Below are 55,654 nucleotides of genomic sequence, written 5' to 3' on the forward strand. Positions count from 1 at the left end.
GTAGCTGGGGGATATTGGCGACCGACGACAACGCGGCAAGGCGCGGTGCCTGGGGGTCCCCCCGGACGGAGTCTGGGGGAGGCCCGGGCCCGGCCCTGATCCGCCGGACACCCCCTAGGGCCGATTCCCACGGACACCCACCACACCCAGCCTCCGATCGCGCACCGGAGCCCTGTCGGGTCGTTGCCCAACAGGGGCTCTGTGCGCCCGCCCTCGGGAAAGGCGCGGCGAAGGGCCGCCACCACCCCTCACCCCATGACGGCCCCCGCCCCCTGGGCCCTACCTACGGGGCGGGGGTGAACTCCACCTCCTTGGCCGGTCGCCGCAAGAGCGCCGTAATCTAGGGATCGAGCAGCTGATTGTCCCCTTGCGCCGACCACAAGGCCTTCTTCACGAGCGCCCGCGACCCGCCGTCGGGGCCTTGACACGCACCCTGCAGCGCCCCAGTCCGCTCGTTGAGACGGCGACCCTGGGACACCAGAAGGCTGGTGTCGCCCATGCCCTCGTCAGAGAGGCGGGGTGCTCATCTTCCACCGCCACCTCACTCGTGAGACGGCGTCCGCCCAGTCGGCTCAGTTGCCGATTCCCGAGTTGCCCACACCCGAGTTGCCGATTCCCGAGTTACCCACACCCGAGTTGCCGAGTCCCGAGCTGCCCACCCCCCAGTTGCCGAGTCCCGAGCTGCCCACCCCCCAGTTGCGGAGTCCCGAGTTGCCCACCCCCCAGTTGCGGAGTCCGGAGTTGCCCACCCCCCAGTTGCCGAGTCCGGAGTTGCCCACCCCCCGGTTGCCGAGTCCGGAGTTGCCGACACCCGAGTTGCCGATACCGGAGTTGCCAACTCCGTCGGCGCTTGCCATGGCGGCTCCGCCGAGGGTCATGACCGCAGCAGTGCCCATGACGGCCACCATACGGAGAAGACGTGCACGCATCATCACATACCTCCTGTTTCATGCCGATTTCTCTACATCTCTAGCATGCTGCTCTCTCGAACACCGGACACAACTGACCTCACGCACCCATGTGGCTCACGACAGTGGTCAGCAGGTGTCACCGGCGTGCATTGAACACCGCGGAGGAACGCGAAGCCCTCGCCGCGCGGCGCCGGCCGCTGCCCGATCCGCCGCATGGCTGATCGGGCAGCGGCATCGGAGCGGACCGGATCCCGGTCGGTGTCCACGCCGGGACATGCTGGGATGCACGAAAGCGCTGCACGGCCCTGCTCACTGACGAGGCGCGCCAGGCGCTGGCCGAGGGAGTACCCGCGCGCCCGCACTGCCGGCCCGACGTGACAGCGGGGTCGGGTCAGCCCCACTTCTCGTCCGCGAGGGAGGTGACCGGGGGCGAACAGGGTAGTCCGGGCGTCGCCATGGGAAGGGTCGAGCCGTGGGCCGGAGCCACGCCGGTGGGTGGCCGAGTCGGCAGGCAACGACTGCGTGGGCGCCTGGCAGCGCAGGCTCCGGGAGCCCGCGGACCTGGTCGACGACGCGGCCGACGCCCTGACGACGGTGCGAACGCCATTACCGCCGAGGACGGGGCGACAGTCGACCGGCTGCACGCGGCCGGCGGCGTGCCGGGTCGGTGAGGTCGGCCGCACCGTCACGGAACGGTTCGTGAAAGTTGATCGGGTGCAGGCCGTCGATGCCGTCGGACAGGGCGAGGGCGACGGCGAGCGGGGAGCACGACCGCCGGCGGCAACTGGTTCATCTGGGCGCGGCCCGGGGCCTGCGCCTACGACATGGCCGCGGCGCTGCCCGGTTCCGTGCTCCTGGAACCACTTTGGAGACGTAGGGAGCCCGGGGCCGCCACACTCGCTGAACCCGGAGAACGCGGTCCCGCCGACCTCGGTATGCCCGTCATCGCCAGACCATGCTGACGGATCCGCCCGGGCCCACGCTTGCCGGCTCGGAGGAGCTACGAGAGGAAGTCCTGCCAGAACGCGACGGTCGCTCTCGGGTTCCAATCGTCAGGGGTGTGCGCGCTGAAATCGTCGAACTCATGGTTGATGTAGTCGGCCAGGTCAGCACCGTAGTAGACGATGTCGGTGCCCCAGACCGACAGGACGGGGTGACCGTGCGCCCCGTGGCCGGCGGGCAGGAACCGATGCGCGTACACGGGAACGAGCTTCGGCACCCGGTCCAACATCGACATGGCTTCGTGGAGTGCCTCACCGGAATCGGCAGGTCGCTGCCGCCACGTCGGATGCCAGTAGCCGTGCTCAACGGCCTGAAGGACGCCTTCGACCGGCCATTCAAGGTGTTCCCGGATTTTCGCCGGGTCGCCATGGCGCCAGTCGGGCCATGGGCTCGCCCACGTGGCCCCCTCCTCTGGCGGCTGCCTCACCGGCAGCCCCGTAGCCAGAAAGGCCCGATGGTCGTCGGCGAACTCGAAGCCGTACTCCTCCTCGATGCGGCGGAACTCGGCATCGGTCAATCCGGGCTCAATCTCACAACAGTCGGCCGCGGCGAGCAGGCGCGCGGCCTCCCATCCCGGCTTCATTCCCGCGGACGTCATCACCCTCGAACAGTAACCGCCCTGACCTGGGGGGACGCCAGCTGATTTCGGGTTCACGCGGCACGAGGAAGGGCGGCGGTCCTGCTGCCCGTCGATGCGGCGTGGCGGGATGTCGCCCGCGGGTGGTTCCTCGAGCCGGGATGGCCGGGCTGCGAAGTCGAGGTCGAAGCCGAAGTCGTTCAAGGTCCACGGTTCTGGGAGGCAGGGGAACCTCGGATCAGTGGGACCGTTTGCCGGCACCAGGGGCCGGTCAGCTGTCGCGGCCGTTGGAACGGGGCAGCGTGGTCGAGGCGAGGAAGTCGTCGAGCATGGTGATTTGTACGGCCTTGGGGAATCGGCGGGGGTCGAAGAGGGCCTGCACGACGAGTCCGTGGGTGAAGGCGACGGCGGTGGCGGCGAGTTGTTCGGGGTCGGCGTCTGCGGGGAGCTGGCCGAGGTCGTGTGCGGCTTCGAGGTGTGGGCGGATCGTCGAGCGCAGCCGGGTGTAGCGGTCGGCCTGTTCCGTGGCCAGCCCGTCGTCGGCGAGGGAGAGGTCCCAGGAGCTGACCCAGATGCGGTTGCGGGCGGTGTCGCCCGGGGTCAGCGGCAGGATGTCCAAGAGCATGGCGCGCACGGTGGCGAGGCCTGCGGCGGGACGCGCGCGGCGAGGCCTTTCCGCGGTGCGCTTCTCCAGCAGGTCCAAGGCATGTGCGATCAGGGCCCGTTTCGTCGGGAAGTAGTGCATGAGCATCCCGGTCGAGACGTCCATCGCAGCGGCGACGGCACGCAGGGTCAGCCCACCGAACCCCTTGTCGGCGAGGACGTGCCACACCGCCTCGGATACGTCCTTGCGGCGGGCTTCACGGTCTCCAGGTGCGGGCGGCATGCTGCTAGCTTACGTACCGAACGCTTGTTATGCATCCAGAGAGTGAGGCTCCCGTGTTCACCCTGACGCTCGACGATCACGCCCAACTCCGTCCCTTGGAGCCCTGGCAGGCACAGGAGTTCCTCGCCCATATCGACCGCGCCCGGGTCTCCGTGGACCCTTGGATACCCTGGGCGACGTTCAGCACCGACCTTGACTCGGCCACCGCTACGCTCCAACGCTACGCCGACCGTCTGGCCCAGGACACCGGCCGGATCTACGGGATCTGGCTGGACGGCACGCTGGTCGGCGGCGTCATGTTCACCCGCTTCGACAGCGACTCCGGGGTGTGTGAGATCGGCTGTTGGCTGGAGCAGGCCGGGGAGGGACGGGGCCTGGTGACCCGGGCCTCCCGGGTGTTGATCGACTGGGCCTTCCGGAAACGCGGGATGAGCCGCGTCGAATGGTGGGTCGCCGCGGGCAACACCCGCAGCGTCGACGTCGCCCGTCGGCTGGGTATGACCCGCGACGGCGTGCTGCGGCAGCGTTCTTCGTACCGAGGTGTGCGGTACGACAGTGAGGTCTGGTCGGTCCTTTCCGAAGAATGGCCGTCCCTCGGAAAGGCGTCCGGGTCTGACGTCCAGGCCGAGCTCGACCGGCTGATGAGCGTGTTCATCGGCGCCTTCACCAACACCGGCGACCGCCGGCCGGACCTCGGGGTCATCCGTGACGTCTTCATTCCGCAGGGGAGGATCATCGCGAACGTCGGGGACGAGCCCGTGATCTACGACCTCGACGCGTTCATCGAGCCCCGGCAGAGGATGCTCACCGACGGGACCCTGACGGAGTTCTCCGAATGGGAGGTCGCCGCGCGGACCGAGATCTTCGGATCGATCGCGCACCGGTTCAGCGAATACCGCAAGTCCGGCTTCCATCAAGGCGAGTGGTTCGAGGGCTCCGGCCAGAAGACCACCCAGTTCGTCCGGACCCCGGCAGGGTGGAGGATGTCCTCGCTGGCCTGGGACGACGCGCCCGCCACCGTCGCCGAATGACCGCGCGGAGGCCAAGGCGACACTGCTTCCCGCGCTGCTGAGTACGGTTGCTTGGGCGGGCGTGCCGCCGGCCTCCTCGCGGCACCGGCCGCGGACCGCAGGCCGCACGAACGGGACCGCCTGCACGCCGCCGAGGTGCTGGCGGAGGCGGCCCCGGCCGTGCCACGGGCGTGCTGGCCGCGCGGGCCGCGCGGGCCGCCGACCAGGAGATCGGCCGCTGGACCCGGGTTGCGGCAAGGTTTCGCAATCCGGCCGGCTTCTTCCAGCGACTCGGAGGCCGGTGACCTGTGGGCGAGCGAGCCTCGGCCGGGCAACGAGCTTCGTCGTCACACCACTGGCATCCCGCAATATCGTGCTGAACGAATTGAATCGTTAACGCCGACCCGCCAACCGAGATGCCCCGTCGGCAGATCGCCTGCGCCAGTTCCCGAGTGCAGCCCAGCCCACCAGGGCGATGATGGCGACCACGGCCAGGACACGCGTCGCACTCCACGTCGTGGCGACGATTCCCTTTTGCATCGACGCCTCGGCGCCCAGGCGCATCGTGGTCTCGACAATGACTATGAGGGGAACCACCACCCGAAAAGGCAGCTGGTAGGCACCATTTCGCGAGAGGTGGCCGGCGATCCCCAAAAGCGGCCCAAGTACAGCTCCAGCGAAACACCACAGGGCGGTCATCGACAAGAAGTCGCCCCATGCCATGATCATCGTCTGCCCCGTGTGGTCGGCGAGATCGGCCTGTAGGAAATCTCCCTGAACCGCCTTGGTCAGATAATAGGAGACCACGGCGAAGAGGAGTGAGATCACGCCGAACGCGGCGGATTTTGCTTTGGTCCTCCCGATCGTGCCGGACAGGAAGGACAGGGCTGCCCAGCTCCAACCGGCACTGAGCGTCAGATGTGCGACCTCCCCAACCGCACTGGATGTCGCCAGGAGCAAGGGGCCGCTCACACCGACGGCAATGCCGGCCACGGCGACCGTCACCGAAGAGAGAAAGGAAGAACGCATGAACGATCACACCTCGACCTGAGGAACGCTCGGACGCAACCCGACAGCGTGCGAGTGAACCCAAGGCCGAAGCCCCGGCCGCGGATCCGAAGATTCGAGCGGCCAAGGCTCCAGCAGTGGTTCCACTCGCTTCATCCTAGCCAACTGCGCAAGAATGAAACAATCGTGACGTTCAGTCAGCTCAGCCTTCGACCGTCAGCGACGAGTGGCCGGCCTGAGGGCTCAGTAGGTGCCCCAGTACGTGTAGCAGGTGTAGGCCCCGCCGCCCACGAGCCAGGCCTTGGCCCAGATGTCGGCGTTCTGAATGTCCTTGTCGGTCCCGCCCGCGATTGCGACAGTGGCCGAGTGCTTCTTGGTCCGGTGGATGTAGTTCGAGTAGCACCCCTTGCCGTTCCATTCGACAGTGGTGCCGTAGTTCCACGTACCGCCACCGACGCTCTTGCTACCCATGGGGGACATTGATTTTGCGTTGATCGGAATGGCGATGACGCCCCACTCGGTGGGCTTCTCGCCGTTCGGCCCGCGCAGCGAAGCCGGGGGCTGAACGGTGCTGGACACTGTGTAGGTCGCGCTGTAAATCTCCGGCTGCTGGGCGGCTACGGCAGTGCCGGAAGTCGCCACGGCACCGCCTATGAGCATCGCCGATGCGGCGGCTAAGCCCATCAGTTTTCCAGGAGTCTTCATGGGTTTCCTCCCCGTTCCTCCGTGTGGATCTCTGCCGAATCACAGTAAACGCTCAGAACGCCAGAACGGGGTTTCTTCCGGGGATCTCCACAAGTGGATGTCGAAAGTCCTGCCCATCGGATTCGGCAATTCCGCCAGCTCCGCAAGATCGCCCCGACCGGCCCGCTCCGTGGTCGGAGGTGCCACCCCATCAAGAGCGGATTCATGATCGGTTCTGAGTCTGAACTCCGTCGGAGATCTTGGAGATGGCCGGTAAGGAATTGGTCGCGGGCTCATATGCGCGAGCCTGAGGGCGGCCGGTGCGACCCTGGCTCCAACACGACGTCAGGCGCTCCCATGCCCTGGCTGATCGTGGCGAAGGCCGCCCTGCCCACGGCCCTGGGTCCAGGGCCGCCCTGGCCGCGCTGCGGCGCCGCAGGTGCTGTGGCGACGGGGCCCGTTGCCTCAAGCGGCCGCAGTTGCCGGTGGCCCTGAGGATTCGGCGGTGGTGTCCGGTCAGGAGCAGTCCGGGTGACCAGCCAGGCGACGCTGCGCTGGTAGAGGCTCACGTCATGTCGGGACCCCTTGTGGCCGGGGGAGCCGAGTCCATCAAGGCCCAACGAACAGTCGCCATGCACTTTGACAAGCGGGCCTCCATCTCCCGTGGCGCAGTCAACCTCGCGTCGAATCGGATGTGGCTCCGCCGGCGACCACCGCGCAGTCCTCAGGGCCGATGGCAGACGGCCTCGATGTTGTTCCCGTCGGGATCGCGGACAAAGGCTCCGTAGTAGGACTCGTGGTACTCCGGCCAGAGCCGGGGCGAGTGCAGGCCTTCGGCACCTACCTCGAGGGCCGCTGCGTAGAAGGCGTCCACGGCGGCGCGGTCGGCCGCGGCGAATGCGATGTGCAGTTCGCGCGCAGGCGCGGGGTCGGTGGCGGGGACCAGCCACAACGGGTGGCCGGTGACCCCGAAGCTGATGTTCTCGCCGAATCGCTTCTTGCGCTCGCCACCTAGCGGAGCGAGTACGGCGTCATAAAAGGCGGCACTGGCTGCGATGTCGTGCACCGGGATGGCGATGTGATCCAACATAGGACAACCCTGCCCCTTCTCAGGAGAGTTGTCGCGCATTTTCTCAGACGGCCTACCCACCGGTAGAGCGCAGGGGCACACGCCTGTGCCCCCTAGCCGATGTCCGCGACCGGAACTATCGGCCGTACGGCGACGGCGGTGCGTTCAGCGTGCTTGGGTACGGCAGCGGGGCTGCGCCCCGTGTGGGCCTCCAGCAGTTCCTCGATCCGTGCTACGAGCAGTTCCCGCTGGTCAATGGGGCGCCCGGCCCCTTCGGCTGCTTATTGGCCGGCGCGTTCTGCAGCGCAGGCGGTGCGCAGGCCGTCCAGTTCGTCTGGGCGCAGAGGCTGTCGAGGATCACGTGGATCGGGGCGCCGTCCGGGTGGGTGCCCGGATCGTTCCCGAGGCCGCACGGGTGCGGTCGACGCCCTTCATCTGGTCGTCGCCGGCGGAGTAGCAGCCGTGGAGCAGGCGGTCCCGTGGGTTCGGCGGAAGGGCCCGGCAGCCGGTGGGGGGCGGCCGCGCTCGGCCCGGCGGGAGCCCGTGGTGGGGTGGATGCCGAGCGGTCCGAACTCAACGAGAACCCGCGGTGAGCCGGTAAGCCGCGCAAGGCCTCGTGGCCGATCCGGACGGGCCGGGCGATGACCAGGACCGTGCGTCGACCGACCGGTTTTCCTTCGATACCCGGGCCATCCGGCATCCGGCCGTGCCTCTTGGAGGGGTACGACCGATGACTCTCGGTGAGATTCGGGTGCCCTGGAGGTGAGCCGCCCCATAGGGCCCACGTCACATACGAATCGGGATAGTAGCTTTCAGGGGTCCGACACTGCTTCCTGGCGGCGCTCCCACCTGCACGGATCCCTCCGGGGCCGCCGGAGGGTCGCCGGTGCCGACTGTGGGGGCCCCTAGTAGGAGGGGTCGTTGCCAGGGGGTCGGGGCGCCGGTAGAACTGGATGAGTCGCCAGGCGGCACGGGTGCTTACCCGCCGCTGGTGAATCCCTCTCCACCGCGTGAGTGGCTCACGCATGTCTTCGGCATGCAGCGACCGTCCTTGTTCCCTTCGGAAGGTTCCTCCGTGTCCAACGCTGTCATCCGCCGCATCGCCGCTTCGAAGAAGACCCTCACGGGTGCCGTCGTCGCCCTCGGCGTCGCCGGCTCCGTGCTCGCCACGGTTCCCGCTCAGGCGGCCCCGACGAGCGCCAAGGCGATCGCCCAGCAGATGATCAAGGACCCGGCGCAGTTCGCGGCCTTCAACAACATCGTTTCCCGTGAGAGCGGCTGGAACCACACGGCCACGAACTCCTCCTCGGGCGCGTACGGCCTGGTCCAGGCCCTGCCGGGCTCGAAGATGGCCTCGGCGGGTGCGGACTGGAAGACCAACCCGGCCACCCAGATCAAGTGGGGCCTGGACTACATGAACTCCCGCTACGGCAGCCCGGTCGGTGCCTGGAACTTCTGGCAGACCCACCACTGGTACTAAGCCACCAGCGGTAGCAGACGCACGAAAACGCTCGGCCGGACTTTCCCGGCCGAGCGTCTTTGCGTATGGGCCCGCCGAGCTCACCGGATCGCCCGCATCAACGCAGCCACCCCAGCCGTGTCGGCAGCCGCATGTCGAAGGCCTGCGTCGCGGGATGGATCGGTCCGCCCGGTCGGCGTACGAAGGGCTCCGTGCGGACTCCGCCCCCACCCTGCCCATCGCTCGCCCACCTCGCCCGCGCCCTCGGCCCCGACTGGCGGCAGTCCCGTCCTGACCCGAGCGGGGGAGTCCGGCCGGCGAAGGCGAAGGACACCGGCCCGAAGGTCCGCAGGCCGAACAGATGCCGGGCGTCCCGGCCGAGGACCGGGCCACCCGGTGGTGCGGAGCTGCCCTCCGGCCCACAAGGTCCGCGATGCTCATCGTCAGGGCAGGGCTGTGCGTGGGGGAGCTGGTGGCCGGTCGCCGGGAGCGGATCCGCAGCGACCGGGCAGTCGGCCGGCCGCAGGGCACGGGGCACAGGGCACAGGGCACGGGTGGGACTCCGTGCCCCGCGTGGCGGTCAGCCGGTCGTTGTCGGCTTCTCCTTGATCCGGTCGACGACCGTCCGGGTCATGACGGCGTTGGTGAACACGACTGTGCCGGGCTTGATCAGGCCCTGCTCTCCGGACTCACCCTGCACCTGGACGGTGCGCTCGCCGAGGAACACGAGGGTCTGGCGGTCGAAGATCCACTCTTCGCGCCGGCCGGACTGCTCGTCCAGGCGGGCGACGGCGAGTCCGTGGCGGCCGGCGGCGTCGACCGCGTCGTCCACCGTCACCACGCCGGGGATCTTCGCCGCGGCCCTGTAGAGCGCGGCCGTGAGTTCGGCCGGGGGGTAGCTGCCGCGCAGCAGGTCGCCGATCGTGGTGAAGGCCTGCTGGTCGGGGCTGTTGCCGTGGCCCCTGGTCTCCTGGTAGATCCGCGCCAGCAGTACGTCGGGGTCGGTGGGCAGGGCGGCGAGATAGTTGTAGCTGGGCGCGTTGAGGTTCGCCGTCGGGGTCTGGCCCTTTTCGTCGGTCCCCTCCAGGGTCACGCCTTCCGGGCCGGTGTTGCCGGGCTCGATCAGCCAGCCCTTGGTGCCGTCCGGGGAGTTCCACTGGTGGCGCATGTGCAGTTCTTCGCTGACCAGGGTGTGCTTGTCGTTGACGGTCTTCACGTAGGTGGTGGCCGTCTTGCTTCCGATGTAGACGAACTGGTCCGCGCGTACCGCCGGGCCGGAGGAGGAGGCGGCGAGGGAGATGCGGTCCAGGAGCTGCGGTGTGCCCTGGGGGTCGGTGGCGCCGATCCTTGTGGTCAGCACCGGACCCGTGGCGACCGTGGAGCCGGGTCCGTCCGTGGCGCTCTGGTCCACGTAGCGGAGGAAGCCGATGGCGAGCGCGCCGGCCAGCGCGAAGGCCGCGGCGGGCACGAGGATCGCACTGCGCAGGAACGGGTTGCGCGACCTGGCGGTACGGGCCGGGGCGACGGTGGTGCCGGTGTCGGCGCCAGCGGCTCGGAGGTCTTCGTGGATGTGGGCCATCAGGCGCTCCTTGTGGAACTGGTGGCGGCCCGCGGGCAGTTCCCGTTCGGTGAACGGCAGGAGGAGCGAGTTCTCCTCCCGGTCGGCCGGGTGGGGACGGGAATGGTCGGCGTTCATCGGATTCCTTCCTGTGCGGACCGGACCGGCTTCGCGCGGTCGCCATTTGTCTGTCGGGACCGAGCCGCGAGTTCCCGCCTGTTTTTCTTCAGTTCCGCTTCGGCGAGTTTGCGCAGCTTCGTACGGGCCCGGGACAGCCGGGATCGGACGGTTCCGACCGGGATGCCGAGCACCCGGGCGGCTTCTGCGTACTCCAGGCCCTCACCAAGGCACAGCAGAAGGACTTCGCGCTCGGGCCCGCGCAGCGCACTCAACTGCGCCAGCGTGGCCGCGATCTGCTGCCGGTCGTCCAGTCGGCCGGCCACCTCGTCGGCGTGATCGGGCACGGATGCGGCACCCGCTGCCGCCGCGGTGGCGGCAGCAACGGCGCGGTAGCGCCGGTTGCTGCGGCAGTGGTTGCGGGCGAGGTTGGTGGTGATGCCCAAAAGCCAGGGCCGGAGCGATCCGCCCTCGGGGTCGACCGTGCCGCGCAGCCGCCAGGCTTCCAGGAAGGCCGCCGACATGACATCCTCCGCGACGGCCCAGTCGCCGGTCATCCGGAAGGCATGGTTGTAGAGGGTGCGGGCGTAGCTGTCGAACAGCTCCGCATAGGCGTCCGGATCCCCGGACCGCACCCGGGTTCGCATTTCTGTCGTCACTCCTGTCGGCTGTCCGGCAACCCCGGCTGGGTTCCCGTGACCTGTGTCACGCCGGCCGCGGATCCGTCGGCCCCGCCGGGTGCCGCCCTGATCCGGATGAAGGGCCAAGCGTTGTCCCGCACATGATTGCCCTCGTCCAGGACCGCTTGCCCCGCGGCCGCAGTGCGCCCCTGCGCGCGGCCCGTTGGCCGGCTGACCCGGGGCCTCGTGATCGCGGCGCTTGCGGCAGGCCTGGATCGCAAGCCGCAAGCCGCAAGCCGCAAGCCGCAAGCCGCAAGCCGCGCATGCATCACGCCGCATGCCGCACGTCGGAACCGGCCCTAGCCCAGGAGGGCCGCCGTGCACTCCTCGGCGAGGTCCTCGGCGTGCGGTGGTAGGGGCATGCCCGCGCGCACGTGGCGTCGGACCACGGAGAGGGGCAGGTCGACCAGGGCCAAGGTGACCCGGTCCCGGTCCTGCTCGTCCGTGGCGCCCAGGGCGTCGGCGAGGCCGCCCAGGGCGGCGAAGACCCGATCATTGCCGGAGTCGGCGCGCGCCGTGTGCTCCTCGGACCAGTCGGCGCGGCCGAAGTCGGTGGCGCCGTAGAGGAGCAGGGCGGCTTCCTCCGGGCTCTCCCGGCTCCAGCCCACCACGTACCGGGAGCCGGCGCGTGCTGCCCGGCGGGGGTCGTCCTCGCCGTCGAGTACGGCCAGGTAGCCCTGCTGGAACCGCTCCACGGTCCGCAGCCACACCTCGGCGAGTAGCGCCGTGCGCCCGGCGAAGCGGTAGTAGACCGAGCCGCTGGGCGCGCCGACGGCCAGGGCGACCGCCGACATGGTCACGGCCGCCGGTCCATCGGCGGCGGCGAGGCGGACGGCGGCGTCGAGGAGTTGGCCGGTGTCGAAGCGGGGTGGTCGTGCCATGAATCAGAGAGTACTCTCCAATTTATTGGAGAGAGGTCTCTAATACTGATGAGGGGAGGGCGCATGGGCGTCCACAACGTGCACGAGCGACTGCTGCCCGCCAAGGAGAGCGAGGTGGGCGCGCTCATCGACACCCTGGCGAGCGGGGATGACGACCGGCTGTGGCCCGGACGGGACTGGTCGCCGATGGAGTTCGACAGGGCGCTGGGGCCCGGTGCGACGGGGGGCCACGGACCAGTGCGCTACACCGTGGCCGGGTACGCGCCCGGGCGCTGGATCCGCTTCGAGTTCACGGGGCCACGCGGGTTCCACGGCTTCCATGAGCTGGCCGTGCTGCCCGCCGGTCCGGACCGCACGCGGTTGCAGCACACCCTCTCCATGTCCACCAGCGGCCTGGCTCGCATCACCTGGCCGCTGGCCTGGCGGCCGCTGCACGACGCCTGCCTGGAGGACGGCCTCGACCGCGCCGAGCTCGCCACCACGGGCAGGGTGGCCCTCCCGGCGCGCTGGTCGCCGTACGTGCGCTTCCTACGCGCCCTGGCTGCCCGCGCCGGCCTCTGAGGCCCAAAGGAGCGGGACGGCACCGGGTGGATCGCGGTCGGGGTGACGGAGGACTACGGGGCGGCCGTGGGCCGGATGCACGACCTGACGGTGCCGCAGGGGCGCGAGTGGGCCGAGCGGTGGTGCGGCGAGCACCGCACGCAGCGGGTGGGAGGACCGGGAGGCCATGGGGGCGGCGAGGGCGCCGCCTGCCCGCCGGGTTCGCGTCCTGCGCCCGGGTGAGCGGTGACGGGCCTGGTGTCCGTCCCGGTCTCGTGGGTGGAACTCGCAGAGCGGATCCCGCGATTCCTGCCCGATTTCGCGTCCGGAGAGGCGGCTCGGATCCTGGTCAGGCTGACCTGATCGGCCAGGGGCCGGATCCGTGCCCACCTCACGGACCGTCCCGGCGCCTTGGTCAGCGGTGCCTCTCCCTACTGGTGAGGGGGCCGCAGGGCAAGGCGGGTGAACATTGGGCGCTTCGGTTCCCGTCCGGCCGCGGTCTGGGGATAACGGTGAAGAGGACCGGCAGTTGGCAGGGCTGCCGCCGCGAGCGACGAGGGTGGACATGGCGGTCATCGGAGCCTGGAATCGGAGAGCCTCTGCCGGCCCGGTATCCGCTTCGGGCCCGAGGGCGAGGGCGAGGGCGAGGATGAGGGCGCGTACGCGTACGCGGCGCGGCTCAAGGCCCTGGCCGGCACGGCCACCCGGCTCGGCCCCGACTTGCCCGGGGTGCAGGAGGTCGGCGATCCGTCGGCGCCGGCCGATCTGGCCGACATCCTCGACGGGCCCCCGGCGTACCGCCTCGTCCGCGCATCCGGACACGCGTGGGATCCGGGCGGGCTTCCTCAGCCGCCTGCCGCTGACCCTGCCGGGGGACATCACCGACTTCCCCGACCTGCCGGCTCCTGTCCAGGCCGGCGACCACAACGAGCCGACCGGCCCCAGGGGACGCGGCGCCCTCGCGGCCCGTGCCGAACCCGCCTCCGCTCACCCCCTGGACATCGCGGTGTGCCATCTGAAATCCAAGCCCCTGTCCTTCCCCGACGGTCGGCTCAGCCGTCGAGACGAAGCCGAACGAGCCCGCTACGGCGCCTACGTCCTGTCGCTGCGCGGCGCCGAGGCCGTCACGGTACGAGCCCTGGCCGATGGGATCCCGGCCGGTGACGGCGAGGCCCGCGCTGTCTCTGTGCTCGGCGACCTCAACGACGAGCCGACCGCGGCCACGACGGCTGCTGCCGGTCGGGTCACTGCCTACCCATGTCCAGCACGGGACTTGCGTCGGCCAGCCGGCCTCAGCGGTCGCTGCTCCGCTACCGCGGCGGGCACATCCCGCACCAAGCTTCCCCGACGGCACGACCACACTCCGGCCGTGCCGCTCCGACCGCATCCAGAGGATGACCCATGCCGCTGAAAAATTACGGTGTGCTGGCTGCCCGCGCCGTCGACCGGCGCCGGGAGGGATCCAGCGACACCCCGCACTACCAGATCCACCTCACCGACAATGCCGGCACCCACTACCGGGCCGCCGTCAACGTCGAGTCGCAGCAGGCACCCTCGGAGCTGCTGTATCTGGCCGACGACGATTTCCGCCACCCCGTGACCGAGCTGCTCCCGCCAGCCGGCAGTGGATGGACGGCCCTGGCGTCGCAGCCGGGGGAGGCGAGCCTCGACTTCATCCGCGGCAACCTGTTCGACCCGGCCTTGATGCGACTGCTTCCGCCCGATCTCGAGGGCGCCGACAACGACCTGGCCGACCTGCTCGACCACTATGTACAGCGGGCCATTGCCGACCCCACCGCAGCCCTGTATCTCTTCGGGCAGCGTTTTGGCCCTGAGGCGAGCATCCCCGACAAGGTGTTCGGGTTCCGGCCCGGCAACGGCGTCCACGACATCCACCTGAACCAGGGCAACAGCGGGCGGTTCCGCTCCGACAACGGAATCTGGCAGGACGGCGCTCTGCTCGTGCACCTACCCGCCGAAAACCGCTGGGTCGCGGTCTTCCTGGCCTTCCAGTCCCAGTCTTGGCACACCGACGACACCACCGGCCACCCCATCGACACCGCACCTCCCCGCTCCGTGGACCGCGAGGAACCCCTGCGGATCATGGCCGCACTGGTCAACCCCACCGGCCCGGCGGCCGAAGCCGAAACCGTCATTGTGCTCAATACTTCTCCCGCGCCGGTCAACCTCCAGGGCTGGCGCCTCGCCGACGGCAACCAGCAGACCCTCCCGCTCCCCGCCGGCCTGCTCCAGCCCGGCACCACGCTCACCGTCCAGGGCGGCAACGGATTCCACCTCGACAACCAAGGCGGCACGATCACTCTCCTCGACCCGGACGGCCTCAAAGTCCACGGCGTCGCCTACACCGCGCGACAAGCCGAACGTGAGGGGCAGACCATCACCTTCTGAACGCCCAGCCCACAGGCGCCACCAGCACCCTCGCCCGCCGGTCACAGCAACATGGCCGTCGGGCGAGGGCGGTCTTCACACAGCCGTTCCGGAAAGAGGGCGCAGCGGCGGTGCAGCGCCTTGCGCGCGGCGTCGAAGTCGGCTTCGGCGGCAACGGCAGGACTCGTGCGTCCGGGGCGGCGGGCATCTTGCCGGAGAAGGTGACCAGCGACAGGGCGGCGAGGCGGTCGGGGCTTTCGGCCCGGGCCCGGGCCGTGCCCGACGTGGCGGTCAGGTGCCCGCCGGCCGCCGGCAGGTCGTGGAGCAGCCGTAGTGGGCCGGTCCCGGTCGACCGGCGTGGCGGCCGGGGTGTCACGAGCGGGACCCGGGAGGCCGCTTCGTTGCAGCGAGCCCCGGGGCGGCGGGCCGTCCCCGCGGGTCGCGGAGGCCGGAGGCGAGGGCGACGGGGTGCGGGGCCAGGTGGTCGGCGATCAGATCGTCGAGCGGCAGCGGCCTGGGTCGGCGGTCGCCGCCACATCGTCCTGCCGCTCCAAGGCCATGGCGCGTACCAGAGGTCACGTCAGGGTGACCCGGGACAACTACCAGGGAATCCGACTCAGGTCACTGGTCGAGCTCGTAGAGGTCCTGGAAGTCAATGCCGTCGGAACCGAGTTGGGTGTTCTCGGCGTGCTCGCGCATCCTTGCGCCGTACTCGGGGTCGTCGGCGAGCGAGGTGTAGGTGTCGAAGTCCAGGTCGAGGACGTCGGCGAGATCGGCGAGGTAGACGTCGAGGCCGGGGTACATCACGGCGACGTAGGGCAGGTCGTCGATGTCGGTGACCAGTACCGGGTACTCGCCCATGGAGTCCGGCTCGCCCAGGTAGAGCAGACGGCGCGAGTCGCTGCCGCCGACGAGCGGCAGGCACACCGCAGGCAGCAGCTTCTCGAAGTCGGCGAACATGTCGACCATGACACCGCCGGAGCCGTACATCCACTCCGCCGTAGCACCCAGCCCCCGGTCACCGAACACGGGCTCCCCCGCGTCCTCGTACCAACCGACATCGGCGAGCCATGAGCTGTCGAAGGCCAGCCACCGGCGCAGGCTCGGTGGCAGCGCCCTCCGGCCGGGCAGCCTCAGCCGGTCGATCACCTCGGGCGCGAGCGGCACCGGTTCGGTGATGTCCGGCGCGTCCGCCGTGGGCCAGCCCTCCTGCCGAACTCGTTCGATCACTTGGTCGATCAACGCCGCTCCATGCATGCTCTCGTTCACGCGATGCAATGTGCCACACGGCACTGACAGCGGCCCTGCCGGCCGGGAACTCCCGGGATCGGGCGATCCAGCGGGCGCTGATGCTGTCGAGGGTGGCTGAACGGCGCGGGATGCAGGGGCGCCAGTGCCGGACCTGATGGCGGCGGCGGAGAAGCGTAATGTCCGCTACGCCGCGCTCCACCCCGGCAGGCTGTGCACGATGGCCCTCGACACCGCACTGGACGACACCGGCTCGCCGCGCGGACGGACCGTCCAGGAAGCCGCCGTCGCCGAAACGGCCTCAACCACTTCACCGCCTGGTGCGCCGCGTCCGAGGAGTGCGTCCTGCACGGCAAGGACGTCGCGGCCGAGTACGACGCGCTCGTCATCCGGGCCGACCGCGATCCGATCCGGACCAAGGGCAGGGCCCACCAGCCGCTGACGGGTGAGGACATCCGCGAGGCGATCACCGGCGACCCCGCCGCCGGGCTGGAGCACCGGTCAACGCGAGGGAGGCTGCGATGGTGGCCGTGGCCACCGCGTGTGCCTGCAGCCCGTCAGCGGCGTCGGGCGATGGTTACCCCGTCGCGCACCGGCAGCATCACCGACTCCACCGGCCCGTCGGCCGCAATCAGGTCGTTCAGACGCCGCATCGCCAAGTGATGCCCCTGCTGGTACGCCGGGCCGAGCACCTGTGGGCCCTGTCCCGCGGAGCCCCGCCGCCCCCGTCCCGCGGAGCCCCGCCGCCCCCGTACGGCCTCGGCCTGATGGGTGCCGCAGGAGGCGCCGGCTTCGCCCGCATCCTGCCGGCCCGCACCGAGGCGGAGCTCGACCGGCAGGGCCGAGGGGTGCCTCGGCCCACACCGGAGGGGGCCTCGTGGCGGAGGTGTTGCGCGGATGGGGAGCCGTCGAGCGAACCGGCAGCCGCGGGCGCGGTCAGGGCCGGCCGGATGAGACCCAGACCTTCACCGTGCTGCCGAGGCTGATCCGAGCGAGGCTCGCCGGTTCCTGCCGGACGACCTGCCCGGCGGGCCGGACCGCATCGGGGCCCGTGTGCTCCTCCAGCTTCAGGCCGGCGATCTCCGCGCAGGTCCGGGCGTTCTCGATGGAGAGGAACTCCAGCGAGGGGACCTCCGGCTGCTCGCTGCTCACGTACAGGTCGCAGCCGGCCAGCTCGCCCACTGCCCTCGGGTCGCCGCCGGAGGAGACCCACACGGTGACCGTGCTGCCGGTCGGCACGTCCTGGGACACCGGGTCCTGCTTGGAGATCTGACCGGCCGGGGTGAGCGCGTCCTGAACGGCGCCGGCCTCGTGCAGCCGGAGGTGGGCGATTTCCGCGCAGACCCGCGCGTCGGCGGCGGTCCGCTGCTTGAGCCAGGGGACCGAGACCTTGCCGTGTTGCTCCTCCACCTCGCAGTTCGCCAGGTCGCCCTTGGCGCGCGGGTCACCGCCGGTCGACACCCAGACGGTGACCGTGCTGCCCCGCTCGACCGATTTCGCGGTCGCCGGTTCCTGGCGGGTGACCGTGTCCTTGTCGTACTTCGTGCCGGTGGTCGTCTTCTGGTCGAGCTTCAGCCCGGCGATCCCGGCGCAGGTCGTGGCCTCGGCCGCGGACATGCCGGTGAACGACGGGGGATTGAAGTCACCGCTCGAGGAGGTGTCCGGGGCGCACGAGACGTACGGACCGGTGGCGCGCGGATCCGGGGTGTGCCGGCTGCCGAAGAGGGACCCGCCGCCGAGCGAGCTCGCCGCGACCGCCATCGCTATCACGGGAAAGGCGCCCATGGCGAAGATCCGGAGCTTGCGGAGGGTCCGGACATCGTGGGCAGGACGCGGGCGAACGGTCCGGCGGACGGATGCCGCGCCGCCGTCCGGGCCGCCGTCCCCGGTTCCGGCGGGACCGCCCGTACGGTCGGAGCCGCCCGGGTCGGCGGTGACGGTGGGCGCGGTCGCATCAACCGTGGTGGCGGTGACGGTGGCGGTGGCAGCGGGGGTGGCCGGCCTGCCGGGGGAGGCGGCGATCCGGCGGACGTCCTCGGCCATGGCCTCGGCGCTCTCGTACCGGTCGGAGGGGGCCTTGCTCAGCGCGCGGGCGACGACGCGGTCCACGGCCGCGGGCAGAGACGGATTGAACGAGGACGGCGCGGGCGCCGGCTGCTGCACGTGCTGGTAGAGGACACTCATCGTCGACTCGCCGTCAAACGGCGTACGGCCGGTGACCAGTTCGAACAGCATGCAGCCGGCCGAGTAGAGGTCGGACCGCGCGTCGGCGGGCCGGCCGAGCGCCTGCTCGGGGGAGAGGTACTGCGGTGTGCCGAGCACCGTGCCGGTCCGCGTCATGGCGGTGCCATCCGACTGGAGCGCCCGGGCTATCCCGAAGTCCATCACCTTGATCGCACCGTCGGCGGTGGTCATCACGTTGGCGGGCTTGATGTCGCGGTGGACGAGCCCCTGCCGGTGGCTGCACGCCAGCGCGTCCAGGACGGCCGCGGTCACCGTCAGGGCCCGGTCCAGTGGGATCCCGCCGACGGGGGATGGGGACAGGTGATCCCGGATCAACTCGCGTAGCGAGCGGCCCTGGACGTACTCCATCACCATGTACTGGACCGGCCCGTCCGGACCACTGTCCTCGCCGCTGTCGTGCACGGCGACGATGTTCGGATGGCTCAGCGCGGCCACCGCGCGGGCCTCGCGGCGGAAGCGCTCGCGGAAGGAGGGATCGCGGGCCAGGTCGGCGTGCAGGGTCTTGACGGCGACGGTACGCCCCAGCACCGTGTCGTGCGCACGATGGACGGATGCCATGCCGCCCTCGCCCAGCGGAGCCTGCAAGACGTAACGGCCCTGTCCGACGGCATGGATGGGCCCGGCTTCGTGCACGTTCTCGGTCTCCTCGAGGTCTCTCGCCTTCGCCCCCGGCGTCGCCCCGCCCGGGCCCACCGCGCGGGCCGTGCCGCCTCGCTGCGGTGATGCTCCTGACCTGCTGTCACCTCTGCTCGGGGAGCGGACGCGAGAGGAACTGTACATGACAATCCGGACGATACCGGGGGAGCGGGCGCCGCGTCGAATGCGTTACGGCCGCGGGCGGGGCGGTGCTGTTCCGCCCGCCCCGCAGGGCTCCGCACTCCGCCGTCGGACCAGGCGGCGCCTGGCCTTGGTGGCGACGTCCCGGTGGCGCGTGAGGGCTGATCCCGCACCACTGGCGCCTGCGTCTGCGTACCACCCCGAGCGCCGCCGGTCCGATCGCCGAAGTCCTCACTCGTCGGCCGACGTCCGGCGGAGGCCTCACAGGCGCCTGGCCGGCCTGCGGTCCGCTCGGCGTGCGGTACGTGGCCGCCGGCGGGCCCGGACTCGGCCCGAGCGCCCGCATCGGCGGCCCGCCTCCCTGTGCGCGGGCGGGTCCGTGATCTCGTTCGTGCCTGCCCGCGGGCGGTTGGTCAGGACCGGACACCGATGACGGTCTTGCCGCGGGCGCCGCCGCGCTCCACCTTCAGCAGCGCGTCGGCGGTCTCGTCGAGCGGGAAGACCCTTTCGACGATCGGCTGAAGCTGTCGGGACTCCACCAGGGCCGCGAGCCGAGCCAGCTGCTCGCCGTGCGGCCGCATGTAGAAGCTGCGCGCGTCAACGTTCCACCGGGCCGCTTTGGCCTCGGCGTCCGGGATGGGGACGATCGACACCAGGGTCCCGCCGGACTTGAGCACGCGGAAGGAGAGCTCCTGGGTCTCGCCGCCGATGGTGTCGAGGACGACGTCGAGGTCGGAGAGCACCTCGTCGAACTGCTCGGCCCGGTAGTCGATCACTTGGTCGGCGCCCAGGGCGCGGACCGTGTCCACGCTGTCGGCGCTCGCGGTGGCCACGACCTCGGCACCGAGGTGCTTGGCGATCTGGATTGCCGCCGAGCCCACTCCGCCGGCACCGCCGTGGATCAGCACCCGTGTCCCCGCTCCCACCTTGGCCTGCTCGGTCAGGGCCTGCCAGGCCGTGAGGGCGACCAGGGGCAGAGCCGCCGCCTCCTCGAACGACAGCTCCTTCGGCTTGGCGGCGACCAGCGCCGTGTGCACGGACACGTACTCGGCGAATGCTCCGCCCACGCGCGGGTCGACCCGGGCGAAGACCTCGTCCCCCACCGAGAACCCGGTCACCGCGTCGCCGATCGCGGCCACCACACCGGCGACCTCGCTGCCGATGGCCAGCGGCTGCGAGAGCTCTCCGGACGCCATGAAGCCCTTGACGATCAAGTGATCCACCGGATTCACCCCCGCCGCGTGGACCTCGATCAGTACGTCCTGCGGGCCTACGGCCGGAACGGGGATGTCGGTGACGGTCACTACATCGCTGACCTGGCCGTACTGGTTGATGACTGCTGCCTTCATGGCGAACTCCTTGATCACGTACTCGATGAGCCGACGTGCTGGTGGCACGGGGCGGCGGCGGACCCCACTCGATAGTTCCGGACCGCTCGTTCCATAATCTAGACGTTCTGGAACGAGCGGTCAAATAAATGGCCCTCGGGCGTCGTCCTTCGTTACCGTGGACCCATGGCGAGACCACGCACATTCGACGAAGAAGCGATCCTGGACCGGGCGATGCTCCTGTTCTGGCGCAAGGGGTACGAAGCGACCGCCATGAGCGACCTGGTGGAAGAGCTGGGGCTGGGCCGGGGCTCGATCTACGCGGCGTTCGGGGACAAGCACCAGCTCTTCATCCGCGCGCTCGGCCGCTACCTGGACCGCCAGGCCCACCTGCTGACCACCGCATTCAGCGAGGACCGGCCGGCGCTCGCACAGCTGCGAGAGGTGCTCGACAAGCTGCTCGCCGCAGACGCGGCATGCGGCGACGCCGGCTGCTTCAGCGTCAACAGCATCGCCGAGCTTCTGCCGCACGACCAGGAAGTCGCCACGCTGGCACGCCGGAGCCTGCGGGTCGCGGAGGAGACGCTCACCGCACAGCTTGAGCGCGCCGCGCGGTCCGGGGAGCTCTCCCCGGTCATCACGCCCCAGCAGGGCGCCCGACTGCTGCAGAACCTGGTCCAGGGCCTGCAGATCATGCGCAAGGTCAATCCTGACCCCGGCCACGCGGCCGCATGCCTCGACTCCGCGTTCGCACTGCTGACCGGCCCCCTGGCCCCCGCCACGGCGCAGACCGGCCCGGCAGCCCTGGCGGTCACCGGTACCGCTTCATGACGCCGACCGGGGCGCGGCCTGGCGACCCGGCGGCGTTCCGGGGTCGGCACTGACGCAGACGAGCTCGTTGAACAGCAGGGACTTGCCTGCGCCTGCGCCTGCGCCTGCGGTGCTTGGCCTTGACCCGAGAACCGGAACAGGCGCCTGCCCCCCGGCGGGAGAGCGGAACACGCATATGACCCGCAGCCGTCGAGCGAAGGCAGTCCCCCTCCTCCTGTTGTGGGGGGGGCGATGAACCTCGCCATGTGGGGCGGGAGGCAGGTCAGTGATACGCGCACCTCGCTTCCGGTGTGCGCCGTGAGCACCGCCCTCCTGCTCAGCCTCGGCGAAGCGGCCGACCGGCTGCGACGCCGTATCCGGGAGCGCCGTGCGTCCCGCAGGTACTCCAGGGGCTGATCGTGCCGGTCACGCGGCGGGTCCTCGGACGCACGGCGCCCGCGCACGGCGTCCGCGCGCTCCCCGGCGACGCCACCCGACTGGGCACATCTCCTCGCCGCGGCCCCGGCGGCCCCGGCGGCGTCGGGGCCGCCGCAGACAACGCCCGCCGACTGCGTCATCCGTACCGAGGATCCGTCCGGGCCAGGGCCCTGCTCGTCGGCGTGTACGCGCACATCCCGGCCCGGGAGTGCCGCACGCTTCCTCGACGTGCTCACGTGCACGACCCGAGCGCCGAAGCCGCCCGATCGGAAGGAGAACCCATGAGCGGAGGCGAGATGTCCAGGCCTGCGGCCCCGGCCGGTGAACCCGGAAGGGATACGGGTGCCGGCCCCGCGCCCGTGCGGACCGAGCCCGAACGCCCCAGTCACCCCCTGTACGAGTTCGTCCTGACCGCGATGCTGATGTTCGCCGTGGTCACGATCATCCGCTGGGTACTCGATCCGGCTTCCCCCCTCGCCCTTGCGAACGTCCATCTGGCCCTCCTCGTGGTGGGCGCGCTGGCCGGGGCGCTCGTTTTCGCGCTGATCCGCTCCCCGTGGGGGCGGCGTTCGGGTGCGCACATGAATCCCGCGGTCACGCTCGCACTGTGGCTGCTGAGGGCCTTCCCCGGCCGGGGCGTGGCGGCGTACGTCGCTGCGCAGCTGGGCGGGTCGGTCGCCGGGACCGTTCTGGCCCGCCTGGCCTGGGGGCCGGCGGTCGCCCGGGTCGACTACGGCGCGGCGGCCGCGGCGCCGTCGTGGAACGGCTGGGCCGTCTTCGCGGCCGAGGGCGGCTGCCTGGTCGTGGTTACGCTGGTGATCGGCTTCTTCCTCGCGCATCCGGCCCGCGCACGATGGTTCCCCTGGGTCCTGGCGGTTCTCGTCGGCGCGATCGTGGCCGTTCTGGGCCCCCTCAGCGGCGGCGCCGCCAACCCCGCCCGCCAGTTCGGCCCCGTGCTGATGTCCGGAACCACCGCCGGCCTGTGGATCTACCTCGTGGCCCCTGCCCTCGGCGCCGTTCTGGGCGCTGCTGCCCACCACCTGATCCCGCGGGGCGGTCCGTTCACCCGCGGCTCTCGTCGCGGCCCCAGGGCCTCGCCCCCGACCTGAGCCGGGACCGGCGCTCCACCGGCCCCTCCCATATCTGCATCGTGCTCTTCTCCCGCTGGAGATGAGAGTCGTGGGCGCGGATGAGTGCCGGGCCCCGAGTGGCGACGGCAGGGAGGTTCGGTAGCAGTACTGAAGGAAGGGCCGGACACGCGGGACGGCTGGGGCCCGGCGGCCTCAGGCGCTCAGGCCGGCCCGCCTGAGCGCCACCCGGGACAGGTCACCGATGGCCTGCTCGTCCCCCCGCCGCCACGCCTCGGCGAGACCCCCCGGCGGCACCGGGACCGCGGCCAGGTCCTTCACCGGCCCGGTCAGCGCCCGCAGGGCCAGGAGGTCGGCGCCGCCCGGAGCCTCGAGCAGCCCGCGGATCCGGGCACTGCGCCGGATCCAGCGCACGCGCGCGGGAAGCCAGAGCGCCAGCACGAAAGCCACGGAGAAGACGATCAGGGCGAACGCCGTCAGGTTGGCCACCCGGCCCACCACGTCCTGCATCGACTGCCCGGCATCCGAAAGCCCGTTGCCGGCCTCGGCGGCGGACTGCAGTGGCTTCTTCAGGACGCCCCCGATCAGCGGTACGTTCGACGCCGCGTCCCCCGCATCGCCGAGGCCGGACGCAAGGCTGCCGCTCGCGTCCTCCAACTCCCGCCCCGGCTCGGCCAGTAGCATGATCCCGTCATGGACGGCCAGCGCGAACCTCACCGCGGCCGCCACCAGGACCACGGCCACCAGATCGGCCAGCACCTGCCGGCAACGACGTGCTCGGGTCTGGGCGTAAAGGCGCATCGGGTGCTCCTGTTCCGGAGACATCAACGGACGGGACCGGTCGGTCTGCGACCGGGTGAGGCACGACAGCCGTGACGACAAGCCACGGACCATCGCCCGACCGTACGCCGCCCCTGCTCCCACCGGGCGTCTCCCCATGCCGACGGCACCCCCACGGTCACACCATTCCGCCGCACCCGGCACCCGGCCGCCGCCTGCCCGCCGCACGTGTCCCCGCGGCCGAGCCGCGGTCGCGGCCATCGACGACGACGGCGCGCTGTCTGCATCGGGTACCAACGGCCGAACACTGGCTCCACGTCGCACCGTTGGTGGTCGATGGTCTCCCTTGCCCGCCCGGGGTCAGGACAGTCGGCACACGTCGAACCGGTTGGAGCGGATGTTCCCGAACGACGCGGGGATCCGGGCGATGCCCTGGTTCGGGAGGATGGTCCGACTCTGCCCCCGGTACTCCGTGCCGTTGTACACGGTGACGCACCGGCCCCAGAGGCGGCCGTTTCGGCGCCACCTTCCGGCACTGTTCCACACGGATGCACCACCGTTGAATCCGACGTACGCGGTCGTCTCCGGGTACCGCGGCATGTCCTGCGAGACGAAGCCCGCCACGCCCGTGTAGTCGGGGCCGGTCCAGCCGCACACCCAGCCGGACGGACAGGGCTCGGACGGGGCGGGGGCGGCCTGCGCCGGCGGGGCTGCGGGGGCGGGGGTGAAGGCGACGCAGGCCGCGCAGACAGCAGCAGCGGTAGCCGCCCTCCGCCTCGTGTCGCGCGGGCGCAGGCCCCCTCGCCGCCGTCCTACGGGCAGGGTGCGTACGGGCACGGGGGATCACCGCCACTCTCCGGGAGGCCGTAGGCCTCGCGACGGCCTGCGGGGCTACTCCATCGCACCTCCGTTCCGCCTTGATCGCACCACGAGACGCCGTGCCCGGTGTCCGAGCGCCTGACCTCCACCCTCGTCATGACGAACGTCGTCCACGACGGCCCCTGTCTGATCGGCACATTCGATGAGCATGCCAAGAGCGTTGCCGGTGCACGCACTTGGCACTTCCGCTGGGACTGACCTGCGGCTGATCGCCCCGCCCACCGGCGCCGAACTCGGCAGCCTGTCGAGCGTCAGGGACACCTTCACCCGCACCGACCCCGCGCACACGTGGGTCACGATCGGCTGCTGACCGGACGGAGTCACTGGGTCGGGCGTGCCGGCCGCCGCGGACCTGATCGTGCCCGGTCACGGCGGCCCCTTCGCAGCCGACGACACCGCGCCGCCCTGATGACCGGGGCGGCCGGGGCGGCCGGGAGGCAAGGAACAGGTCGAGTACGCCCTCGGCCGCCCTGCGACGAGGGATCCGGCCCGGAACAGCCTGACGCGGTGTCGTGGCCCTGGGAGAAGGGGGTCACACCCTTGCCCCGGCGCTCTTCCTCCGGCTTGTCGCCGACCGGTCGTGCGGCGTCCTCGGCGAGCAGCCTGAGGTATTCGTCCATGCCCTCCTCCGAGTCGTCGAGCACGTAGGGCGCTTCGCCGGATACGGCCATGAGGTCTGCCCGCTTGCCGGCCGCCGACCAGGCGAGCGCCAGGGCCACGTTCTCCCCGTAGCAGGATCCGTCGACCGCGAGCCAGGCCTCGATCTGTTCGCCCTTGCGGACCTTGCGGACCGGCACCGTGAGGTTGTACTCGGACCCGCCCCCGACCTTTCGGAGCATCGGGGCGGCGCAGTAGTGGTACCGGCCGCCGATGTTCAGGGTGAGGTTGGCCTTGTACCCGATGTTCTCGTCATAGCGGGTGGCGTCGAACTGCTTGACCGAGCAGGTCAGGATGCCGTCGGTCTGCGCGGTGGAGGTGAACTTGTTGCCGGAGCCCGGGGCCTGCCCCCTGTTCCAGAGCCGGATCTGCGCGCTCTGGAAGAGCTGGGTCGTCCCCGTGAAGACGGTGGTGCCGGACAGCGTGGTCGCCCCGCTCAGTGTGGTCGCGCCGGTGAGGGTGGCGGTCCCGGCCACGGACAGGGCGGCGTCGACCTTGAGCCCGGCGTTCTGGCTCACCCGCAGCGGATTGCTTCCCGCGCCCCGGACGCTGCCGGCGACGGTGTCCCAGTCGGTGCGGACGCGCAGCAGGGCGACGGTGGTGGCCTTCGGCTTCCCCTCGTCGTTCTGGTGCCCGAGCACGGTGGTGCGCAGCAGCAGCACCTCGACCGGCTCCGGGCCGGTGCCCCGGTCGACCGGGGCGACGGCGGTGACCATCATGTTGTCGGTCTTGCCCATGGGGTGCCGGTGCAGCCGGACTTCCTCCAGCCAGTCGACGAGCGGGCCGGGCAGTTCGACGCCGTGCTCGCCGAGTGCTTCCAGGAGCGGGGCCACCAGCGGGCGCTGGCCCTCGACGGCCTCGGCCGCGCCGATGGAGTCCTTGCGGAGCTCCGCGCGGAACTCCACGGACTGCTCGACGGCGCTGCCGAGGTGGAACGCCGCCCAGGGGCCGGGGGAGGGGCACTGTCCCGCCTGTGCGCCGGCCGCGTCGCCCGGACGCCGGCGGGCACCTCCGAGTACGGCCGCTCGCCCACGCCTACCTGCGCTGGCGCGATGCCAACACTCGCCACCCCGATGGCCTCGCCGCCCAACGGCGCGAACGCGCCCGCATCCGCTGTGAGAAGGGCATCCGCTGGGGCGGACGCCTCCTGGCAACCGCAGCTTGAACACGGCGGCTGAACCTACGCGGGCAGAGCTATATACGCTGACTCGGTGATCATCTCCCTGCCGCCCGGCGATTTTCGTGCCTACTTGTTCGACTGCGACGGCACGATCGCCGACTCCATGCCTCTGCACTACCTCGCCTGGAAGCAAGCCCTCGGCGAGTGGAATTGCGTGTTCCCCGAAGACCTCTTCTACGACTGGGGAGGCCGGCCGGTAGCGGACATCATCGTCTCGCTCAACGAGAGCCACGGGCTGGCCATGCCGGTGGAAGCCGTCGCCCGCCGAAGGGAAGACCTCTATCGCAGGCTCCTCCCGCAACTCACCGCCGTCCCAGGGGTTCTGCCGCACATCGAGCACGCCTACCAGCGCATACCGACGGCCGTCGTCTCCGGCAGCACCCGCGACTCCGTCACCGTGTCGCTGACCACTCTCGGTCTTCTCGATAAATTCGACGTACTGGTGTGCGCCGGCGACTATACGAAGCCCAAGCCCGACCCCGAGGGGTTCCTGCGCGCAGCCGAGCACCTCAACGTCCCACCGGAGGCATGCCTTGTCTTCGAGGACACCGACATGGGGATCCAAGCCGCCACAGCGGCAGGCATGGCTTCCGTGCGTGTCCCACAGCCCCGGCGGGGGTGAGCGGCTCCTCCGGCATCCTGGTGGCGGAGGCGGTATCGACGGCTCGTCCGAGCCGGTGCCCGGACTGCCGGAAGCCACCCGGGATGAGCGGCCGTTGGGCTCTCGTCGGGTCGTGCTGCGGCCGGCCGCGGGGCGGCAGCGAGCCGGGTCGCCGCAAAATCAAACACTGGCGGTATCGGCCCTCCGGTGTGTTGCAGACCGCGCGGCAACCGCCCGCCGCACCGAAAGGGGCGCGGCGGGCGGGGGCGACCTCGGCTACCGTCCCACCGGCCACTTCCCCGCCGCGGCCTGACCACCAGCGCCCGCCGCGCCGGCCGCGACCGCGAAGAGATCGCCAGACAGGGCGGCCGGACCGACAACTCGGCGGCCATGGAGGGCTGCTTCGACGACCGAACGGTCACAAGATCGAGCAGGTGGAACGAGCCGTGCGCTGCGTGCATCTACCAGTGCGGCGGGGCCTCGTAGGGGCATCGCCGCACGTTATCTGAACAGTGTGAGTGGCAAGGCGGGGCTGGGATGAAGGCGATAACGGCGGCGGGCGGTTCTGCGAACGGCCGGGAGCTCGAGAGAACCACCGCCGCGGGGGCGGGCCCTGACGACACATCCACGGAACTTGACACCGCGGACGTCACCGAGGCTGGTGACGTGGCCGTGCCCGAGGCCGTGCCCGAGGCCGTGCCCGAGGCCGTGCCCGAGGCCGTGCCCGTGGCTGAGCCTGAGGCCGAGCCCGAGCCCGAGCCCGAGCCCGCGGCCGCGGCCGTGGCCGCGGGCGGCACGGACACGGAAGCCAAGGTCGGGCAGAGGGCCGACGACACGCAGGTGCCCACCATGCGCGCACGTACCGCTGTCGAGCCCAACAACGACACCGGGGCCGGTGGCACGGGAGCCGCGTCACCCGCGCCCAAGGCCTCCGCACCGGGCACTGAGCCCGGGAGCGGGACTCGACCCACCCCTGACGCCGAGGCGCCGAGCGCGCCCGACGCCGCCGCAGCGGGCAACGAACCCGAGCGCGGCCCTCGGCCCACCGCCGGCACCGGCAAGGACACCGAGCCCGAGCCGGATGAAGCGCCCGCAAGCCGTACCAAGGCCGCAGCCGATGCCGACGAGAAGGCCGACTGCACGCTGACGCCCACCAAGCCGGCGTCCGGCACGGCCAAGACCGGGACCAGGCCCGCGACGCGCCCGGACGCGCCGGGCGAGGGGACCAAGGCCGCGGACGCCCCGGCCTCCACGGCCGACTCCGACGGCGGAGGCGAGGACACACGAACCGTCGCGTTCCGCGCGCCCGACGTTGCCGCGACGGGCCGGAAGCCCACGGCCGCCGCCGCGACGGACACGTCCGGGGACGGCAGCAAGGCGCGTCGCGATGCGAACAAGGCAGCCCGGCCCTCGGCCGGAGCAGAAGGCGCCGACGCGCCGAGCGACGGGTCCGACGCCCGAGGGGGCCAGTACGGCTCCACCGCCAAGGCCACGGCCGAGGGTGACGGCCGGAAGACGCCCGCATGGGCGCGGGAAGAGGAGAGCGACTCCGAGCGGACGAGCCGGTTCGTCGCCCTCAAGCCGCTCGACGCGCCGGCGCCCGCCGCGCCGCGGCCCCAGCCGCAGCCCCAGGCCCCCGCGCCCACGACGCCCAAGCCACCGCTGGATCTGCTGGCCGAGCTCACCAACACCCCTCCCCCGCAGGAGACCCCCCGCCGGACCGCGGTGCGCCGCGTCAAGGTGTGGACGCCGATCCTGTTGCTCCTCGCCGGGGCCTACGTCGGCGCCCAGCTGCTGCGTCCGCTCCCCGCCCCCCGGCTCGTCGCCACGGAGACCGGTCACACCGTCGACGGGCAGTTCTCCATACCCTGGCCCGCCAAGGGCCAGGGGGCCGTCCGCGTCCCCGGCTCCGGCGACATCGGCACATTCGGCGAGCAGAAGCCCGTCCCCACGGCCAGCGTGGCCAAGGTGATGACGGCCTACGTGATCCTCAAGGGCCACCCCCTGCGCAAGGACGATCCCGGTCCCGACATCACGGTCGACGCGAAGGCCGTGGCCGACGGCAACTCCGAGAACGAGTCCCGGATCCAGGGGCTCACGGCAGGAACGAAGTTCAGCCAGCAGGACATGCTCAAGATGCTGATGATCCCTTCGGGCAACAACGCCGCCCGACTGCTGGCCCGCTGGGACACCGGCAGTGACTCCGAGGCCGCGTTCGTGGAGAAGATGAACGCCGCCGCCAGGGACCTCGGGATGAAGGACACCACGTACACGGACCCCAGCGGCCTGGACGCCGGCACCGTCAGCACCGCCACCGACCAGTTGAAGCTGGCCGAGGCGGTGATGAAGGACGAGGTCTTCCGCACGATCGTCGCCATGCCCAGCGCACCCATCAAGGGGCTGGCCCAGCCGCTGGTCAACAACAACGAGCTGCTCAGCGTGCAGAGCCTGAGCGTACGCGGCATCAAGACCGGCTCCAGCACTCCGGCCGGCGGAACGCTGATGTGGGCGGCGTACAAGTCGGTCGGCGACGAGACCCCGCTGATCCTCGGCACGTTGATGGAGCAGCGCGTGGAGGGCCCGGACCCGAACGCGACCAAGAGCCTGGCCCTGGTGCAGACGAACAGCAGGAAGATCATCGAAGCGGTGCGGACGGCCCTGGCGTCCACCCCGCTCGTCCGCCAGGGCGACAGGGTCGGTTACGTGGACGACGGCCTCGGCGGCCGCGCGCCGCTCGTGGCCACCAAGGATCTGGACGTGATCGGCGTTCCGGGCCAGCGCGTGAAGCTCGCCGTCGCCGCGGGTGCCTCGCCGCTGCCGCACCAGGCGAAGGCCGGCACGGAGGTCGGCACCCTGACGGCCGGTGACGGAGAAGGGGCCAAGAGCGTGCCGGTGGCCGTCCAGAACGCCCTGACCGAGCCCTCCGTCGGCACCCGGCTCACCCGCCTCGGCTGAGCGGACCCGCCGCCGGTTCGGCCGTCGTGCCGGGCCGGCGGGCGGGATCCGGGAGGGTGTCAGAGGCCTTGGCCTGGTCTCCAGCTGCGTGAGCGCCAGCGGAGCGAGGGCAGCCTGGCGCCTGGTCGCACCCCATCTGAACGCCCGCCCGGGCTCCCGGGCGCTGGTGGTGGCCCGGGGCAGCATCGGCCCGTACGTCTGCGACATCGCCCGCGCCCTCGGAGCCTCCGACTTCCTCAACGTCGAGCCCGAGCCCGACCCCGAGCCCGAGCCCGACCCCGACCCCGAGCCCGCCCCCGAACACCGCTCCCTCGCCGAGGGATACGGCGCGTGCACCGCCGAGGCGGTCGAGCCGAACCCGCACGGCTTCGACCTGGCCGTCGAGGCCACGGGCCGTGTCGACCAGCCCGCCCTCGCCGTCAGGTCCCTCGCTCCCGAGGGGCTCACCGGCGTCACCCTGCGCATCGCCCGCGACAACGTCCGCGCCCGCATCCCCGGACGCCCTCGCACGATGCGCGCCGCGATGGTGCGTGCTTCCTCGCCGGTGTTGCCTTCGGCGATCACCGGCGTAGCGGCCCCGGACGTTCCCGAGCATCTCGTCGTGGTCGAGGCCGCCGAGGTCCTCGACCGGTCACTGCGGGCGGGACGCGTGCGGGTCCGGGGCCGCAACTCTTCTTGCGTAGCCCGACAGTTGGGCCCGTAGCCTCTCGCGCGGCACGCCCTCCTGGCCGGCCAGGCGTTCGACGAGGTCGGCCCGGGTGGCGGCGAGCAGGGCATGGGCGGTGAAGTCGGCGTCGGTCAGCCCGGGGACCTGCTCCAGCACGGACCGGAGCAGGCCGTGCCACCGCGCGTAGTGCTCCGCCTGGTACAGGCTGCTGCCCCCGCTCTCCTCAAGGGCCAGCGCGAGGCGGCGGTTGTCGAGCTTGAAGCACAGGACGGCGTCGAGCAGGGCGGGTACGCGCTCCTGCGGCGGGGTGGCGGGCCCGAGGGGCGGCGGGCCCGATTCCACGGCCTCCCGGACCGGCTCGAGCCGGGCCTCGTACAGCGCGCGGAGCAGGCCGGCGCGGTCGCCGAAGGCCCGGAAGAGCGTGCCCTTGCCGACGCCGGCCGCCACCGCGATGTCGGCCATCGTGAGGTCCTCGGGGCTCACGCACCGGGCGAAGAGGGCGTCTGCGGCCTCCAGGACGGCCTGCCGGTTTCGGACGGCGTCCTTGCGGGGCTTCCGCTCGTACTCGGGCACGCGGCTCCTCCAATTGAAAAGCGGACCCGGAGTCCGTATTGTCAAAGCGGACCCAGGGTCCACATCTATCGTACGGAGGATACCCATGTCCGCACCCGAATCCGTCTCCCCGGCGGAGCTTTACCGCCGGAGCCTGAGCCTCCTCCTCGCCAAGGACATACCCGGCTGGGTCGGCCTGTGGGCCGAGGAGGGGGTGATGGAGTTCCCGTTCGCGCCCCCGGGCCGACCCGCGAGGCTGGAGGGGAGGGAGGCGATCGCCGACTACATGCGCCCCTACCCCGACCACATCGACCTGCACGACTTTCCCGAGGCCGACCTGCGGATCCACGAGACCGCCGAACCACGGACCGTCGTGGTCGAGATGCGCGGCGTGGGCCGGCTGGTGCAGACCGGCCGCCCCTTCGACATGAGGTACGTCGCCGTCGTCACCACCGAGAACGGCCGCTTCACCTCCTACCGCGACTACTGGAACCCCCTTGCCGCCCTGGAGCCCGGTACCGACTTCGCAGGGAGCAGCCGATGACCACGACCGGCGCCATACCCGTACCCGGCACCACGCTGGTCATCGGTGCCACCGGGACCACCGGCAGCCGCACTGCCGCACAGCTCACGGCCGCCGGTCACCCCGTCAGGGCGGCCAGCCGCAAGGGCACACCCGTGCCGGGCGCCGAGCCGGTCGCCTTCGACTGGTACGACCCCGACACCCACCACACCGCCCTCGACGGCGTCGACCGCGTCTATGTGATCCCGCCCGTGAGCGATCCCGACCCCGCGGCCGTTGTCCTGCCCTTCCTGCGCCGGGCCCGCGCCGTCGGCGTGCGGCGCGCGGTGCTGCTCAGTGCCTCTTCCATCCCGGAGGGCGGGCCGGCCGTGGGCCTGGTGCACCAGGCCCTGCCGGGCATCTTCGACGAGTGGGCGGTGCTGCGGCCGTCCTGGTTCATGCAGAATTTCACCGGCGGCCACATGCATGCCGTCGGCATCCGGACCGACGGAACCCTCCTGACCGCCACCGGCCACGGCCGGGTCGGCTTCGTCGACGCCGCGGACATCGCGGCCGTGGCCGTCCGCGCGCTGACCGACGTACAGCCACCCAACAGGGACCTCGTCCTGACCGGACCGGAGGCGCTCAGCCACGACGACATCGCCACGGTCATCACCGAGGTCACCGGCCGTCCCGTGGTCCATCGCCCGCTGTCCTACGAGGAGATGCGCGACCGACTCGCCGCGCTCATGCCGCAGGAATTCGCCGCGATGCTGGCCGGCATGGACCGGGCCATCGCCGAGGGAGCGGAAGACCGCGTCACCGACTCCATCCAGCGCGTCATCGGCCGCCCCGCCCGCACCTTCCGCGCTGTCGCGGAGCGCGAGCTGGGCTACGGGACTTGACGCCGGGCAGGCCACACGGCGTCCCAACGCGCCGTCGGCCTCGGAAAAAAAACGACGCCGCCTGTCATCTGCGTCGCTTTCATCACCCGCGGCTCCGCTGTGCGCGCCGCTCTCCCCAAGAAGTGCTGACCGGGCGTCGGGCCCGTCGGCGGGGAGACGGCGCGCACGGCCGGTCGTCCGATCCGGCGGAGCCGGGCGGTGTCAGCCTGCGTCTGGCTTGCCCTGCCGTAAGGCGTCGTGGGCGGCCAGTGCGGCGCGCAGCGTCAGCGCATCGGCGCCGCGGGCAGCGTCCAGTCCGGTGAGCTCGGTCGCCTTGCGCAGGCGGTAGTCGACCGTGTTCGGGTGGACCTGGAGCCGGGCGGCAGCCCGGCGCCGGTCCAGGCTGCACGCGAGGAACGCGCGCAACGTGACGAGCAGCTCCGGGCGCGCATCCAGCGGGTCGAGCAGCGCGGCGAGCCCTTCCCTGGCCGGTCCGGGCCGGCTCAGCTGGTACTCGAGCAGCACATCGTCGAGCAGGTACAGTCCGGGCCCTCGGCCGGACGCCTCCGCCACCTCACGTACCTCGCCGACCAGCCGGGCAGCCTCCGCGACGCCTTCCGGTGCTGCGGCTGCCGCCGCAGCCACCAGCTCGGCGCCGCACATCCGGCCGAGCTGTTCGACCAGCCGGGAGATCCGGTCCCGGTCCGCACGGCCGAATTCGGCGGCCGGGGTCTCGTACGGGATCAGTATCAGCCCGCCGTCGCCGGACAGCACGGACAGCGGGACTCCTGTCGTCTGGCGCTGCAGTTCATTGCGCAGCCGCCGGAGTTTGCGGCGCGCGGCGACCGAATGGTTCACGCCGGGCACCAGCTCGTCCGGGTGCGGTCCCACCGAGATGCTCAACACCAGGTAGCAGGGCGGCAGACGGATGCCGGCGCGGTCGGCCGCGACCTGTGGGCTGCCGCCCTCCAGCAGCCGGGACAGCAGCGACTGCAAGGCGACCTGCTCGTCACTGAGCGCCGTCTGCCGCTCCTGTACGTACCCGGCCGCAACCTCGCAGCTCACCAGCCGCAGATACGCGAGCAGTTGGCGCTGCACCAGTAGCACATCGCCCAAGTCGCCCGGTTCGGCGGCCGAGAAGACCTGGGCGGCGCACTCCTCCGCACCCAGGTGATAGGCACCGACCACGGCCTCCAGCGGCACGCCCTCGTCGGCACGCCGGGCCGAGGACTCGCGGATCGCCGCCGCTTCAGCCTGCCCCGGCAGTTCGCCGGTGACGAGGACCGCGGCGAAGCTCCGGATGCCGCGGGTCACCTGCTTGGCGATGTCGCCGCCCAGGTGTTCCGCCGGCAGCGTTCCGTAGACGGGCAGCCGCTCGACGAGCCGGACCATCACCGCACGCTCCAGCGCCCCGGCGGCGTCCTGGAGCCGCTTGTGGACCGGCACGCCGCCGAACTGCGGCACCGGGTCCCGTTCCACGGCGTTGGATCCGGTCACAATCCACCTCGCACATCTCTGTTCCCCGCCCCGGAGACTTGGCCGCATACCGGCCCCATGATGTTTCCGGGACATCACCTACTGGTTGGTAACACTACTGGCCGGTGGATGGCCAGATGCGGCGGACCGCGGCCGCATCGTTCCGCAATTGCCTGCCGGGGGCCGCCCGCCCCGGCCTGACGCGCCGATGTACGGGACCTTGTGTCGGCGCGTCACCCCCCACCCGGGAATCGAGGAACGCATGACCAAGGCAACCGTTCGCCTGATCTCCGTCGCTGTCGCCACCGCGGCGGCCATGACCGCCGCGCCGGCGGCCACCGCCGCCGAGTCCACGCAGGCAGCAGCGACGGCAACGGCAAACGACCCGTTCTACGCCTATGGCGGCAGCCGGCCCCTGTCCGCGTTCGCGCCGGGCACGGTGCTGAAGACCCGGACGCTGCAGTACCACCTCGTCGGCATCCCCACGCCCCTGAAGGCAGTTCAACTGCTCTACCGCACCACCAACGCCCAGGGCCGCCCCGCGGCCAACGTGACCACGGTGGTGCGCAGCCCCACGGGTGACCGTAGCAAGGCGGTGTCCTACCAATCGTTCTACGACTCGCTCAGCCCGGAAGACGGACCGTCCCGGGCGATCGCCGGCGACGTCACCCTGGGCGGCCTCATCCCGAACGTTGAGGCCCTCTTCCTGGCACCACTGCTGACGCAGGGCTACGACGTCGTCATCCCGGACACCGAGGGACAGCGAGCGAACTTCGCCGCGGGGCCGGAGTACGGGACGAACACGCTGGACTCGATCCGCGCCGCAACCAAGTCGGTGCAGACCGGACTGACTTCCTCCACCGCCTTCGGCCTCATGGGCTACTCCGGCGGTTCCATCGCAACCAACTGGGCGGCCGCGCTCGCGCCGAGCTACGCGCCGGACGTCAACCGCAAGCTGGTCGGGTACGCCGAGGGCGGCCTGCTCGTGGACCCGGCACACAACCTGAAGTACGTGGACGGCTCACTTGCGTGGTCGGGTGTCATCCCCATGTCGGTCATCGGGGTCTCCCGCTCGTACGGCGTCGACCTCAAGGCCTATCTCAACGGCTACGGCCTGGAGGTGTACAAGGAGCTGGAGCACGGCTCCATCCTCGACGCCCTCGGTCATTACCCCGGGCTGACCTGGAAGAAGATGGCGAAGCCGGAGTACGCCGACCCCAACTCGATTCCCGCGTTCCTGGAGGCGGTGAACAAGCTCAACCTCGGCTCCGCCGCCACCCCGACCGTCCCCGGATTCATCGCCCAGGGCAACGCGGGCATCTTGGAAGGGACCTTCGGCAACCACCCGGGAGTCGGCACCGGCGACGGCGTCATGGTCACCGGAGACGTGCGGGCGCTCGCCCGGCAGTACTGCGCCACCGGCGGCACCGCCGTCAAGTACAGCCAGTACGAGCTGCTCAGCCACACAGGCGCGCCCGTCGTCTGGGCGCCTGTCGCGCTGGGCTGGCTGGGTGACCGCTTCGCCGGCCGGACGGCCCCGTCCGACTGCGGCCGCATCCCCGCAGGCAACTCCCTGGTACCGGAGGAGCCCGCGCCGCTGTCCTGACATTCGTGCGAGGTCCTGCCACGCCGCATCCGCACGGCAGGACCTCGCACGAGCCACCAGGCCGAGGACGTCAACGTGTGCTGTACCGAGTGCGGACCGGGGTGCGTTGGGGGATCTCCGCCACCACCTCACGCCCCACCCCAACCCACCACCCACCACCGCGCACAACGGGTCAGCAGATCCCCAGATCCGCTGACGACGCCGGAGGGGCCGATGACCGGGAACTGACCTGCCGGTCGTTAAGCGACGAGTTCATGAATACTGCTGGCGGTCAGCCAGAGTCCGGCCAGCATCGAGAGGGTGACGATGAGCTGGTCCTGGTGCTGCTCGAGCCAGGTCCGCAGGGCGTTCAGCCGGGCCTGGGCGGGGCCCGGCGCCCAGACGGTATACGTCTCCATGACCAGGAGGCTGAGGGTGGCCAGAAGGCAGTAGCCGGTCAGGGCGAGCCAGTCGGAGAGGGAGGAGAGGTCGGCGGCGACGACCGTGGCGGCGCCGGCACCGACCAGGGCCCAGGGCTGGAGCAGCCAGGCGAGTGCGGCAGCAGTGCCGAGCGAGGCGTCGTCGATGCGGGCCGTCCAGCGCGGTGGCCGGTGCGGGCGGGGCGGCTGCCGGTGCCGATAGCCGCCGAACAGCACCAGGCCGACGCCGATGGCCAGCTTGGCGGCGACCGCCGCGGTCGACGGCGTGCTGTGGTGGACGGGCGGCGTCCCGCCGGTCAGCAGCACCACACAGGCGATCACCACGACCAGGTTGGCCAGCCAGGACAGCAGAAAGACGAGGCCCTTGCGAACGCCGCGCCGCGACGCGAGCAGCAGGATGAAGCCGCTGTTGTGCAGCGGTCCGAGGGTGATGGCCGTGCCGATCACGACCAGGTCGACGACCATCGACACAACCGCTCCCGGAGGTGAGGCCCGCCCGGGATTCCCGGACGGGCGTTTTAGGCGGGCGTGCCCGGCGGGCAGGGCTGCCAGCGGCGCGCGGCGCCGCATCCCGACTCTGCGGCCCTCGGCCCGACAGATCAAACAAGCCACGCGTCGACCCCCCCGAACGCCTCGGCCCTGTCACGCACAACGGGCCCTGCCACGGACCACAGCAGGACGAACAATCCCGCCCGGCGCCGGCGTGCCGGACCAGAGACGGATCCCGAGAGCGGTCAGCGGCGGGTGCGGCGGACCACCGCTCCGCTCAACAGGCGCAGTGGGTGCAGGCCGGTCGGAAGCGGCCCCTCGCGGTTCTCCGCCAGGGTGTTGTCGAACGGGTCGCCGACGCCGCCCATGGTCGGCCCGATACCGGCTTTCGGTAGGCGGCTCGTCCTGACCGCCCCGGAGTCGAGCGGCTGATCGACCGGGCGCGGCGCCCCACAGCCGGCGTACCTGATGCCAGCCTTGACCACCGGGTGGGCGTGTCGGAGTGCTCGTCAGAATCATGGCTTCCGGCTGAAAGTCACTCACAGATCGTGCTGCTACCACCCCAGACGGCTTGAGCGCCACACACTCGGTATGCGACGGAGCGTCTCCAACTGCCTCGACCGAGAGGAACGCCGTGCCCTGCTCGCCGCTGCTCGTGAAGCCCATGAGGGAAGAACTCACGGAGATCGGCTTCACCGAACTCCTCACAGCCCAAGACGTCGACCACGCCATGGAGGAGGCCAAGACAGGCCTGACCCTGGTCGCTTGAACGCAGTCTGGGACTGCGCCGCCGGCATGGCACGACCCGGTGTCCGGATCGCTCTCGAGGACGGCGCCCCACAGCCAGGCCGCGGGCAGCCTCTCGGCCGGTGCGACGGCCAGAGCCTCGGCGACGGTGTCGCCAACGCCAACGCCAACGCCAACGCCAACGCCTTCGGCGCGGGCGCCCTGCGCGCATCCAGGCGGCGGCCGTGATACGCGGCCGCCCGCGCCGCCGCGCCCGCGAGGTGTTCGCCCCCACTGCCCCGGCCCCTTCCCGGTCAACCCGGACGACGAGCCCTGCCTCCGGCCGCGGGACCACTCGTAGGCGATCCCGAGCGCGACGAGGGACCTTCGTCTGATCGTGTGTTCCCACCAGGGAATACACCTGCTCATGACGACGGGTGACGCGTGTCGAGTGGCGTGCGCATGTGCGCTCCTCTGTGATGACTCCGACAGCTCGTCCGCACCGGACACTGACGCTGGAAGAGGAGCATCACCATGACACCGCAGGCACCGGCCCACCGACCCCGCCCCTTCAGGAAGCGGCTGATGGCAGCCGCGCTGACCCTCGGCACTGTCGGCGCCCTCGCCGCCGCGTCGCCGCCCTTGTCCGGGGAGCCAGGGGAGGCGCCGCAGCAGCATCAAGGCTTCCGGGAGACCGATCTCGTATCCGACATCCCGGGCAGGGCAGAGGTGACCGATCCCAATCTGGCCAACCCTTGGGGCCTGGTGACCACCCGCTCCGGAGAGCTTTTCGTCGCGGACAACCACACCGACAAAGCCACGACCTACTCGGGCGGCCAGAAGGGGAAGCCGGTCGAGATCCTGTCCCGGGTCGTGTCGTTCCCGACGGACGGCGCACCGACCGGGGTCGTGCGCAATGACAGCGACGACTTCGAGTTCAGCGGCTTCGGGAAGACCGGTCCCGCCCGCTTCCTCTTCGCGGGTGAGCACGGCGACCTGTTCGCGTACAACCCGGACGTGTCCCAGACGGACGCTGTCCTGGTCGCCCACGAGGACAGCGGCGACGAGACCGCCATCTTCAAGGGGCTGGCAGTGCTGGGCGGCAGGCACGGGGCCGAGAAGGACGGGGAGCACGGGAAAGACGGGGAGCACGGGGAGCACAGGAAGGAGGGGGAGCACGGGAAGGACCATGAGCACGGGGAGGACCGCGAGCACGGGGAGCCACGGGTGCTCGTCGCGAACTTCCGTGACGCGCGTATCGACATCTTCAACGAGGACTTCGAGCTCGTGCCGTCCAATGGCGCGTTCCAGGACCCCAGCCTTCCCGCCGGGTTCGCGCCGTTCGACGTCAAGGAAATCGGCTCCAAGGTGTTCGTCACCTACGCCTTGCAGGACGATGAGAAGGAGGACGACACCCCCGGTCCGGGCAACGGCTTCATTGACGTGTTCGACAAGGACGGGAAGCTGCTGAAGCGCTTCGCGAGCCGGGGCGTGCTCAACTCGCCCTGGGGCCTGGAGGTGGCCCCCAAGGGATTCGGGAAGTTCTCCGGCGACCTGCTCGTCGGCAACTTCGGAGACGGCCGCATCAACGTCTTCGACCTGCACAGCGGCGCGTTCAAGGCGACCCTGGAGGACCACGAGGGGCACCCGATCGCGATCCCCGGGCTGTGGGGGCTGCAGCGCGGCACCGACAAGTCCGGCGGCAAGGAAGCCGTCTGGTTCGCCGCGGGAATCAACGACGAGAACAACGGACTGCTCGGAGTCCTGCGCGCCGAACACTGACCACCCCCACCCCCACCCCCACCCCCGTCCCGAGACGAGTACGAGTCCGGGGCGGGGACCCACAGCCGCGGTCACAGCCCTGCGGGCCGATCACCAGCCAAGCCCTGGCCGCTCCCTTCCGGTAGTCCGTAGCCCGCTGGCTTGCCGGTGTGACCGGTACGGCCCGCGTGGTTCAGGCACCGCACCGTCGGGCATCCTCGCCGTCCGCCGGGCCGGAACCGTCGGGGCACGAGGTGCACTCGGGCTCGTACACCGGCCCGCTGCCCGTACGGTCGGAGGCCGGCACCCAGTCGGACGGGCTCAGCACCCACCCGATCACACCGGCACCGCCTTCACGGACAGCTCCGCCGAGCCCCCGTTCCCCCGGATCGACCCGCTGCGCCCCCCTGCCCGCCGGTCGGCGACCGCGGCCACCAGGAACAGCCCGCGCCCGCCGTCCCCCTCCGGCTCCGAAAGCCCCCACCCGGCCGGCGCCTTGTGCAGCTCCGCGTCCGCCACGCCCAGGTGTTCGGCCGCTGCGAGCCGAAGACCGGCATCGCGCCGTTCACGAACCTGGTCACCCAGGTCATGACCCAGGATCCCTACGCCACCGCAAAGCGGGTCTTCGGGATCGTCGACAGCGGTAAATCCGACCGCGGTCAGAAGGCCGCCGCCCGGCTGAGCGCCGCCTTCCCCAACGCCGTCATGGTCCACACCCCGGTCCACGCCTCCTGGTTGAACCAGGTGGTGATCTGCCGGCCCCGCGCCGAGGGCAAGGCCTGTTCCTCCCGCCGCAGGCATGGTGGCTCCGCGGCTCAGTCTGGCCGGCCGTGCCAGTGGATACGCGCAGTCCCGGCGTCAAGATCGATCCCTGTCTTCTTGGGCGCGCCGTCCTGCTCGTCATCTCGCAAGACGAGTGCGATACGGCGTTGTTCCAGCTGGACGAGCTTGCTCGGATAGATCAACGCATGTAGTTCCTCGGTGGCCGTCGCACCCACACCTCGGCTGCCGAACTCACGTTCCGTCAAACGACCGGGCAACCAACCGTGCTGCTGGCCTTGCTGAACCAGCTTCCGCAACGCGGCCAGAACGAACAGTGGTACCACGATGACGAGTACGACAAGGGGGCTTGTCAGTAAGCGCAGCATGCGCTGACAACGAGCGGTGAGGCTGCCACATTCCCACATTCCTTCGCGAGATCAGTTGTCCTGATCCGTCTGGTGCTCCTTCTGCCCATGCGCCGGCTGTCAGACAGCCTGCACCGGTGCCGGGTGGGTTCTCTCCTCCCCGTCCGGCCGGTGAAGCACGTGAGATCCGTCGCCGTCCTCGACGAGGAGTCCGGTCCCGCTGATGGGGTGCCTGGGAACGGCCGGAGGTGCTTCTCGCGGCCCCTCGTCCGCGTCGTGATCGCGCTGCGGCGCAGGCGGGCGCCGGACCTCCAGTCGTTCAGTGTGCACTGGCTCTTCGAGCCCTGGAGACAGCGAATGCTGCTCCCTCCGGGTGGCGGGCCGGGCCTTCCGGGCTGGGTTTCCCGGGCCGGGCCCGGCCCGCCGTGTTGTCCGGCGGTCAGCGGAACCGGTGCAGGTTCTCGCCGAGGAAGGCCTCCAGGGTGCGCGGGGCGCGCCCGGCGAGGCGGAGGAAGGTGTCGTCCGGCGTCTCCTTGCGGACCACCGCGAGCTGCTGGATCTCCACCACATGGGTGGCCAGCCAGTCCGGCATCCCGGCCCGGCCGACCAGGTGGGCGTACAGCTCGGACGGGCTGAGGTCGAGGTAGCGGATCGGCTTGCCGAGCAGCTCGCCCAGCAGTGCGGTGAGTTCCGGGTGGCTGTAGGCCCGCCCGCCGGTGAGTGGGTACGTGCCGCCGGTCAGCTCCGGGCGGGTGAGGACCGCGGCCGCGGCGTCGCCGATGTCCCGGACGTCCACGTAGTTGCACCGCGCCCGGCCCATCGCGCCGTGCACCAGCCCGCCGGTGGCGATGCCGGGCGCCAGGAGCAGCAGCTTCTGCATGAAGGCGTACGGCCGCAGGATGGTGGTGGTGATGCCGCAGGACCGCAGCCGCTGTTCGACCAGGTGGTGGCCGCGAGAAACCGCGACGGGGGAGTCCGGCTCGGCGGCGGGCGCGGAGACCTTGACGATGTGCCCCACGCCGCTGTCGACGGCCGCCTCGATCGCGTTCAGCTCGTACTGGACCTGGTGCGGGCCGTTGGCCATGGCGAGGAAGAGCTGGTGCGCGCCGAGGAAGGCTGCCCGCAGGGACTCCGGGTCGGCGGCGTCGGCCGGGAGGGTCGAGGTCCGGGCGAGCGTCTGCTCGTCGAGTGCGGCGGCCAGGCGGGCGGGGTCGCGGCTCAGGGAGCGGGTCGGTGCGCCGAGGGCGGCGAGGCTGCGCAGGGTGGCGCCGCCGGTGGCGCCACTGGCGCCCATGATGACGATCACGACGTCTGCCTTTCGGGTCGGGGTGTGGTGGGGAGCCTGTGCTCCGGTGCGCGGGTCGGGCGGCTGCCGCGCCAGCGCCATGTGGTGATGGTGGCCGCGATCGCCGAGGAGACCGGCAGGTCGACCGGCAGCCGGCGCGGCCACGGGCTGTCGGTGAGGCCCGCAACCTGCGGCAGCCAGCGCGAGGCGGCGAGGCCGATGGCCAGGCCGAGCGCCGCGGCGGCCAGACCCAGGGCGGCGGCCGCGAGCGAGCGCGGGGTCCGGGCGGCCCGGGTGCGGACGGGACGGCGCCGCAGCGTGGCGCCGAGGGCGGCGGCCACCAGAGCGGAGGTGCCGCCGATGGTGGTGAGCGCCGCGGCCACCAGCTGTGGCTGCCGGGTGACGGCTCCGCCGAGACCGGCCATCACGGCGGGCATGGCGTAGGCGACCAGGACCTCGCGCCACAGGACGAAGGACGGGGGAGCGCCGGGAGCCTTCTTGCTCATGGTTGTCCTCTCTGACTGATTGATTAGGTGCCTAAGTATTTATGCTTAGGTACCTAACTATTAGGCTTGAAGGGAGGCGGGCCGTCTGGCGGCCCGCCCGAGTGTGGGGTCAGTCGGCGGTGAGGGCGTCGATGCCTGCGACCACCCGGGCCAGCAGGTCGAGGAAGGTGGCGCGTTCCTCGGGGGAGAGCCCGCCGACCAGCGCCTGCATCCGGGTGAAGTGCTCCGGTGCCAGGCTGCGCAGCTTGTCGGCGCCGCGCGCGGTGAGGATCACCACGTTGCCGCGCCCGTCCTCGACGGACGGCCGGCGGGCCACCAGACCCTCCCGCTCCAGGCCGTCGACCAGGCCCGTCACGGTCGCCCGGGAGACGCCGAGGCTCTCCGCGAGCTGGGAGGGCGACTTCTCGCCGCCGTGGTCCTCCAAGTCGGCCAGCAGTCGGTAGCGGCCGGTGGAGAGGCCGAATCGGCCGAAGTGCGCCTCGCCGGCCTGACCGATCCGGGCGCCTGCCGCCATCAGCCGCGCCGCGACCAGGATCGACTGTGGATCGGCCGTGAGGCCGTAGCGGGCGATCTGGCGGCGGGCCTGGTCGAGGGTGGGGGCGACGGGGCCGGTATCGCGATGCTGGGTCACGAGAAGTAATATGGCGCCTAATTAGCCTCCCCGTCAAGCGGAGCCGGGGGGCTCCTGGGCGGTGGAGCGATCCCGGGGCGGCGTGCTTGAGGACGATCCGGACCACTGCGCCGGGCGGTGGCCGGCCTACCGCCATGTCCTGCACCGGTCCCACGGCGCCGCCTGACCTCGCCCCCGGGGTCAGGCGCCGCCCGAACTTCGGCGGCGGCGCACTCCAGGCAGGCGCCGGTCCCGGTGCGGGCAAGCTCGGTCAGCGCCTGGTCCACGTCGGGCTCCGGCCCGCGCGCAAGGGCGTGGGGGGCGTCCGCCCGTGTGCTGTGGCCAGGCCGGCGCCCGCCTCGTAAGGGGGCCTGGATAGCCGCGCCTCCGCCCGCAGGACCCTGTGAACCGCCGTGCCCCTGGGGCTCGACCATGGATCCCCGGCGTCGCTGATCCTGCTCGTTTCCCTCAACACCACGGCCGAAAGTGACCGTGATGGACGCCCGCGTTCCCATGCGACGTCCGGTGCGGGTCCGGCGACGCGGGGTGTGTGATGGTTTGTCAGCCGGGGTGGTCTACGCGGACTGGTGTGCGAGGGCTGTCAGGGCGCGCTGGCCGGAGCGCATGGCCAGGGCGTGGTTGATGTGGAAGACCGGCCGTGCGATGGGCATCCGGCGTCGGACGGCGGCTTTTTGGACGGTGACGTGTTCGGTGAAGTGGGCCACGCTGCCATGGGGTTTGCCGGGTTCCACGGTCCAGCCGACGGTGCCCGCGATGTCGCCGTCGACTGCTGCTTTAAGGACGCGCTCGGCTGGGTCTGCCACGACCGCGGTCATCCGGGCGGTCAGTGAGTAGAGCAGGACGGACTGGATGACGACTACGCATGCGTGCTCGCCGGTCTGCCGGACGGAACGGAAGCCGGTCCACCATGTGGGGTAGGCGCCGACGTCGGCAAGTTTTGCGTACATCGCATCCGGTGAAAGCAACGCCTTCCAGGAGCCGGTGAAACGGATGTGATGTCGGTTCATGCGGTGGTTCCTGTCGGCAGTGGAGCGGAAGGAGCGGGCAGGTGGTTGCGGGTCCGGGCGAAGAACGCAGCCGTGCCCAGCAGCCACATCGCGAGGAACCAGGCGGGGCCGAGCAGCAGGTAGCCGTCGGGGATGTCGGTGGGGGTGAATCCGGCGGTGAAACCGATCTGTGTGGGGCCGTAGGCGGGCAGGAACTGCAGCCCGTCCTTGTCTGCTTCCCGGTTGCTCACGGGGTTTGCAGCATGGTGTCGAGGAGGCTGGCCATGATGATGACGAAAAGGCCGGCCAGTTCGTTTCGCAGGAACGCGCCGAGCAGGATGCCGATGCCGCCGTAACTCAGGGCGGCGGTGAACAGGGCCAGCGCCAGGAGCACTGGCTGGACCGGGTCCCAGTACCAGCACACCACGGCGGTGGCGTACGCGGCGCTGAGAGCGCAGGCGGCCGTCATCGCGGTGACCTTGGACACCGGCAGATGGGCGCGTGAGAATCCGGCGAGCGCGAGCCGGCGGTCGAAGGCGAGGGCCTTGAAGGTCGTCATGAACATCATGAACCCGACGGCGGTCCCGGAACGAGGAACCGTGCCTCTCCGAGCCGTCCGAGGCCGGGGACACCGACCGGCCACGAGCCGCCTGATCAGCGCCGGTGGTCTTCCGCCACCCGCTGCGATTCCAGCGACTACGTCTGGACGTCGCCGCCGGGTGGGATGCCGATTGTGCGTTACGAAGTGCAGCGGCGCGGGTCTCCCACCGGGCCCGGCCCCTCCCTCGTAGCCAGCCGCCAGCGAAGCAGCCAGAGCCGGAAAGCGAAGCGAACCGCGCCCACCAGGCTGCAAAGCAGCCTGGTGTCGCTGCCGCGTCGGAATGGGGGTACTTGGGATCCAGCGCCACTCGGCAGGCCGCTACCCAGCAGCCACCACCTGGCCGGCCGTGACCTGAGGACGGTTGGGGAGCAGCGACGCGAGGTTTTCCCGTACGAAGTCCGCCGCCCTCTTGACCGACTCTTCGGCCCCGGCTCGGTCTTCAAAGACGCTGGTAGAGACCATCACTCCGTCCCCGGCGTCAACCCAGTAGTAAGCCACGAAACCAGGGACTTGGCGGAGGAGAGACACGAATCCCTCGTCCACTCGGCGTCCCGCCTCGGCAGGGTCAGTCACCCCTTCGTACCGTCGCATTACCGCGTACATAGCTGATCTCCTCATGGAGCCCAAGGTCACCTTGCGTGAAACGACCTACCCGCATCGCGCGTCTCTCGCCCGGGGGACGTCCGGAAGTGACCCGGATAGGCGCATTGGTGATCCAAACCGCAACGTCGTCGCGACGGCTGAACCGCGGTCGATCCTGAGCGACAGGCGACCGACCAGGCCGCGCCGAGCGTCCCTTCGAGGTACTCCGAGCGCGAGTCGTCAGCGGCACCTGCGGGTGTCGAGCCGGGCCGGCCTTGCGCGTCGGGTTGGGTGCATTGCGAGCCACCTCGGCATACAGCCGTGCCGCCGTTTGCCGGGTCCCCGTCAGGTTCGTGGAAGTCCGCCACGGCGGCGTGGCGGGGCAGTGAGGTGTTAGGCGCGGCGAGAGCCGTCAGCCCGGCGCGTGCTTGGCGTATGCAGGGCCGCGATGGCGGCCTGGACCTGGTACTCGCCCAGGTGAGCCCGTCGATCTGGGGCGGAATCAGCCGCCGCCTCTGTGGAGGAAGAGGAGAAGGCTGTTCGCTTGGGCGGGGGCCAGGTCAACCGGAACTTCCAGGGGAGGCGGTCTCCCCTCGGCAATGGCGAGGAGGCAGGCCTCGGCCTGTTCGGGTGGGACGCTGTCGAGGATTTCATTGATCAGTTTCATCATCTCTTCGTCAGAGAGCGTCTCCGGATCGCTGGGGTTCTTCGGCGTATTGTCCATTTCCGGCCTCACCGCGTAGTCATGTGATCGAACTCGGCCTGACACTGCCTGGTGTCCGTTCGGCTGCCGGCGTGGTCAGGTCTGTTCTGTTACCAGCCCGGACGAGTCCCAACGAGTCCCACGCCTGGGTCTGAACCGGCGTACGGGCGGCGGGGTCCGCGTGGCCCGAGACACCAAGCGGGGGAGCCGGGACCACAGCCGTCCCGGCTCCATCACCTCGCCCGGAGGAGGCCCGCCCGATGCTGCTCGACCGACGATTGCCCAAGCGCTCCTACGCGCACGAGTATTGCCGGCACCACTACGACAAACCTCGGCGGCGGGGACGGCTTCCCCCACTCCAGATCCCACACCCCGTCACCAACGCCTGCAGGTTTCAGGGCCGACGACATCCAGGTCCGAGAGCCTTGGGTACGGGGGGAGTGACGTGGGTCGTGGGACTCCGGGCTGCCGGGCCGGCGGCTGGTGTGGTGCAGGTCGTCGATGAGCGCCTGGAGGTCGGGTTGCCAGGGTGTGGTGGCCGGCCGATGATGCTGATATTCCGGTGCGATGGGGTTTTAAAGGTCCCGGCGGCTTCCGAGCTGGCCGTCGCGTCCACCGGTTGGATCGCATTCCCCACAAGGGTCACGTCGGGATGACGTCACGTTCAGGCCGTGAGGCCCATTAAGTGATCGACTGACTGGTTCCGTCAGGCAATATGCAGACGGTGCCCCCGTAGGAGATGGACGTGATCTGTCCGCCCGCGGCGGTGCACTCGTCTCCGGTGATGGCCGGAGACGCAGCGGCCTGAGCGCTGACAGCGCCGATGGCGCTCATGCCGGCAAGGGTTGCTGCGGCCAGGGCGAGGCCCAGCATTCTTCGCATACGCATGACCTTCTCCTCTCAGGCGCCAAGTTCGGCCCTTGGGAGGGACAAGTCTCAGGGCCGACGGCGCCCTCCTACTCAGCATGGGCGATACACAGGAGGCCCGCGAGGCGAGCCGGGCGCCGCAACACCTGCGCACCGTGAGCGCCGAGCCAGCGGAGCCCCGCAAAGGCCTGAATCTGAGGGGACGGCCGACGGGGCCTGTACGGCTGAGCCCTGCCCGGCCCCCCAGGACGCGGTCCTGGTCCGCCCAGATCAGCGCGGACCGGGTGGTGGACCGTGACGGTGTTCTCCTGCACCCGCTGCGCTCGATGCGGCTGCGCCGGGCACGTCACCGTTGACGACGTGCCCGGCTTCGGCAAGGACGACCCTGGGGCGGCCGGATGATCTGGATTGCCGCCCGACCGGGTCCCCGCCCGCTGGTCGGGCGGCGCGAGTTGGACCGCAGCACGGGCTGAACCGTTGGCTGGACACCCGACGCCGTCCGCGCCCGCAGGGCCGTCTGATCTCAGGGGTTGCCGGCGGCTGAGGGCTTCGGAGGTGGCACACTCCGCGCGGGTTACGGTGCGGGCGAGCTCGGTCAGCGTGTGTTCAGTTGACGGAGGGTGGCGGTAGTCGGGTGTGTCTGAAAAACGGGGTTTGCGGCGGCCGGGATGTGCCGAGGAATGGGTCATGGCTGAGGACATTGCGGCTCAGGCCGCGGATGCGGCACGCGTCTACTACAACGCGCCTGACGTCGACGGCTTCTACACCCAGGCGTGGGGCGGGGAGGACATTCACATCGGGGTGTACGCAGATGTGCGGGAGGCGGTCGGCGTGGCATCCGGGCGCACGGTCGAGCGGCTGGCTGCGAAGGTGGCTGACGCGCTCGGTCCCGACAGCACGGTGCTGGACATGGGGTCCGGCTACGGAGGCGCGGCCCGCAGACTGGCCGGGGAGTTCGCCTGCCACGTCGTGGCCCTGAACATCAGCGAGGTGCAAAACCGCCGGCACCGAGAACTGAACTCCCGGCGCGGCCTCGACGGGCGCATCGAGGTGGTGACCGGTTCCTTCCACGACATCCCTGCCCCCGACGGGAGCTTCGATGTCGTCTGGTCCCAGGAGGCCCTGTGCCACAGCGGCGACCGGCCCCAGGCGCTGCGGGAGGCCAGGCGCGTTCTCAAGCCCGGCGGCCGCCTGGTCTTCACCGACGTCATGGCCGCCGAGGGCGCCCCTGAGGGCGAGGTACGCCCGCTCGCGGAGCGCTTGACCATCAGCGGATTCGCCACGCCGGGCTTCTATGAGGAGCAACTGCGGGCGCTCGAGTTCTCCGACACCGGCTTCGAGGATCTCAGCGATCACATGCTGACTCACTATGAACGCCTCGTCGACGAGCTCCGGACACCGACACCGGGACTCGTCGACTCCGTCAGTGCCGAGTATCGGGACCGCCTGGAAAGGAACCTGCCCCAAGTCGCTGCCGCCTGCCGCAAGGGCCACCTCAGATGGGGCATGTTCCACGGCCGCCGCAGGTGACCGGCCCCTCCCACACCAGCGCACCCCTTGCGTAGCGCCCGGACCCTGCCGGCCGCGTCCGGAGCGCCGGTGTGCAGGCGGCTGTGACGTCGGTCATCGGCGGCGGGGCTTGGGTCGCCACAGGTCAGCTGCTCCTCACCGACAACGAGTGCATCTTCGGCCGGCTCGCCGTCTTCGCCGCAGCGAGCGCCGACGGCCGCACCACGACCGGGGTGACGGCCGAGGAACTCGCCAGCCGGTGGCCGGCTGAGCGCAGCAGAGCGCTGCACTTCACCATGCGGGCCGAGTGCAGCGCTCCTTCCGCGTTCCCCTCGGCCCGGACCGGGCCGCGCGGTGCCTCGGCGTGCGCAGGGTCGACTTCGACGCGGTGGTTCGCCTCGGGGTGGTTGCGGCCGGTGGGGTGGGTGGAGGTGGACTACAAGCGGCAGGGCAGCGTGGCGAATCTCCCTCTCATCCTCCCCGGCATTTCCGGACCGGCCCGGTTCTGCCGGGAGTCGGAGCAGTTCCTGCTCCGTGTCTTCGACGGCGGCCGGGCCGGGCTGCGGGCCGGTGGTCCAAGGGCTGGGCGTACGGCGAGGACGCGGCCTGGGCCGACCTCGCGGTGCTCGACCACACCGCCCCGGCCGCCGGCGGGGACGCGGCTGGCCGAGGCGGTCGCCGTCCTCTTCCTGGACCGCCTGCCGCGCGGAGGCCGGCGGAGCCGTCGCCACCCACCCGGCTACCGGCCGACCGGTTCCGCCGCAGGCTCCGGGCGGCTGGTGATGGGGGAGGGGACGGCCGGGGCATGCCGGAGCAGGACGGCCACCAGCACAGCCACCAGCACAGCCACGACGGCCAAGGCGGCGGCGCCGCACCGCAGCGTGAGGTGGAGCCCGTCGAGGAACGCGCCGTCCGCCGCGTCGCGCCACCGAGGTCCGGCGCCGGGCCGACCGACTGCGGCGAGTTGGGGAGACGGCAGAACCCCCGGCCGCCCCGAAGCGGGTATCCGTCCCCTTCGGGGCAGCAGCAGGCGCTTCTCGGCGCCTGGGGTCGACGAGGTCAGATCTGGGCGCGGATCTCCGTCGCGGTGCGGTCGCCGGAGGCGACTGCCGCGTTCAGGGTGGAGTTGTCGACGTCGGTGTGTTCGCCCGCGAAGTGGATGCGGCCTTCCTGGATCCCTTCGTAGCCCGCGATCGAGGTGTACTGACCGATTTTGTAGTAGTGGTAAGCGCCCAGGTGCCAGGGGCTGATCGACCAGCGGTCCTCGTACTCCGTGTAGGTGTAGGTGGCGGTGGTGCCGGGGTACGGGAGCCGGCAGACCGGGCATCCGGGCCGACAACCAGCCCATCCCGTGCCAACCAAGCGCGCCAGATCGCTACGCGCTCCTCGTTTTTCGGCGTCCTGGGAGCGTCTTGGGCCGGTACCCGCACGCGAGGACGACCGGAGCAGGCTTCGGGACCGACCCGCAGGCGGGACAGATCGCTACGCGCCGCCCATTTCTTGGCGTCCGGCGGTCGTCCGGGGCGGATCTCTGCGCGCTTTCGTTGCGATTGCCAGTCGCTGCGGACGGCAGGAGACTGGTGATATCAGCGTGGCCCCGCCGTTGGAATCCGGGCTGCTCGGTGCCAAGCGCCTATCCCGCTGCTGTCACATCAGGGGGCACCTGCTGTTTCCTCGAGCCTTTCCCGGCCGGGAACTCGAGCAGTGATCTGAGAACATCCAAGCATCAACTGATGAATTGTTAACCAACGGTCCTCTTCTTGCAGGAGGTGCCCCATGAGCGGGACCCGACCAATCAACTGCATCATTCCCCCGTACATTCTCGACAAGCTCCTGGAGAGCGAAGACCACGAGGTGCGCCAGGCCGCCTTGGACACCCTGCTGACCACTGCGCGCCTGCGGGGCGAGCGAGCGGTCCGGGCGTCCCTCGCCGGCGCGGCCGCCACCGCCGGCAACGGCCGGCGCACCGTCTTCGACTGCGAGCAGGGGGTCTCCCTCCCCAGCGCTGTCCTGGTCAGGCCGGAAGACGGACCGGAGTTCTCGGACCCGGCCGTCAACCAGGCGTTCGACGGACTCGGCCTGACGCGCGATTTCTACAAGGAGGTGTTCCAGCGCAATTCGATCGATGACCGGGGGATGCGTCTGGACGGATACGTCCACTTCGACGTGAAATTCAACAACGCGTTCTGGGACGGACGTCAGATGGTCTTCGGAGACGGGGACGACAAGGAGTTCAGCAACCTCACGGGATCGCTCTCCGTGATCGCACACGAGTTGACGCACGGGGTCACCGAGAACACCTCGGAATTCGAGTACCACAATCAGTCCGGGGCCCTGAACGAGTCGATGTCGGACGTCTTCGGGTCGCTGGTCAAGCAATGGTCGCTGAAGCAGACGGCCGAGGACGCGGACTGGCTGATCGGGGCTGAGGTGTGGACCCCGGGAATCGCCGGCGACGCCCTGCGCTCGATGAAGGCGCCGGGGCAGGCGTACAACAATCCGCAGTTCGGGAAAGACCCCCAGCCCGACCGTATGAGCAAATTCATGCATCTGCCCGACACCCCTAGAGGGGACTTCGGTGGGGTGCACTTCAACTCCGGCATTCCGAACAAGGCGTTCTTCCTGGCGGCCATGGGCATCGGCGGATTCGCATGGGAGGCTGCGGGGACCATCTGGTACGAATCGCTCAAAGCCTCCAGCAAGGATGCCACTTTCCAGGATTTCGCGGACACCACCTTCCAGAAGGCCGGGGAACTGTTCGGCACCGGAAGCCCCGAGCAGTCGGCCGTGCTGGCGGCGTGGCAGGGAGTGGAGATCCAGATCAGCGGGGTCCCGGCGGGGCTCGCCCGGGCACGGAGCCTGCCGGTCAACGGGAACGGCGGCCTGAGCCGGCAGGACGGCCTGGCGGCCCTGTCCAGGCAGATGGGGGAACTGAACGCCAAGGTGAACGGGCTGGCCAAGGAAGTGGCCACACTGAAGGGGGCCAAGTGACCACCGGTCGCGCGCAATGAAGGTGACTCTGGAGTCATACGGCGGGCTGGCGGCGGTAGTCCGCCGCCAGCCCAAGGTGCTGGACACAGCGGCCCTGCCCGAGAACGCCGCAGCGGAGCTGACCCAGCTGGCGGCGGCGGCGGTCGCGATGCCCGAGGAGGACCAGGCCGACCGTGCCAGGGACGCGATGACCTACACGATCACGGTGGAGGACGACGACCACGCGACGGTCCTCGAACAGTCGGACGCCGCCATGTCCCCGGCGTTCGCGACCTTGCTCACCTGGCTCAAGAAACACCTCGCGCAGCAGGACCAGCCCTAAGGTCGGCACCCGGCGCTTCCGGCGGACCCTGGCCTGGCACATCGCCGGCCGTCCGGGCGGGCTGGTCGCCCTCGCCATCCAGTACGGCCATCTGCGCAGCGCGCTGGTCTTCGAGGGCTACGCCCACGCAGCCGCAACGGCATTCGGCCGAAGTCGAACGGGTCGCGCGACGCCAGGGCGAAGAGGACGCCGCCGCTCGGCGGCCAAACCCCAGCGGGGCAAGCCCCGCAGGAGGTTCGAGACCGGCCGGACGGTCGTACGACGCGATGTCCACCGCTCCGGCCGGATCTGGAGCGGACAGGTGCCGCGCACTCGACGCAGGCGGTGTACACCGACGATGTCGTGCATCCACCCGCGGTCAGGGGGAGATGCGCCACCGCACCCGATGTACGTCAACCGCGCGCAACGCGCACCGGTGCGTCCGGCTGTGCCTGCGCACTACCTGAACAGACGGTCACCAGGGGTGGCCATGCGGTGGGTGCCGATGTGGCGGTTCACCAGTCACGGACGAGGTTGATGGCGTTGGCGCACTGCCAGCTGTCGTCGTACTCGCGCACTCCGGTGAAGGACCCGTAGCCCGCGATGATGCCGTCCACACGCCCGTCGCCCAGCAGTTTGTCGACGTACCAGGGATCGTTGTAAGTGGTCGTCCAGGACAGTGTGGCCGCGAGCTGTCCGGCGTCACGGTCCCCAGCGCTCTTCTCGTTCCGCGCACGTGTAGTGAGTGTTTTCCGTGCAGTTGCCGAACCTCCTGGCGATGTCGCTGTCGCCGTAGTCCATCACCCGGCGACCGGCCGGGAATCCGGAACCGGACCGGTCGAAAGCGCCTCGGACCTGGTCGCGTGTTCCGGCGTCGTGATGCCCTCCAGGCTGCCGAGCCTGCCTCCCAGGCTCTTCCAGCCCCTGCCAGCGACGTCCGGGGTGTTGCCGCCGTGGTACTCGTAGAATCCGTAGAGCACCTGGATCCCGGCAGCCGTCAGCCGCTGCGCCTTGTCGCGCAGTCCGGCGACGCTGCACCCGCGGTTCTCCTGCTCTCCGCAGTAGTTCGGGTCCTTGATGTCCAGCCAGACCAGCGCCAGCCGGCGTCCTGCGTTGGCGTGGGAAACGATGCGGTCGATCATGCTGTCGAAGCTGGGTCCGAGCCGGTTGTCACCGGCTGACGAACAGTCGTGATAAGCCCGCCATTCGATGCCGCTGCGGGTGTGCCGCCTGACCGCGGTGCTGCCCACCGTCCACGCCCGGCTCAGCGCGCGGCACGCGGCCGATCACGACACGGCTTCCCTGCCCCGGCACCGGCGACGGGCCGAAGAGCTCCACCTCGTCCGACCCACCTACCTGACACCAGGCGCGGGATGTGGAGGCGGGTAGGGCGTTCCCGCGGGCCACCCATGTCGACTACGCGGTGCGGATGGACGACGGCGGGGACGCCTGCCGGCTCGCGGTGGGGCGCCACGCCGCCGGTGATGTGACGGTGGACCGGGATCAGCCGCTCGGGCCTCTTCGCGGTTGACGCCGACCCCTTCACCCACCTGGTGTTTCCCCTGATCCCGCCCGGCAGCCTGACGCTGGAGCCGAGGAGCGGCGGGCCGAACCGCTGGCGGGCGGGCGAGTGCGGCATGTACCCGACGGACGGGCCAGGGTCCGTCATCTCCGACAACCTCGACACCACGTGCTGTTCCTGCCCCGCGACCTGACCGACTGGCTCATCGGCCACCCCGGCAGCGGCCCGGAGCGGACATCAGGCAGCTTCGTGTCCGGGGCGGGGGCCGGGCACCGGGATCACGCTCCGATTTCTTAGCATCAGAGGCCAACTATTCGCCCGGCCACCGTCAGGGCGACTACAAAGGACGGACCGATCCGGCCCCTGGGATGGGGATGATGTCGAAGGCGGTGGATGCGCATGCGTGAATGCAGCAGGATCGAACCGATCGCGGTCAGATTACTTCAGGAAAGGACGATTTCCGGCGGCCTCCCCTGATGCGGGCGGCCGTGCTGAAACCTGTGTCGTTTTCCCCGGCGCACGCATCGGTGGACGAGTATCAGCTCCTGACGTCGACCATCCGGTCGAGGGTAGAGGATGCTCAGGGATTCTTCGGCGGGGCCTCGCGAAGGCCGGGGGAAATAGCTTACCTGCCCCTGCGTGTTCAGCTGCGAGGTTTGTCCATCGAGCTCTACATCGAACTCCGCCTGCAGAATGCCGGCATGCGCATCGTCGGATTCCGCAACACTTTCGAGAACGGACAGGCTCCGCCGGAAGCGTGCGTCCGCCACGTGCGGGACTCCATCGCGCCACCTGGGATCCGCCGAACCGAAGTCCTGCCGTTCGCCGGAGACCGCTCCGACCTGGAGACGGCCGCGGCCGTGCGGCGTTTAGGGATCTTCCTGGGGCGCCGGCCCCTGGGCAACGCGGTTATCTCGCTGCACCGGAACCGCGATCCGAAGTGCACCGCACACGGAATGCTCGTGCTCTCGGAAATGATCTGCGAGGCCGCCCGATACCCCGCCCTGGCCGATGCGATGTCACGCATCTGGATGACCGGCGGACGGCTGTCTGCAGCGGCATCCGCCTGAAATTTCTTACCCGGGCCCCAATCCACAGGAATTGAGACACCGAAGAAGGAGCGAGTCGCTCGACAGGGTCTCGATTCAATCCCGTACGATCCGTGATTCCCTCCTGGGGATCCACGGAACAGGATCGAATGCAATAGTCCAGCGCACCGGTCGCCTCATGGTTCCGCCGCTGGCTTTGGAGGTGAGTTTCAGGAACGTGTGTTGCTCGGCGGTGGTAACGGCTGCTTCCACGGGAGAGTGATGTCGCTGAGTTTTGGGAACGCCTGGGTCCTTGCTTTCGGGAGCATGGTTGTGCTCTGCCCGACGACGGGGCCCGGGTGTTGCCGAAGCCCAAGGTCGATCTGCACGCGGCGATCCGCCGTGACGGACGCCTGCAAGCCGGTGATCGGCGCGTTGCGGGGGCCCGGCCGGCGAGCCTGCGACGGTTCGGCTGTTTCGGTTGCTGCGAGGCCCGTAATCAACGGATTTCGTTGATCCATGGCTCTCGTGCCTCGGTATCAGTAGTGTGAGCCCGTACCGAGCCATCCGGGAAGGATGACGTGAACCACAGCGAACTGCCGCCGACGCTGCCGCAGACAGACCTCACCCGCCACCGCCGCCTGCGGGAACAAGGAAGCCTCGAGCGTGCGGAACTGAACGCGATCCTGGAGGCCGGCTTCACCTGCCACCTCGGAGTGGCCGTGGACGGTCAGACCACGGTGGTCCCGACCGTCTACGGCAGCGACGGCCAGAACCTGTACTTCCACGGCTCGGTCGCCAGCCGCAGCCTGGTCGCCTCGCCCCACACCCGGGTGTGCATCACCGTCACGCACGTGGACGGCCTCGTCCTCGCCCGTTCCGTGTTCGAGCACGGGGTCAACTACCGCAGCGCGATGATCTACGGCATACCCCGCCTGGTCACCGATGCCGAGGAAAAGCTCGCCGGACTTCGCTGCCTGACCGAACAGGCAGCACCCGGCCAGTGGGACTACGCGAGGCAGCCGAACCGCAAGGAACTCGCCGCCACCTCGCTGCTCGCGCTGTCACTGGAGAACGCCTCGGTCAAGGTGCGCACCGGCGCCCCCGACGACGGCGACGGCCCGGACGCCGCGCTTGGGACATGGGCCGGGGTCCTGCCCCTCACGACCACCTTCGGCCGGCCGGAAGCCGACCCGGCCCTCCCCGAGGGCATCGCCGCTCCTGCACACATCGCCGGCCGCGCCCACTCACGAGCCAACTGACCGTCCCGGCCGCCCCGGAACCCCGCCTGCCCCGTCTTCCTGGAAGGCGCCGCGGGCGCTGTAAGCGTTTTCGCGCCCGCTGACCTCTTCGTAGTGAGCCGGGGACTTCCCGGCCACGCGTGACGGAGGAGGACGAGCGCACTGTGCACACGCTCTGGGTCTGGTCTTCTGCGACGGCCGGTCTCGGCATCGGCGCGGGAGCAGTCGTACGGGCCTGCGCCCACCGGCTCCGCGAGCGGGGCAGAAGAGAGACGATCACCACCGTGCTCCAGCAGCTGAACGTGCACGGCGGAACCGCCACGGTCGAGGACCACGACGGCGGTTCCTGGACCGTACGGGTGCCCCGAGGCCGGAGCGCCGGGCATGGCGGATGATCATGGGCCCCTCGACTTCGACACGTTCTTCCGACATTCGTACCAGCGCCTGCTCGCCAAGGCGTTCGTGGCCTGCGGCGGGAACTACGCCCTGGCCCAGGACGTGGTGCAGGAGGCGTTCATCGTGTGCTGGCGCCGCATGACCGGGCCCGCCGGACACCACCCGCCGGTGACGCGCTGGTACGCCTGGCTGGCCACGGTGGTCGTGCGGGAGGCCCTGGCGGCCCTGCGCCGTACGCCCGCCCACCACCCCCTGGAAGGCATCGATCCGTACGCGCCACTGCCGGAGCCGGCGGCACATCTGGACCTGAAGGACGCATACCGTCGGGCGTGCGCAGCCATCGCCCGGCTGAGCGAACAGCAGCGGGCGGCCGTCGCGTTGTGCTGTCTGGCGGATCTGAGCGGGGCGGACGCGGCGGTGGAGATGGGGATCTCGGCGTCAACGGTCCGCGTCCACCTCACCCGGGCCCGCCGGACCCTGGGACCGCTGTGGGAAGAGCTCGAGTCCATGGGTGTCTTCGACGACCCGGGGGAAGGAGGCC

At 70.6% G+C, this 55,654-nt stretch carries 56 protein-coding genes and 2 pseudogenes (1 of these 58 cut by a window edge); 25 read left to right on the top strand and 33 right to left on the bottom strand.

Annotated elements, in window-relative coordinates; genetic code table 11:
- Window positions 1–572: 572 nt before the first annotated feature.
- Window positions 573–896, bottom strand: coding sequence for a hypothetical protein (locus AB0I68_RS30925; protein WP_363180667.1), 324 nt, complete (start codon window positions 894–896; stop codon window positions 573–575).
- A gap of 248 nt (window positions 897–1,144) precedes the next feature.
- Between AB0I68_RS30925 and AB0I68_RS30930 the strand changes: the two genes are divergently transcribed.
- Window positions 1,145–1,582, top strand: a complete 438-nt coding sequence (locus AB0I68_RS30930) for a DUF6233 domain-containing protein (RefSeq protein ID WP_363180751.1) — start codon at window positions 1,145–1,147, stop codon at window positions 1,580–1,582.
- A gap of 329 nt (window positions 1,583–1,911) precedes the next feature.
- Here AB0I68_RS30930 and AB0I68_RS30935 read toward each other — a convergent pair whose 3' ends face one another.
- Together AB0I68_RS30935 and AB0I68_RS30940 are read right to left on the bottom strand one after the other, a co-directional pair.
- Complete coding sequence (locus tag AB0I68_RS30935) at window positions 1,912–2,694, bottom strand: hypothetical protein (protein WP_363180668.1); 783 nt, start codon at window positions 2,692–2,694, stop codon at window positions 1,912–1,914.
- 67 nt (window positions 2,695–2,761) lie between these two features.
- Window positions 2,762–3,376, bottom strand: a complete 615-nt coding sequence (locus AB0I68_RS30940) for a TetR/AcrR family transcriptional regulator (protein ID WP_363180669.1) — start codon at window positions 3,374–3,376, stop codon at window positions 2,762–2,764.
- A gap of 53 nt (window positions 3,377–3,429) precedes the next feature.
- Between AB0I68_RS30940 and AB0I68_RS30945 the strand changes: the two genes are divergently transcribed.
- The gene (locus AB0I68_RS30945) at window positions 3,430–4,407 is read left to right on the top strand and encodes a GNAT family protein (RefSeq protein ID WP_363180670.1); all 978 of its coding nucleotides are present in this window, start codon (window positions 3,430–3,432) and stop codon (window positions 4,405–4,407) included.
- 372 nt (window positions 4,408–4,779) lie between these two features.
- Here AB0I68_RS30945 and AB0I68_RS30950 read toward each other — a convergent pair whose 3' ends face one another.
- The 3 genes from AB0I68_RS30950 to AB0I68_RS30960 all read right to left on the bottom strand — a co-directional run bounded on the left by AB0I68_RS30950 (window position 4,780) and on the right by AB0I68_RS30960 (window position 7,168).
- Window positions 4,780–5,415 (bottom strand): hypothetical protein, encoded by a 636-nt coding sequence (locus AB0I68_RS30950; RefSeq protein ID WP_363180671.1) that lies wholly within the window; start codon window positions 5,413–5,415, stop codon window positions 4,780–4,782.
- Window positions 5,416–5,637: 222 nt separating this feature from the next.
- Window positions 5,638–6,099 carry a lactococcin 972 family bacteriocin gene (locus AB0I68_RS30955; protein ID WP_363180672.1) on the bottom strand — a complete coding sequence of 154 codons (462 nt, stop codon included), beginning with the start codon at window positions 6,097–6,099 and terminating at the stop codon, window positions 5,638–5,640.
- Between the two features lie 703 nt (window positions 6,100–6,802).
- The gene (locus tag AB0I68_RS30960) at window positions 6,803–7,168 is read right to left on the bottom strand and encodes a VOC family protein (RefSeq protein ID WP_363180673.1); all 366 of its coding nucleotides are present in this window, start codon (window positions 7,166–7,168) and stop codon (window positions 6,803–6,805) included.
- A 1,015-nt stretch (window positions 7,169–8,183) separates the two neighbouring features.
- On the opposite strand from AB0I68_RS30960, the gene AB0I68_RS30965 reads away from it, so the two are divergent.
- Window positions 8,184–8,627, top strand: coding sequence for a transglycosylase SLT domain-containing protein (locus tag AB0I68_RS30965; RefSeq protein WP_363180675.1), 444 nt, complete (start codon window positions 8,184–8,186; stop codon window positions 8,625–8,627).
- A gap of 559 nt (window positions 8,628–9,186) precedes the next feature.
- Here AB0I68_RS30965 and AB0I68_RS30970 read toward each other — a convergent pair.
- The 3 genes from AB0I68_RS30970 to AB0I68_RS30980 form a co-directional block, all read right to left on the bottom strand.
- Window positions 9,187–10,302 (bottom strand): CU044_5270 family protein, encoded by a 1,116-nt coding sequence (locus tag AB0I68_RS30970; RefSeq protein WP_363180676.1) that lies wholly within the window; start codon window positions 10,300–10,302, stop codon window positions 9,187–9,189.
- Complete coding sequence (locus AB0I68_RS30975) at window positions 10,299–10,928, bottom strand: RNA polymerase sigma factor (RefSeq protein WP_363180678.1); 630 nt, start codon at window positions 10,926–10,928, stop codon at window positions 10,299–10,301. Before AB0I68_RS30975 ends, AB0I68_RS30970 begins: the two co-directional genes overlap by 4 nt.
- A gap of 332 nt (window positions 10,929–11,260) precedes the next feature.
- A complete protein-coding gene (locus AB0I68_RS30980) occupies window positions 11,261–11,842 on the bottom strand; it encodes a TetR family transcriptional regulator (RefSeq protein ID WP_363180679.1) in 582 nt (193 codons plus the stop codon).
- A gap of 63 nt (window positions 11,843–11,905) precedes the next feature.
- Here AB0I68_RS30980 and AB0I68_RS30985 point away from each other — a divergent pair, with 63 nt between their 5' ends.
- Together AB0I68_RS30985 and AB0I68_RS30990 are read left to right on the top strand one after the other, a co-directional pair.
- A complete protein-coding gene (locus tag AB0I68_RS30985; RefSeq protein WP_363180680.1) occupies window positions 11,906–12,403 on the top strand; it encodes an SRPBCC family protein in 498 nt (165 codons plus the stop codon).
- A 1,380-nt stretch (window positions 12,404–13,783) separates the two neighbouring features.
- The gene (locus AB0I68_RS30990; protein WP_363180681.1) at window positions 13,784–14,791 is read left to right on the top strand and encodes a DUF2278 family protein; all 1,008 of its coding nucleotides are present in this window, start codon (window positions 13,784–13,786) and stop codon (window positions 14,789–14,791) included.
- Between the two features lie 600 nt (window positions 14,792–15,391).
- Here AB0I68_RS30990 and AB0I68_RS30995 read toward each other — a convergent pair.
- From AB0I68_RS30995 to AB0I68_RS31015, 5 genes are all read right to left on the bottom strand, one after another.
- The gene (locus AB0I68_RS30995) at window positions 15,392–16,039 is read right to left on the bottom strand and encodes a hypothetical protein (protein WP_363180682.1); all 648 of its coding nucleotides are present in this window, start codon (window positions 16,037–16,039) and stop codon (window positions 15,392–15,394) included.
- Window positions 16,040–16,204: 165 nt separating this feature from the next.
- Complete coding sequence (locus tag AB0I68_RS31000) at window positions 16,205–16,516, bottom strand: hypothetical protein (protein WP_363180683.1); 312 nt, start codon at window positions 16,514–16,516, stop codon at window positions 16,205–16,207.
- Window positions 16,517–16,575: 59 nt separating this feature from the next.
- Entirely contained in the window at window positions 16,576–16,710 is a 135-nt protein-coding gene (locus AB0I68_RS31005; protein WP_363180684.1) for a hypothetical protein, read from the bottom strand.
- Between the two features lie 244 nt (window positions 16,711–16,954).
- Window positions 16,955–18,895 carry a Stk1 family PASTA domain-containing Ser/Thr kinase gene (gene pknB, locus AB0I68_RS31010; RefSeq protein ID WP_363180685.1) on the bottom strand — a complete coding sequence of 647 codons (1,941 nt, stop codon included), beginning with the start codon at window positions 18,893–18,895 and terminating at the stop codon, window positions 16,955–16,957.
- 557 nt (window positions 18,896–19,452) lie between these two features.
- A complete protein-coding gene (locus tag AB0I68_RS31015) occupies window positions 19,453–20,388 on the bottom strand; it encodes an NADP-dependent oxidoreductase (RefSeq protein WP_363180686.1) in 936 nt (311 codons plus the stop codon).
- A gap of 165 nt (window positions 20,389–20,553) precedes the next feature.
- Here AB0I68_RS31015 and AB0I68_RS31020 point away from each other — a divergent pair, with 165 nt between their 5' ends.
- Together AB0I68_RS31020 and AB0I68_RS31025 are read left to right on the top strand one after the other, a co-directional pair.
- On the top strand, window positions 20,554–21,198 hold the full coding sequence (locus AB0I68_RS31020; RefSeq protein WP_363180687.1) for a helix-turn-helix domain-containing protein: 645 nt from the start codon (window positions 20,554–20,556) through the stop codon (window positions 21,196–21,198).
- 698 nt (window positions 21,199–21,896) lie between these two features.
- Window positions 21,897–22,724 carry an aquaporin gene (locus AB0I68_RS31025; protein ID WP_363180688.1) on the top strand — a complete coding sequence of 276 codons (828 nt, stop codon included), beginning with the start codon at window positions 21,897–21,899 and terminating at the stop codon, window positions 22,722–22,724.
- Window positions 22,725–22,898: 174 nt separating this feature from the next.
- Here the strand turns inward: AB0I68_RS31025 and AB0I68_RS31030 are convergent, their stop codons facing one another.
- Together AB0I68_RS31030 and AB0I68_RS31035 are read right to left on the bottom strand one after the other, a co-directional pair.
- Window positions 22,899–23,504: a hypothetical protein gene (locus AB0I68_RS31030; protein WP_363180689.1), complete on the bottom strand. Its 606-nt coding sequence runs from the start codon at window positions 23,502–23,504 to the stop codon at window positions 22,899–22,901.
- 339 nt (window positions 23,505–23,843) lie between these two features.
- Entirely contained in the window at window positions 23,844–24,320 is a 477-nt protein-coding gene (locus AB0I68_RS31035) for a peptidase inhibitor family I36 protein (RefSeq protein WP_363180690.1), read from the bottom strand.
- Window positions 24,321–24,528: 208 nt separating this feature from the next.
- Here AB0I68_RS31035 and AB0I68_RS31040 point away from each other — a divergent pair, with 208 nt between their 5' ends.
- On the top strand, window positions 24,529–24,672 hold the full coding sequence (locus AB0I68_RS31040; RefSeq protein ID WP_363180691.1) for a hypothetical protein: 144 nt from the start codon (window positions 24,529–24,531) through the stop codon (window positions 24,670–24,672).
- 10 nt (window positions 24,673–24,682) lie between these two features.
- Here AB0I68_RS31040 and AB0I68_RS31045 read toward each other — a convergent pair whose 3' ends face one another.
- Window positions 24,683–25,924 (bottom strand): hypothetical protein, encoded by a 1,242-nt coding sequence (locus AB0I68_RS31045; protein WP_363180692.1) that lies wholly within the window; start codon window positions 25,922–25,924, stop codon window positions 24,683–24,685.
- A gap of 125 nt (window positions 25,925–26,049) precedes the next feature.
- Between AB0I68_RS31045 and AB0I68_RS31050 the strand changes: the two are divergent.
- From AB0I68_RS31050 to AB0I68_RS31065, 4 genes and pseudogenes are all read left to right on the top strand, one after another.
- Window positions 26,050–26,184 (top strand): annotated as a pseudogene (locus tag AB0I68_RS31050) (IS630 family transposase); the annotation flags it as partial.
- Window positions 26,185–26,230: 46 nt separating this feature from the next.
- On the top strand, window positions 26,231–26,821 hold the full coding sequence (locus AB0I68_RS31055) for an HAD family phosphatase (protein ID WP_363180694.1): 591 nt from the start codon (window positions 26,231–26,233) through the stop codon (window positions 26,819–26,821).
- Between the two features lie 645 nt (window positions 26,822–27,466).
- On the top strand, window positions 27,467–29,755 hold the full coding sequence (locus AB0I68_RS31060; protein ID WP_363180695.1) for a serine hydrolase: 2,289 nt from the start codon (window positions 27,467–27,469) through the stop codon (window positions 29,753–29,755).
- 112 nt (window positions 29,756–29,867) lie between these two features.
- Window positions 29,868–30,251, top strand: a pseudogene (locus AB0I68_RS31065) (hypothetical protein); the annotation flags it as partial.
- A gap of 135 nt (window positions 30,252–30,386) precedes the next feature.
- On the opposite strand, the gene AB0I68_RS31070 reads toward AB0I68_RS31065, so the two are convergent.
- Window positions 30,387–30,995: a helix-turn-helix domain-containing protein gene (locus AB0I68_RS31070; protein ID WP_363180696.1), complete on the bottom strand. Its 609-nt coding sequence runs from the start codon at window positions 30,993–30,995 to the stop codon at window positions 30,387–30,389.
- Window positions 30,996–31,080: 85 nt separating this feature from the next.
- Here AB0I68_RS31070 and AB0I68_RS31075 point away from each other — a divergent pair, with 85 nt between their 5' ends.
- Window positions 31,081–31,518: a nuclear transport factor 2 family protein gene (locus tag AB0I68_RS31075; protein ID WP_363180697.1), complete on the top strand. Its 438-nt coding sequence runs from the start codon at window positions 31,081–31,083 to the stop codon at window positions 31,516–31,518.
- Window positions 31,515–32,381 (top strand): NAD(P)H-binding protein, encoded by an 867-nt coding sequence (locus tag AB0I68_RS31080; RefSeq protein ID WP_363180698.1) that lies wholly within the window; start codon window positions 31,515–31,517, stop codon window positions 32,379–32,381. Before AB0I68_RS31075 ends, AB0I68_RS31080 begins: the two co-directional genes overlap by 4 nt.
- 201 nt (window positions 32,382–32,582) lie before the next feature.
- On the opposite strand, the gene AB0I68_RS31085 is transcribed toward AB0I68_RS31080, so the two are convergent.
- Window positions 32,583–33,857 (bottom strand): helix-turn-helix domain-containing protein, encoded by a 1,275-nt coding sequence (locus AB0I68_RS31085; RefSeq protein WP_363180699.1) that lies wholly within the window; start codon window positions 33,855–33,857, stop codon window positions 32,583–32,585.
- 241 nt (window positions 33,858–34,098) lie between these two features.
- Here AB0I68_RS31085 and AB0I68_RS31090 point away from each other — a divergent pair, with 241 nt between their 5' ends.
- Entirely contained in the window at window positions 34,099–35,442 is a 1,344-nt protein-coding gene (locus tag AB0I68_RS31090; protein ID WP_363180700.1) for a lipase family protein, read from the top strand.
- Window positions 35,443–35,681: 239 nt separating this feature from the next.
- On the opposite strand, the gene AB0I68_RS31095 is transcribed toward AB0I68_RS31090, so the two are convergent.
- Window positions 35,682–36,326 carry a GAP family protein gene (locus AB0I68_RS31095; RefSeq protein ID WP_363180752.1) on the bottom strand — a complete coding sequence of 215 codons (645 nt, stop codon included), beginning with the start codon at window positions 36,324–36,326 and terminating at the stop codon, window positions 35,682–35,684.
- Between the two features lie 269 nt (window positions 36,327–36,595).
- Window positions 36,596–36,718, bottom strand: a complete 123-nt coding sequence (locus tag AB0I68_RS31100; RefSeq protein WP_363180701.1) for a hypothetical protein — start codon at window positions 36,716–36,718, stop codon at window positions 36,596–36,598.
- 296 nt (window positions 36,719–37,014) lie between these two features.
- Here AB0I68_RS31100 and AB0I68_RS31105 point away from each other — a divergent pair, with 296 nt between their 5' ends.
- The 3 genes from AB0I68_RS31105 to AB0I68_RS31115 all read left to right on the top strand — a co-directional run bounded on the left by AB0I68_RS31105 (window position 37,015) and on the right by AB0I68_RS31115 (window position 38,858).
- Window positions 37,015–37,119, top strand: a complete 105-nt coding sequence (locus tag AB0I68_RS31105; RefSeq protein WP_363180702.1) for a BrxA/BrxB family bacilliredoxin — start codon at window positions 37,015–37,017, stop codon at window positions 37,117–37,119.
- On the top strand, window positions 37,116–37,325 hold the full coding sequence (locus AB0I68_RS31110) for a hypothetical protein (RefSeq protein WP_363180703.1): 210 nt from the start codon (window positions 37,116–37,118) through the stop codon (window positions 37,323–37,325). The genes AB0I68_RS31105 and AB0I68_RS31110 overlap by 4 nt, the downstream gene beginning before the upstream one ends.
- Window positions 37,326–37,661: 336 nt before the next feature.
- Window positions 37,662–38,858: a TIGR03118 family protein gene (locus AB0I68_RS31115; protein WP_363180704.1), complete on the top strand. Its 1,197-nt coding sequence runs from the start codon at window positions 37,662–37,664 to the stop codon at window positions 38,856–38,858.
- 315 nt (window positions 38,859–39,173) lie between these two features.
- Here AB0I68_RS31115 and AB0I68_RS31120 read toward each other — a convergent pair whose 3' ends face one another.
- The 10 genes from AB0I68_RS31120 to AB0I68_RS31165 all read right to left on the bottom strand — a co-directional run bounded on the left by AB0I68_RS31120 (window position 39,174) and on the right by AB0I68_RS31165 (window position 46,146).
- The gene (locus AB0I68_RS31120; RefSeq protein WP_363180705.1) at window positions 39,174–39,551 is read right to left on the bottom strand and encodes a hypothetical protein; all 378 of its coding nucleotides are present in this window, start codon (window positions 39,549–39,551) and stop codon (window positions 39,174–39,176) included.
- Window positions 39,552–39,652: 101 nt separating this feature from the next.
- Window positions 39,653–39,985, bottom strand: a complete 333-nt coding sequence (locus AB0I68_RS31125; RefSeq protein ID WP_363180706.1) for a DUF6191 domain-containing protein — start codon at window positions 39,983–39,985, stop codon at window positions 39,653–39,655.
- 418 nt (window positions 39,986–40,403) lie between these two features.
- Window positions 40,404–41,270, bottom strand: a complete 867-nt coding sequence (locus AB0I68_RS31130; protein ID WP_363180707.1) for an NmrA family NAD(P)-binding protein — start codon at window positions 41,268–41,270, stop codon at window positions 40,404–40,406.
- Window positions 41,267–41,755: a hypothetical protein gene (locus AB0I68_RS31135; protein ID WP_363180708.1), complete on the bottom strand. Its 489-nt coding sequence runs from the start codon at window positions 41,753–41,755 to the stop codon at window positions 41,267–41,269. The genes AB0I68_RS31130 and AB0I68_RS31135 overlap by 4 nt, the downstream gene beginning before the upstream one ends.
- A gap of 109 nt (window positions 41,756–41,864) precedes the next feature.
- Window positions 41,865–42,386: a MarR family transcriptional regulator gene (locus AB0I68_RS31140; RefSeq protein WP_363180709.1), complete on the bottom strand. Its 522-nt coding sequence runs from the start codon at window positions 42,384–42,386 to the stop codon at window positions 41,865–41,867.
- A gap of 554 nt (window positions 42,387–42,940) precedes the next feature.
- The gene (locus AB0I68_RS31145; RefSeq protein ID WP_363180710.1) at window positions 42,941–43,393 is read right to left on the bottom strand and encodes an SRPBCC family protein; all 453 of its coding nucleotides are present in this window, start codon (window positions 43,391–43,393) and stop codon (window positions 42,941–42,943) included.
- Window positions 43,390–43,623, bottom strand: coding sequence for a hypothetical protein (locus tag AB0I68_RS31150; protein WP_363180711.1), 234 nt, complete (start codon window positions 43,621–43,623; stop codon window positions 43,390–43,392). Before AB0I68_RS31150 ends, AB0I68_RS31145 begins: the two co-directional genes overlap by 4 nt.
- Window positions 43,620–43,931, bottom strand: coding sequence for a hypothetical protein (locus tag AB0I68_RS31155; RefSeq protein WP_363180712.1), 312 nt, complete (start codon window positions 43,929–43,931; stop codon window positions 43,620–43,622). Before AB0I68_RS31155 ends, AB0I68_RS31150 begins: the two co-directional genes overlap by 4 nt.
- A 1,126-nt stretch (window positions 43,932–45,057) precedes the next feature.
- Window positions 45,058–45,279 (bottom strand): hypothetical protein, encoded by a 222-nt coding sequence (locus AB0I68_RS31160; protein WP_363180713.1) that lies wholly within the window; start codon window positions 45,277–45,279, stop codon window positions 45,058–45,060.
- A gap of 660 nt (window positions 45,280–45,939) precedes the next feature.
- Window positions 45,940–46,146 (bottom strand): hypothetical protein, encoded by a 207-nt coding sequence (locus tag AB0I68_RS31165; protein ID WP_363180714.1) that lies wholly within the window; start codon window positions 46,144–46,146, stop codon window positions 45,940–45,942.
- Between the two features lie 666 nt (window positions 46,147–46,812).
- Between AB0I68_RS31165 and AB0I68_RS31170 the strand changes: the two genes are divergently transcribed.
- Window positions 46,813–47,655, top strand: a complete 843-nt coding sequence (locus AB0I68_RS31170) for a methyltransferase domain-containing protein (RefSeq protein WP_363180715.1) — start codon at window positions 46,813–46,815, stop codon at window positions 47,653–47,655.
- Between the two features lie 1,038 nt (window positions 47,656–48,693).
- On the opposite strand, the gene AB0I68_RS31175 is transcribed toward AB0I68_RS31170, so the two are convergent.
- Window positions 48,694–48,996 (bottom strand): FAD-dependent oxidoreductase, encoded by a 303-nt coding sequence (locus tag AB0I68_RS31175; RefSeq protein WP_363180716.1) that lies wholly within the window; start codon window positions 48,994–48,996, stop codon window positions 48,694–48,696.
- 414 nt (window positions 48,997–49,410) lie between these two features.
- Between AB0I68_RS31175 and AB0I68_RS31180 the strand changes: the two genes are divergently transcribed.
- On the top strand, window positions 49,411–50,625 hold the full coding sequence (locus AB0I68_RS31180) for a M4 family metallopeptidase (protein WP_363180717.1): 1,215 nt from the start codon (window positions 49,411–49,413) through the stop codon (window positions 50,623–50,625).
- A 16-nt stretch (window positions 50,626–50,641) separates the two neighbouring features.
- Window positions 50,642–50,947 carry a protealysin inhibitor emfourin gene (locus AB0I68_RS31185; RefSeq protein WP_363180718.1) on the top strand — a complete coding sequence of 102 codons (306 nt, stop codon included), beginning with the start codon at window positions 50,642–50,644 and terminating at the stop codon, window positions 50,945–50,947.
- Between the two features lie 779 nt (window positions 50,948–51,726).
- On the opposite strand, the gene AB0I68_RS31190 is transcribed toward AB0I68_RS31185, so the two are convergent.
- Window positions 51,727–52,176, bottom strand: a complete 450-nt coding sequence (locus tag AB0I68_RS31190; protein WP_363180719.1) for a hypothetical protein — start codon at window positions 52,174–52,176, stop codon at window positions 51,727–51,729.
- A gap of 748 nt (window positions 52,177–52,924) precedes the next feature.
- Here AB0I68_RS31190 and AB0I68_RS31195 point away from each other — a divergent pair.
- The 4 genes from AB0I68_RS31195 to AB0I68_RS31210 form a co-directional block, all read left to right on the top strand.
- Window positions 52,925–53,518 (top strand): ribosome-inactivating family protein, encoded by a 594-nt coding sequence (locus AB0I68_RS31195; RefSeq protein ID WP_363180753.1) that lies wholly within the window; start codon window positions 52,925–52,927, stop codon window positions 53,516–53,518.
- Window positions 53,519–54,057: 539 nt separating this feature from the next.
- Entirely contained in the window at window positions 54,058–54,738 is a 681-nt protein-coding gene (locus AB0I68_RS31200; protein WP_363180720.1) for a pyridoxamine 5'-phosphate oxidase family protein, read from the top strand.
- A 119-nt stretch (window positions 54,739–54,857) separates the two neighbouring features.
- On the top strand, window positions 54,858–55,112 hold the full coding sequence (locus AB0I68_RS31205) for a hypothetical protein (protein ID WP_363180721.1): 255 nt from the start codon (window positions 54,858–54,860) through the stop codon (window positions 55,110–55,112).
- Window positions 55,102–55,654, top strand: the 5' portion of a protein-coding gene (locus AB0I68_RS31210; RefSeq protein WP_363180722.1) for an RNA polymerase sigma factor. The gene runs 11 nt beyond the window's last position; the window shows 553 of its 564 coding nt (coding positions 1–553); it begins with the start codon at window positions 55,102–55,104; the stop codon falls past the right edge of the window. The genes AB0I68_RS31205 and AB0I68_RS31210 overlap by 11 nt, the downstream gene beginning before the upstream one ends.

This window comes from Streptomyces sp. NPDC050448, from assembly GCF_040655295.1.
GTDB lineage: Bacteria > Actinomycetota > Actinomycetes > Streptomycetales > Streptomycetaceae > Streptomyces.

What these genes read in the sequence shown, in the direction of transcription:
- AB0I68_RS30960 (WP_363180673.1), bottom strand. Translation starts at nt 7,168, where the DNA reads ATGTTGGATCACATCGCCATCCCGGTGCACGACATCGCAGCCAGTGCC.
- AB0I68_RS31025 (WP_363180688.1), top strand. Translation starts at nt 21,897, where the DNA reads ATGAGCGGAGGCGAGATGTCCAGGCCTGCGGCCCCGGCCGGTGAACCC.
- AB0I68_RS31090 (WP_363180700.1), top strand. Translation starts at nt 34,099, where the DNA reads ATGACCAAGGCAACCGTTCGCCTGATCTCCGTCGCTGTCGCCACCGCG.
- AB0I68_RS31095 (WP_363180752.1), bottom strand. Translation starts at nt 36,326, where the DNA reads ATGGTCGTCGACCTGGTCGTGATCGGCACGGCCATCACCCTCGGACCG.
- AB0I68_RS31080 (WP_363180698.1), top strand. Translation starts at nt 31,515, where the DNA reads ATGACCACGACCGGCGCCATACCCGTACCCGGCACCACGCTGGTCATC.
- AB0I68_RS31015 (WP_363180686.1), bottom strand. Translation starts at nt 20,388, where the DNA reads ATGAAGGCAGCAGTCATCAACCAGTACGGCCAGGTCAGCGATGTAGTG.
- AB0I68_RS31145 (WP_363180710.1), bottom strand. Translation starts at nt 43,393, where the DNA reads ATGAACCGACATCACATCCGTTTCACCGGCTCCTGGAAGGCGTTGCTT.
- AB0I68_RS30975 (WP_363180678.1), bottom strand. Translation starts at nt 10,928, where the DNA reads ATGCGAACCCGGGTGCGGTCCGGGGATCCGGACGCCTATGCGGAGCTG.
- AB0I68_RS31165 (WP_363180714.1), bottom strand. Translation starts at nt 46,146, where the DNA reads ATGCGTATGCGAAGAATGCTGGGCCTCGCCCTGGCCGCAGCAACCCTT.
- AB0I68_RS30965 (WP_363180675.1), top strand. Translation starts at nt 8,184, where the DNA reads ATGCAGCGACCGTCCTTGTTCCCTTCGGAAGGTTCCTCCGTGTCCAAC.
- AB0I68_RS30980 (WP_363180679.1), bottom strand. Translation starts at nt 11,842, where the DNA reads ATGGCACGACCACCCCGCTTCGACACCGGCCAACTCCTCGACGCCGCC.
- AB0I68_RS31170 (WP_363180715.1), top strand. Translation starts at nt 46,813, where the DNA reads ATGGCTGAGGACATTGCGGCTCAGGCCGCGGATGCGGCACGCGTCTAC.
- AB0I68_RS30950 (WP_363180671.1), bottom strand. Translation starts at nt 5,415, where the DNA reads ATGCGTTCTTCCTTTCTCTCTTCGGTGACGGTCGCCGTGGCCGGCATT.
- AB0I68_RS31135 (WP_363180708.1), bottom strand. Translation starts at nt 41,755, where the DNA reads ATGAGCAAGAAGGCTCCCGGCGCTCCCCCGTCCTTCGTCCTGTGGCGC.
- AB0I68_RS31185 (WP_363180718.1), top strand. Translation starts at nt 50,642, where the DNA reads ATGAAGGTGACTCTGGAGTCATACGGCGGGCTGGCGGCGGTAGTCCGC.
- AB0I68_RS31030 (WP_363180689.1), bottom strand. Translation starts at nt 23,504, where the DNA reads ATGCGCCTTTACGCCCAGACCCGAGCACGTCGTTGCCGGCAGGTGCTG.
- AB0I68_RS31075 (WP_363180697.1), top strand. Translation starts at nt 31,081, where the DNA reads ATGTCCGCACCCGAATCCGTCTCCCCGGCGGAGCTTTACCGCCGGAGC.
- AB0I68_RS31180 (WP_363180717.1), top strand. Translation starts at nt 49,411, where the DNA reads ATGAGCGGGACCCGACCAATCAACTGCATCATTCCCCCGTACATTCTC.
- AB0I68_RS31105 (WP_363180702.1), top strand. Translation starts at nt 37,015, where the DNA reads ATGAGGGAAGAACTCACGGAGATCGGCTTCACCGAACTCCTCACAGCC.
- AB0I68_RS31020 (WP_363180687.1), top strand. Translation starts at nt 20,554, where the DNA reads ATGGCGAGACCACGCACATTCGACGAAGAAGCGATCCTGGACCGGGCG.
- AB0I68_RS30970 (WP_363180676.1), bottom strand. Translation starts at nt 10,302, where the DNA reads ATGAACGCCGACCATTCCCGTCCCCACCCGGCCGACCGGGAGGAGAAC.
- AB0I68_RS30990 (WP_363180681.1), top strand. Translation starts at nt 13,784, where the DNA reads ATGCCGCTGAAAAATTACGGTGTGCTGGCTGCCCGCGCCGTCGACCGG.
- AB0I68_RS31155 (WP_363180712.1), bottom strand. Translation starts at nt 43,931, where the DNA reads ATGACGACCTTCAAGGCCCTCGCCTTCGACCGCCGGCTCGCGCTCGCC.
- AB0I68_RS31125 (WP_363180706.1), bottom strand. Translation starts at nt 39,985, where the DNA reads ATGCTGCGCTTACTGACAAGCCCCCTTGTCGTACTCGTCATCGTGGTA.
- AB0I68_RS30955 (WP_363180672.1), bottom strand. Translation starts at nt 6,099, where the DNA reads ATGAAGACTCCTGGAAAACTGATGGGCTTAGCCGCCGCATCGGCGATG.
- AB0I68_RS30985 (WP_363180680.1), top strand. Translation starts at nt 11,906, where the DNA reads ATGGGCGTCCACAACGTGCACGAGCGACTGCTGCCCGCCAAGGAGAGC.
- AB0I68_RS30940 (WP_363180669.1), bottom strand. Translation starts at nt 3,376, where the DNA reads ATGCCGCCCGCACCTGGAGACCGTGAAGCCCGCCGCAAGGACGTATCC.
- AB0I68_RS31100 (WP_363180701.1), bottom strand. Translation starts at nt 36,718, where the DNA reads ATGGGCGGCGTCGGCGACCCGTTCGACAACACCCTGGCGGAGAACCGC.
- AB0I68_RS31115 (WP_363180704.1), top strand. Translation starts at nt 37,662, where the DNA reads ATGGCAGCCGCGCTGACCCTCGGCACTGTCGGCGCCCTCGCCGCCGCG.
- AB0I68_RS31195 (WP_363180753.1), top strand. Translation starts at nt 52,925, where the DNA reads ATGCGGGCGGCCGTGCTGAAACCTGTGTCGTTTTCCCCGGCGCACGCA.
- AB0I68_RS30925 (WP_363180667.1), bottom strand. Translation starts at nt 896, where the DNA reads ATGGGCACTGCTGCGGTCATGACCCTCGGCGGAGCCGCCATGGCAAGC.
- AB0I68_RS31160 (WP_363180713.1), bottom strand. Translation starts at nt 45,279, where the DNA reads ATGGACAATACGCCGAAGAACCCCAGCGATCCGGAGACGCTCTCTGAC.